49 protein-coding genes and 1 riboswitch (2 of these 50 only partly in view) are annotated in these 56,004 nt (G+C 69.5%); of the genes, 22 read left to right on the top strand and 27 right to left on the bottom strand.

Annotated features, from left to right (window positions below; translation table 11 throughout):
• The 4 genes in view from cobG to C9E82_RS01400 are tightly spaced (at most 9 nt apart) and all read right to left on the bottom strand, a layout consistent with a single transcriptional unit that may run on beyond the window.
• Positions 1 to 707, bottom strand: partial view of a precorrin-3B synthase gene (gene cobG / locus C9E82_RS01415; RefSeq protein ID WP_119901115.1) — the 5' portion only. 415 nt of this gene lie to the left of the window's left edge; 707 of the gene's 1,122 nt are visible here — the first part of the coding sequence; it begins with the start codon at positions 705 to 707; its stop codon lies off the left edge, out of view.
• Positions 704 to 3,958 (bottom strand): cobaltochelatase subunit CobN, encoded by a 3,255-nt coding sequence (gene cobN, locus C9E82_RS01410; protein WP_122449173.1) that lies wholly within the window; start codon positions 3,956 to 3,958, stop codon positions 704 to 706. Before cobN ends, cobG begins: the two co-directional genes overlap by 4 nt.
• 9 nt (positions 3,959 to 3,967) lie before the next feature.
• Positions 3,968 to 5,014 (bottom strand): cobalamin biosynthesis protein CobW, encoded by a 1,047-nt coding sequence (gene cobW, locus C9E82_RS01405; RefSeq protein ID WP_119901227.1) that lies wholly within the window; start codon positions 5,012 to 5,014, stop codon positions 3,968 to 3,970.
• Between the two features lie 3 nt (positions 5,015 to 5,017).
• Positions 5,018 to 5,425 (bottom strand): DUF1636 family protein, encoded by a 408-nt coding sequence (locus C9E82_RS01400; RefSeq protein WP_119901228.1) that lies wholly within the window; start codon positions 5,423 to 5,425, stop codon positions 5,018 to 5,020.
• An 88-nt stretch (positions 5,426 to 5,513) separates the two neighbouring features.
• Positions 5,514 to 5,712: riboswitch (cobalamin riboswitch) on the bottom strand.
• 39 nt (positions 5,713 to 5,751) lie between these two features.
• Here C9E82_RS01400 and cobO point away from each other — a divergent pair.
• The 3 genes from cobO to C9E82_RS01385 all read left to right on the top strand — a co-directional run bounded on the left by cobO (position 5,752) and on the right by C9E82_RS01385 (position 8,694).
• On the top strand, positions 5,752 to 6,405 hold the full coding sequence (gene cobO, locus C9E82_RS01395; protein WP_122449172.1) for a cob(I)yrinic acid a,c-diamide adenosyltransferase: 654 nt from the start codon (positions 5,752 to 5,754) through the stop codon (positions 6,403 to 6,405).
• A gap of 205 nt (positions 6,406 to 6,610) precedes the next feature.
• Entirely contained in the window at positions 6,611 to 7,333 is a 723-nt protein-coding gene (otsB, locus tag C9E82_RS01390; RefSeq protein ID WP_119901149.1) for a trehalose-phosphatase, read from the top strand.
• Positions 7,330 to 8,694: an alpha,alpha-trehalose-phosphate synthase (UDP-forming) gene (locus tag C9E82_RS01385; RefSeq protein ID WP_119901148.1), complete on the top strand. Its 1,365-nt coding sequence runs from the start codon at positions 7,330 to 7,332 to the stop codon at positions 8,692 to 8,694. The genes otsB and C9E82_RS01385 overlap by 4 nt, the downstream gene beginning before the upstream one ends.
• A 337-nt stretch (positions 8,695 to 9,031) precedes the next feature.
• On the opposite strand, the gene aroQ is transcribed toward C9E82_RS01385, so the two are convergent.
• From aroQ to C9E82_RS01365, 4 genes are all read right to left on the bottom strand, one after another.
• Positions 9,032 to 9,463: a type II 3-dehydroquinate dehydratase gene (gene aroQ, locus C9E82_RS01380; protein ID WP_119901147.1), complete on the bottom strand. Its 432-nt coding sequence runs from the start codon at positions 9,461 to 9,463 to the stop codon at positions 9,032 to 9,034.
• A 29-nt stretch (positions 9,464 to 9,492) separates the two neighbouring features.
• The gene (locus C9E82_RS01375; RefSeq protein WP_122449171.1) at positions 9,493 to 10,707 is read right to left on the bottom strand and encodes an asparaginase domain-containing protein; all 1,215 of its coding nucleotides are present in this window, start codon (positions 10,705 to 10,707) and stop codon (positions 9,493 to 9,495) included.
• Between the two features lie 63 nt (positions 10,708 to 10,770).
• Positions 10,771 to 11,316, bottom strand: a complete 546-nt coding sequence (locus tag C9E82_RS01370) for a DUF924 family protein (RefSeq protein WP_119899925.1) — start codon at positions 11,314 to 11,316, stop codon at positions 10,771 to 10,773.
• A 14-nt stretch (positions 11,317 to 11,330) separates the two neighbouring features.
• Positions 11,331 to 12,266 (bottom strand): pirin family protein, encoded by a 936-nt coding sequence (locus C9E82_RS01365; protein ID WP_119899923.1) that lies wholly within the window; start codon positions 12,264 to 12,266, stop codon positions 11,331 to 11,333.
• A gap of 166 nt (positions 12,267 to 12,432) precedes the next feature.
• Here C9E82_RS01365 and C9E82_RS01360 point away from each other — a divergent pair, with 166 nt between their 5' ends.
• Entirely contained in the window at positions 12,433 to 13,950 is a 1,518-nt protein-coding gene (locus tag C9E82_RS01360) for a VOC family protein (RefSeq protein ID WP_119899921.1), read from the top strand.
• Position 13,951: 1 nt separating this feature from the next.
• On the top strand, positions 13,952 to 14,281 hold the full coding sequence (locus C9E82_RS01355; RefSeq protein ID WP_119899918.1) for a GNAT family N-acetyltransferase: 330 nt from the start codon (positions 13,952 to 13,954) through the stop codon (positions 14,279 to 14,281).
• Positions 14,282 to 14,351: 70 nt separating this feature from the next.
• On the opposite strand, the gene C9E82_RS01350 is transcribed toward C9E82_RS01355, so the two are convergent.
• The 3 genes from C9E82_RS01350 to C9E82_RS01340 all read right to left on the bottom strand — a co-directional run bounded on the left by C9E82_RS01350 (position 14,352) and on the right by C9E82_RS01340 (position 16,701).
• Positions 14,352 to 15,113, bottom strand: coding sequence for a VOC family protein (locus tag C9E82_RS01350; RefSeq protein ID WP_119899916.1), 762 nt, complete (start codon positions 15,111 to 15,113; stop codon positions 14,352 to 14,354).
• 40 nt (positions 15,114 to 15,153) lie between these two features.
• Positions 15,154 to 15,696 carry an NADPH-dependent FMN reductase gene (locus C9E82_RS01345; protein ID WP_119899914.1) on the bottom strand — a complete coding sequence of 181 codons (543 nt, stop codon included), beginning with the start codon at positions 15,694 to 15,696 and terminating at the stop codon, positions 15,154 to 15,156.
• Positions 15,697 to 15,759: 63 nt separating this feature from the next.
• Positions 15,760 to 16,701: a ring-cleaving dioxygenase gene (locus C9E82_RS01340; RefSeq protein WP_119899911.1), complete on the bottom strand. Its 942-nt coding sequence runs from the start codon at positions 16,699 to 16,701 to the stop codon at positions 15,760 to 15,762.
• Positions 16,702 to 16,835: 134 nt separating this feature from the next.
• Here C9E82_RS01340 and C9E82_RS01335 point away from each other — a divergent pair, with 134 nt between their 5' ends.
• The 3 genes from C9E82_RS01335 (at position 16,836) to C9E82_RS01325 (ending at position 19,644) form a co-directional block, all read left to right on the top strand.
• The gene (locus tag C9E82_RS01335; RefSeq protein WP_119899909.1) at positions 16,836 to 17,768 is read left to right on the top strand and encodes a LysR family transcriptional regulator; all 933 of its coding nucleotides are present in this window, start codon (positions 16,836 to 16,838) and stop codon (positions 17,766 to 17,768) included.
• On the top strand, positions 17,765 to 19,270 hold the full coding sequence (locus tag C9E82_RS01330; RefSeq protein ID WP_119899907.1) for a malonate--CoA ligase: 1,506 nt from the start codon (positions 17,765 to 17,767) through the stop codon (positions 19,268 to 19,270). Before C9E82_RS01335 ends, C9E82_RS01330 begins: the two co-directional genes overlap by 4 nt.
• A gap of 188 nt (positions 19,271 to 19,458) precedes the next feature.
• A complete protein-coding gene (locus tag C9E82_RS01325) occupies positions 19,459 to 19,644 on the top strand; it encodes a hypothetical protein (RefSeq protein ID WP_119899904.1) in 186 nt (61 codons plus the stop codon).
• Between the two features lie 27 nt (positions 19,645 to 19,671).
• On the opposite strand, the gene C9E82_RS01320 is transcribed toward C9E82_RS01325, so the two are convergent.
• Entirely contained in the window at positions 19,672 to 21,279 is a 1,608-nt protein-coding gene (locus C9E82_RS01320; protein WP_119899901.1) for an alpha-glucosidase, read from the bottom strand.
• Positions 21,280 to 21,420: 141 nt separating this feature from the next.
• Between C9E82_RS01320 and glgB the strand changes: the two genes are divergently transcribed.
• From glgB to C9E82_RS01295, 5 genes are all read left to right on the top strand, one after another.
• Positions 21,421 to 23,607: a 1,4-alpha-glucan branching protein GlgB gene (glgB, locus tag C9E82_RS01315; RefSeq protein WP_170162139.1), complete on the top strand. Its 2,187-nt coding sequence runs from the start codon at positions 21,421 to 21,423 to the stop codon at positions 23,605 to 23,607.
• Positions 23,608 to 23,630: 23 nt separating this feature from the next.
• On the top strand, positions 23,631 to 24,887 hold the full coding sequence (gene glgC / locus C9E82_RS01310; RefSeq protein WP_119899927.1) for a glucose-1-phosphate adenylyltransferase: 1,257 nt from the start codon (positions 23,631 to 23,633) through the stop codon (positions 24,885 to 24,887).
• Positions 24,884 to 26,302, top strand: a complete 1,419-nt coding sequence (gene glgA, locus C9E82_RS01305) for a glycogen synthase GlgA (protein WP_170162138.1) — start codon at positions 24,884 to 24,886, stop codon at positions 26,300 to 26,302. The genes glgC and glgA overlap by 4 nt, the downstream gene beginning before the upstream one ends.
• A 5-nt stretch (positions 26,303 to 26,307) precedes the next feature.
• Positions 26,308 to 28,392: a glycogen debranching protein GlgX gene (gene glgX / locus C9E82_RS01300; RefSeq protein ID WP_119899895.1), complete on the top strand. Its 2,085-nt coding sequence runs from the start codon at positions 26,308 to 26,310 to the stop codon at positions 28,390 to 28,392.
• 132 nt (positions 28,393 to 28,524) lie between these two features.
• Entirely contained in the window at positions 28,525 to 30,951 is a 2,427-nt protein-coding gene (locus C9E82_RS01295; RefSeq protein ID WP_119899893.1) for a glycogen/starch/alpha-glucan phosphorylase, read from the top strand.
• 64 nt (positions 30,952 to 31,015) lie between these two features.
• Here the strand turns inward: C9E82_RS01295 and C9E82_RS01290 are convergent, their stop codons facing one another.
• From C9E82_RS01290 to C9E82_RS01245, 10 genes are all read right to left on the bottom strand, one after another.
• The gene (locus tag C9E82_RS01290; protein ID WP_122449170.1) at positions 31,016 to 34,600 is read right to left on the bottom strand and encodes a Calx-beta domain-containing protein; all 3,585 of its coding nucleotides are present in this window, start codon (positions 34,598 to 34,600) and stop codon (positions 31,016 to 31,018) included.
• Positions 34,601 to 34,908: 308 nt separating this feature from the next.
• Positions 34,909 to 36,837 (bottom strand): 1-deoxy-D-xylulose-5-phosphate synthase, encoded by a 1,929-nt coding sequence (dxs, locus tag C9E82_RS01285; protein WP_119898576.1) that lies wholly within the window; start codon positions 36,835 to 36,837, stop codon positions 34,909 to 34,911.
• Between the two features lie 34 nt (positions 36,838 to 36,871).
• A complete protein-coding gene (locus tag C9E82_RS01280; RefSeq protein ID WP_119898577.1) occupies positions 36,872 to 37,735 on the bottom strand; it encodes a polyprenyl synthetase family protein in 864 nt (287 codons plus the stop codon).
• Positions 37,736 to 37,972 carry an exodeoxyribonuclease VII small subunit gene (locus C9E82_RS01275; protein WP_119898578.1) on the bottom strand — a complete coding sequence of 79 codons (237 nt, stop codon included), beginning with the start codon at positions 37,970 to 37,972 and terminating at the stop codon, positions 37,736 to 37,738.
• Positions 37,969 to 38,889 carry a histone deacetylase family protein gene (locus C9E82_RS01270; RefSeq protein ID WP_119898579.1) on the bottom strand — a complete coding sequence of 307 codons (921 nt, stop codon included), beginning with the start codon at positions 38,887 to 38,889 and terminating at the stop codon, positions 37,969 to 37,971. The genes C9E82_RS01275 and C9E82_RS01270 overlap by 4 nt, the downstream gene beginning before the upstream one ends.
• Before the next feature lie 70 nt (positions 38,890 to 38,959).
• The gene (locus C9E82_RS01265) at positions 38,960 to 39,823 is read right to left on the bottom strand and encodes a sulfotransferase family protein (protein WP_170162095.1); all 864 of its coding nucleotides are present in this window, start codon (positions 39,821 to 39,823) and stop codon (positions 38,960 to 38,962) included.
• A 140-nt stretch (positions 39,824 to 39,963) separates the two neighbouring features.
• Positions 39,964 to 40,833, bottom strand: a complete 870-nt coding sequence (locus C9E82_RS01260) for an alpha/beta fold hydrolase (protein ID WP_119898581.1) — start codon at positions 40,831 to 40,833, stop codon at positions 39,964 to 39,966.
• Positions 40,830 to 41,480: a glutathione S-transferase family protein gene (locus C9E82_RS01255; RefSeq protein ID WP_119898582.1), complete on the bottom strand. Its 651-nt coding sequence runs from the start codon at positions 41,478 to 41,480 to the stop codon at positions 40,830 to 40,832. The genes C9E82_RS01260 and C9E82_RS01255 overlap by 4 nt, the downstream gene beginning before the upstream one ends.
• Positions 41,477 to 42,265 (bottom strand): VOC family protein, encoded by a 789-nt coding sequence (locus C9E82_RS01250; RefSeq protein WP_119898583.1) that lies wholly within the window; start codon positions 42,263 to 42,265, stop codon positions 41,477 to 41,479. Before C9E82_RS01250 ends, C9E82_RS01255 begins: the two co-directional genes overlap by 4 nt.
• Before the next feature lie 2 nt (positions 42,266 to 42,267).
• A complete protein-coding gene (locus C9E82_RS01245) occupies positions 42,268 to 42,987 on the bottom strand; it encodes a DUF1428 domain-containing protein (RefSeq protein ID WP_119898584.1) in 720 nt (239 codons plus the stop codon).
• An 87-nt stretch (positions 42,988 to 43,074) separates the two neighbouring features.
• Here C9E82_RS01245 and C9E82_RS01240 point away from each other — a divergent pair, with 87 nt between their 5' ends.
• On the top strand, positions 43,075 to 43,725 hold the full coding sequence (locus C9E82_RS01240; RefSeq protein WP_119898585.1) for a winged helix-turn-helix transcriptional regulator: 651 nt from the start codon (positions 43,075 to 43,077) through the stop codon (positions 43,723 to 43,725).
• Here the strand turns inward: C9E82_RS01240 and C9E82_RS01235 are convergent.
• Positions 43,722 to 44,153 (bottom strand): Lrp/AsnC family transcriptional regulator, encoded by a 432-nt coding sequence (locus tag C9E82_RS01235; protein WP_119898586.1) that lies wholly within the window; start codon positions 44,151 to 44,153, stop codon positions 43,722 to 43,724. The genes C9E82_RS01240 and C9E82_RS01235 overlap by 4 nt on opposite strands.
• Positions 44,154 to 44,320: 167 nt before the next feature.
• On the opposite strand from C9E82_RS01235, the gene C9E82_RS01230 reads away from it, so the two are divergent.
• Together C9E82_RS01230 and C9E82_RS01225 are read left to right on the top strand one after the other, a co-directional pair.
• Entirely contained in the window at positions 44,321 to 45,475 is a 1,155-nt protein-coding gene (locus tag C9E82_RS01230; RefSeq protein WP_119898587.1) for a type III PLP-dependent enzyme, read from the top strand.
• A 34-nt stretch (positions 45,476 to 45,509) separates the two neighbouring features.
• A complete protein-coding gene (locus C9E82_RS01225; protein WP_119898588.1) occupies positions 45,510 to 46,613 on the top strand; it encodes a DUF2235 domain-containing protein in 1,104 nt (367 codons plus the stop codon).
• Positions 46,614 to 46,632: 19 nt separating this feature from the next.
• Here the strand turns inward: C9E82_RS01225 and C9E82_RS01220 are convergent, their stop codons facing one another.
• Positions 46,633 to 47,286 (bottom strand): HAD-IA family hydrolase, encoded by a 654-nt coding sequence (locus C9E82_RS01220; RefSeq protein ID WP_119898589.1) that lies wholly within the window; start codon positions 47,284 to 47,286, stop codon positions 46,633 to 46,635.
• A 2-nt stretch (positions 47,287 to 47,288) separates the two neighbouring features.
• Positions 47,289 to 48,170, bottom strand: a complete 882-nt coding sequence (metF, locus tag C9E82_RS01215) for a methylenetetrahydrofolate reductase [NAD(P)H] (protein WP_119898590.1) — start codon at positions 48,168 to 48,170, stop codon at positions 47,289 to 47,291.
• A gap of 88 nt (positions 48,171 to 48,258) precedes the next feature.
• Between metF and C9E82_RS01210 the strand changes: the two genes are divergently transcribed.
• The 3 genes from C9E82_RS01210 to C9E82_RS01200 all read left to right on the top strand — a co-directional run bounded on the left by C9E82_RS01210 (position 48,259) and on the right by C9E82_RS01200 (position 51,115).
• A complete protein-coding gene (locus C9E82_RS01210; RefSeq protein WP_119898591.1) occupies positions 48,259 to 49,173 on the top strand; it encodes a LysR family transcriptional regulator in 915 nt (304 codons plus the stop codon).
• A 55-nt stretch (positions 49,174 to 49,228) separates the two neighbouring features.
• Positions 49,229 to 50,017 carry an inositol monophosphatase family protein gene (locus C9E82_RS01205; RefSeq protein ID WP_119898592.1) on the top strand — a complete coding sequence of 263 codons (789 nt, stop codon included), beginning with the start codon at positions 49,229 to 49,231 and terminating at the stop codon, positions 50,015 to 50,017.
• A 141-nt stretch (positions 50,018 to 50,158) separates the two neighbouring features.
• Positions 50,159 to 51,115 carry a DMT family transporter gene (locus C9E82_RS01200; RefSeq protein ID WP_119898606.1) on the top strand — a complete coding sequence of 319 codons (957 nt, stop codon included), beginning with the start codon at positions 50,159 to 50,161 and terminating at the stop codon, positions 51,113 to 51,115.
• Here C9E82_RS01200 and C9E82_RS01195 read toward each other — a convergent pair.
• The gene (locus tag C9E82_RS01195) at positions 51,081 to 53,147 is read right to left on the bottom strand and encodes a lytic transglycosylase domain-containing protein (RefSeq protein WP_119898593.1); all 2,067 of its coding nucleotides are present in this window, start codon (positions 53,145 to 53,147) and stop codon (positions 51,081 to 51,083) included. The genes C9E82_RS01200 and C9E82_RS01195 overlap by 35 nt on opposite strands.
• Positions 53,148 to 53,258: 111 nt before the next feature.
• Here C9E82_RS01195 and dapA point away from each other — a divergent pair, with 111 nt between their 5' ends.
• Positions 53,259 to 54,134, top strand: coding sequence for a 4-hydroxy-tetrahydrodipicolinate synthase (gene dapA, locus C9E82_RS01190; RefSeq protein ID WP_119898594.1), 876 nt, complete (start codon positions 53,259 to 53,261; stop codon positions 54,132 to 54,134).
• A gap of 149 nt (positions 54,135 to 54,283) precedes the next feature.
• Here dapA and ilvC read toward each other — a convergent pair whose 3' ends face one another.
• Entirely contained in the window at positions 54,284 to 55,306 is a 1,023-nt protein-coding gene (ilvC, locus tag C9E82_RS01185) for a ketol-acid reductoisomerase (RefSeq protein WP_119898595.1), read from the bottom strand.
• A gap of 127 nt (positions 55,307 to 55,433) precedes the next feature.
• Here ilvC and C9E82_RS01180 point away from each other — a divergent pair, with 127 nt between their 5' ends.
• A complete protein-coding gene (locus tag C9E82_RS01180) occupies positions 55,434 to 55,889 on the top strand; it encodes an Lrp/AsnC family transcriptional regulator (RefSeq protein WP_119898596.1) in 456 nt (151 codons plus the stop codon).
• Positions 55,886 to 56,004: the 5' end (the start) of an Lrp/AsnC family transcriptional regulator gene (locus C9E82_RS01175; protein WP_119898597.1), read on the top strand. 355 nt of this gene lie beyond the right edge of the window; 119 of the gene's 474 nt are visible here — the first part of the coding sequence; it begins with the start codon at positions 55,886 to 55,888; the stop codon falls past the right edge of the window. Before C9E82_RS01180 ends, C9E82_RS01175 begins: the two co-directional genes overlap by 4 nt.

Raw genomic sequence — 56,004 nt, 5'->3', positions numbered from 1 at the left:
CCGAATTCCAGCGCGACCAGCGCGCCTTGCGCGACGGGCCCCGGCCCCGGCGGCGGGGCGGCGGGCGCGGGTGCGGTGCCGGCGCCTTCCGGCCGCGCGCCGCGCGCGATCAGCGCCGCCATCCGGCCCCGCCCGTCAATTGCGCCGCCCCGCGCCAGGAACCACGCCGCCAGCGCCACGGCATCGCCGGCCGGATCGGCGCAGCGCGCGCCCAGGGCCATGCCATCGGCGCGCAGGATCAGCCCGCCATCCCTGCCGCGTTCCAGCCGGATGTCGGCGGGCGTGTCGCCCAGCACCGGCGCCGGGCCGGTATCGACGGCAAAGCCGAATTTCGCCGGCAGGGTCAGGCCGCTTGCGGCCAGCGCCCGTTCCAGCGCCGCCGCGACGGCATCGGTCGCCGGATCGGCAAAGGGGGTGACGGTGATGTTGCGCCGCGTCTCGGTGGCGATATCGGCGTCGATCAGCTCCAGCGCGCGCAGATCCGCGATCAGCGGGGCGTGGGTGGCGGGGGTCACGCCGCGCAGCTGCAGGTTGGCGCGGCCGGTCAGGTCGATCAGCCCGCTGCCATGCGTCCGCGCCGCCGCGGCGATGCCCATGGCCTGCGCCGGGCTCAGCCGGCCGCCGCGCGGGCGGATGCGCAGGACCCAGCCGTCGCCCGATTCCATCGGCCGCAGGGCGCCGGGGCACCATCCCTTGATGCGGCTCATGTCCCGGCCTCCAGCGCGGCGGCGATCGAGTTGCGGCGCGTCGCCCACAGCCCGGCCTCGCGCAGGCGGCGGAACAGGTCGCGCATCGCGGCCAGCGCGGTGGGATTGGCCTCCTGCATGAAGGCCACGATCTCGGGCCGGCCAAGCGTCGCGTCGTGATAGAGGTCGAACAGATGCGGCGGCACCGCGCCCGCCAGATGGGCGAAGGCGGCCAGATGGTCCAGCGTCGCCGCGATCTCGGCCGCGCCGCGGAAGCCATGCGCGCACATCGCATCGGCCCAACGCGGGTCAGAGGCGCGGGCGCGGATGGTGCGGGCGATTTCCTCGGTCAGGGTTCGGGCGCGGGGGCGGTCGGGCTGCGTCGCGTCCAGGTGATAGAGCGCGGGCGCATCGGCCCCGATCCGGGCCATGGCGGCGGCGAAGCCGGCCTCGTGCGCGGCATAATCGGCGGCCAGCAGCAGGTCGGTCTCGGGCAGGTCCTGGGCGTGGACGAAGCTGTCGGCATGGGCCAGCCGCGATTCCAGCGCCGCGCGGTCGGGGCGCGGGCTGCCGTCGCGGCCGATGGCCCAGCTGGAGGCCGCAAGCCATGCCTCGCCCGCCGCATGGCGCGCGGCCTCGGTAAAGGTTTCCGCCGCGATGCCCATGCCCAGCCCGTACTGGCCGGGCTGCGGGCCGAAGACGCGGGGGCCGCGCGCCAGATAGGGATTGTCGCCGGGCGATTCACCGCGTTCGGCCAGCGCCTCGGCCCCGGTTTCGAAGAGCTGCGCCAGCACCGGGAACACGTCGCGAAACAGTCCCGAGACCCGCAGCGTCACGTCGATGCGCGGCCGGCCCAGCAGCGCCAGCGGCACCAGCTCGATGCCCGAGACCCGGCCCGAGCCGGCATCCCAGACCGGCTTCAGCCCCGCCAGGTGCAGGGCCATGGCGAATTCCTCGCCGCCGGTGCGCATGGTCGCGCTGCCCCACAGGTCCAAGACCAGCCCGCGCGGCCAGTCGCCGTGGTCCTGAAGGTGGCGGCGCAGCAGTTCCTCGGCCAGTTTGACGCCCTGGGCATGGGCGGCCGGAGTCGGCACGGCGCGGGGGTCGACGCTGAAAAGATTGCGCCCGGTGGGCAGCACGTCGGCCCGGCCCCGCGCGGGCGATCCCGAGGGCCCCGGCGCCACATGCCGCCCGGCCAGCGCCGCCAGCAGGCCCGCGCGTTCCTCTGCGCCGCAGGGGCCGGTGCCGAAGACATGCAGCCCCTCGCCGAACTGGCTTTCCTTGATGTCGCAGACGAAGCGGTCGATGCGGGTGATCGCCTCGGCGGCGCTGGCGTCGGGGGGGATGCCCAGGTCGCCCTCGACGCCCAGGGCGCGGGCCTCGTCGCGGATGGCCGCGATCAGCCGGTCGCGCCGCGCCGGGTCCAGCCCGTCGGCGGTCGAATATTCGTCCAGCAGCCGCTCCAGCCCCGCCATGCCGTCGGGCAGCTTCGCGGCGGTCATCGGCGGCGGCACATGGCCAAGCGTCACCGCGCCGAGCCGGCGCTTGGCCTGCGCGGCCTCGCCCGGATCGTTGACGATGAAGGGATAGACGACCGGCAGATCGCCCGCCAGCGCCTGCGGCCAGCAGCTGTCCGACAGCGCCACCGCCTTGCCCGGCAGCCATTCCAGCGTGCCATGCGCGCCCATATGGACCAGCGCGTGCAGGCCCTGCTGGTGCAGCCACAGATGGAAGGCGACATAGCCATGGCGCGGCACGCGGGTCAGGTCATGGTAATCGTCGTCGCGGCTGGCGCGGTGGCTGCGCTCGGGCTGCAGGGCCAGCAGCAGCTTGCCGCGGCGGATGGCGGCGAAGTGGAAGGATTTTCCATCGCAGGCCGGGTCGTCCTGGGGCGCGCCCCATGCTTGCTCAAGATCGTCGCGCAGGTTGGCGGGCAGTTCGGCCAGCGCGGCGAGGTAATCGGCCAGCGGCCAGGCGATGCGCTCGCCTGCCAGGGCCGCCGCGCCGGGGCCGGGGGCGACGTCGTATCCCTGCGCGGCCAGCAGCCCGGCCAGCGCATCGGCCGAGGCGGGCGCGTCCAGCCCGACCGCATGGGCCATCTGCCAGTCGCGGCCGGGATAGGTGGACAGGACCAGCGCGATCCGGCGATCCGGCGCGGGCGTCGTCGCCAGCCGGTGCCAGGCGCGGATGCGGGCGGTGGCGGCGGCGATGCGGTCGGCGTCGGGCCGGTGGGCGAAGCGCGAGAATTGCAGCGCGGGGTCGCGCGGCTCGGGCGCCTTGAAGCTGACCACGCCGGCGAAGATGCGGCCGTCGACCTCGGGCAGGACGACATGCATGGCCAGGTCGGCGGGCGACAGTCCCCGTTCCGCACGCGCCCATTCGCGGCGGCGGTTGGTCGACAGCGCGACCTGGAAGACCGGGCAGCCGAAGGGGTCGAAGGGTGTGCCGCCGCCCTCGGCCCGGACGGAAAAGCCGGTGGCGTTGACGATGGTCGCGGGCGCGCAGCCGCTGCCGGCCAGCCAGTCGGCGAAACCGGGGGATTTCAGCGAGGGCGCGAAGACCCCGCAAGCGGTGAAACCTGCGCCGCGCAGGGCGTGGATCAGAGCATCGACCGGGCCGGTATCGGCGGCGGCCAGATAGCTGCGATAGAAGCAGACCAGCGCCAGCGGGCCATCGGGCGGCGCGGCGATCACGCCCCGGTCGGGATCGTAGAAGCCGAAATCCGGCAGGGTCTTCTGGCCGGGCACCGGCGCCGCGTAAAGCCCCGCCGCGATCGCCAGCTGCGCCAGGGCCGCCTGCGCCGCCACCGCACCGCCCGCGTCGCACAGCCGCTTTAGCTGTTGCAGCACCGATCCGGGCACGGTCGAGACCGCCTCCAGCCGCGGATCGTCGCGCCCGTCGCCGGGTAGCACCGTCAGCGCGATGCCGCGCCTGCGCGCCAGGTCCTGCACCGAGGCGAGGCCGTAGGGCCAATAGGCCTCGCCCCCGATCAGCCGGATCAGGATGCCCCTGGCGCCGGAGAGCGTGTTCTCGACATAGGTATCGACCGAGGCCGGATGGCGCAAAGCCACCAGGTTGCACAGCCGCAGCGATGGCAGGCCCCCTGCCGCCCCCCGCTGCGCCCCCCGTTGTGCCCTGCGCCAGCCCGCCGCGAAAGCGCCCAGGTCGCTGTCGGAGAAGGACAGCACCACCAATTCGCCCGGTGTCTGGCCGGGATCATAGGGGGTGTCGGTCTCCTCCAGGCCGTGGCTTTCGCGAAAGACGATGTGCATGGCGCGATCCTAGGCCGGAACGGCGCCCAGCAGCACGTCGCGGATCGCCGCTTCGTCCACGTCGTCATGTTCGGCGATGACCACCAAGCGCGAGAGGCGCGCCGCGTCCCCCCAGGGCCGGTCGTATTGGTGGCGCACCCGCGCGCCCACCGCCTGCACCAGAAGCCGCATCGGCTTGCCCGCGACGGCGACATGGCCCTTGACGCGCAGGATGTTCTGCTCGGCCGCCAGCCGCTCGATGGCCCGGGCCAGCGCCTGCGGGTCCTCGATCTCGGGCAGCTCGATCACCACCGTGTCGAAATCCTCGTGTTCATGGTCGTCCGCGCCGTCGTGATGGCTGGGCCGCGCCGCCAGGTCGTCCTCGGCCGCGGCGCCCAGGCCCAGGATCACCTTCGGGTCGATCGCGCCCTCGGTCACGGGCAGGATCGGCAGCCTGCGCGGCACCTCGGCCTCGATCACCGCGCGGGCGGTGGCCAGGCCGGCCTCGCCCGCCAGGTCGGCCTTGGTCAGCAGCACCACGTCGGCGCAGGCGATCTGGTCCTCGAAGACCTCGGACAGCGGGGTCTCGTGGTCCAGGCTGTCATCGGCCTCGCGCTGCGCCTGCACGGCGGATTCGTCGGGCGCGAAGCGGCCCGCCGCGACGGCCTCGGCATCGGCCAGCGCGATCACGCCGTCCACGGTGATGCGCGAGCGGATCGCGGGCCAGTCGAAGGCCTTCAGCAAGGGCTTGGGCAGCGCAAGGCCCGAGGTTTCGATCAGGATGTGATCGGGCTTCCGGGGCATCGCCATCAACCGCTCCAGCGTCGGGATGAAGTCGTCGGCCACGGTGCAGCAGATGCAGCCGTTCGACAGCTCCAGGATGTTTTCGGCCGGGCAATTCTCGTCGGCGCAGGATTTCAGGATCTCGCCGTCCACGCCGACGGTGCCGAATTCGTTGACCAGCACCGCCAGCCGCCGCCCCTGCGGATTGGCCATCAGGTGGCGGATCAGGGTCGTCTTGCCGGAACCGAGAAAGCCGGTGATGACGGTGACGGGGGTTTTGGTCAGGTCGGACATGGATCACTCACTTTCTGAAGGATCGGGCAGGGGAAGAAGCGGCGGGATGCGGGCAAGGCTCTGCTTGCGGAAGATGGCGGGGCGTTCGCGCCAGGGCACCAGCCCGTCGGGGGCGGTTGCATAGGCGGCGGCGCCCGACAGGATCTCGGCGGCGTCGGACGGCGTTAGGCGGCCATAGACATAGGACCATTTCCCCGGCGCGCTGAGCGCGACCGAGCAGCCCTGAGTACAGGCCGACAGGCATTCGACGGGGCGGATCTCGACCCCTTCGGGCGGGGCATGGGCGATCAGCGCGCCGTGCAGCACCGCGCCGGGGCGGGGGTCGGCCTGCGCCTCGGCGCGGGGGTCGGCATCTGCCTGGGGGGCAGCGCCCCGGCAGGTGGTGCAGACATGCAGTATCGCGCGCGGCATTGCGGCCCTTCCCTCGATCCGCGACCGGGGCGCATGTCCGAGAGGCGGGCAAACCCCGCCAGCCCGGCGCGGATCACCCCGTCCGCCCGTCAACATTCCCGCGCTGGCAGGTCTCCCGGCTTGCGGATCCAGGGTTTCCCCAACGGTCGGCCCTCCTTCCCGGCTGTTGCCAGTGGAACGGGCGACCTTTCCGGTCACGGTCGCGGGGGCGGCTGCTTTAAGGCGTGAAGCCTGTCGCATTCCCTCTTCGCCTGTCATAGACAGGAACCAGCGCCGTCCCACCTGAGGCGCGCGCCCCTGTCTTGTCAAGCCGGAGGAGCGAAAGCATGACCGACAGCCGCGACATCGACCCCCCCGTCACCCCCGAGATCACCCCCGAGGAACAGGCCCGCCATGCCGGGAAGATGGCGAAGATCAAGGCCGCGCGGGACCGGATGATGGAAGGCAAGACCGGCGAGAAGGGGCTGGTCATCGTCCATACCGGGCCGGGCAAGGGCAAGTCCTCCAGCGGCTTCGGCATGATCCTGCGCTGCGTCGCCCATGACATGCCCTGCGCGGTGGTGCAGTTCATCAAGGGCGCCTGGGACACGGGCGAACGGCGCCTGCTGACCAGCCATTTCGGCGGGTTGTGCCAGTTTCACGCGATGGGCGAGGGCTTCACCTGGGAAACCCAGGACAAGGCGCGCGACATCGCCGCCGCGCAGGCGGGCTGGGAGAAGGCGAAGCAGCTGATCCGCGACCCGGACATCCGCATGGTGCTGCTGGACGAGATCAATATCGCGCTGCGCTACGGCTATCTGGACGCGGCCGAGGTGGTGGCGTTCCTTGCGGCCGAGAAGCCGCCGATGACCCATGTCGTGCTGACCGGCCGCAACGCGCCCGAGGCGCTGGTCGAGGCCGCCGATCTGGTGACCGAGATGACGCTGGTCAAGCATCCCTTCCGGGCGGGCATCAAGGCCCAGCCGGGGGTTGAGTTCTGACCCCTGCCGCCGCAATCTGGGCCGCGATCCGGATTCTGGCGCGACATCGTCCTGCGCGAATGTGAACCGGAACGGTTCGTCGCGGGTTGTGCTGTCGTTCACGTCACAGGCTCGTGCGTTCCGTCCCGGCAGGGTGCCGTTCCGGTGCCCGGCCGCGCAGGCGGTCCCACACGCCGCAGATGAAAAGACAGGAGAGACCCCGCCCATGCTTCCCGACAGGATCCCTGCCGATGCCGCCCTGTTCCTGGATTTCGACGGTTGCCTGGTAGAGATCGCCCCCACCCCCGACGCGGTGCGGGTGCCCCCGGAACTGCCGCCGGTCCTGTCGCGGCTGCATGACCGGCTGGGGGGCGCGGTGGCGCTGATCTCGGGGCGGGCGGCGGGCGATTTGCGGCGCTTCCTGCCCGGCTTTCCCGGCGCGGTGGCGGGCAGCCACGGTGCCGAACTGTCGCTGCCCGGCCAGCCGGTGCGGCCGGTGATGGCGGCGGACGGTTTCGACGTGGCCCGGTTGCAGGACCGGGTGCGGCAACTGGCCGCGCCGCATCCCGCGCTGCTGGTGGAGCCCAAGCCGCACGGGGTCGTGCTGCATTACCGCGCCGCGCCGGACCTGGGCGGCTGGGTGACGCAGGCGATGATCCGGCTGGCGGGGGACTATCCGATGCTGGCGCTGCAGCCGGCCAAGATGGCCGTGGAACTGCGCCCGGCCGGGGCCGGCAAGGACCGGGCGCTGGCCGGGCTGATGGCGCAGCCGCCCTTTGCCGGGCGCCTGCCGGTCTATGCCGGCGACGACCTGACCGACGAGGCCGCCATCGCCGAGGCGCAGGCCCTGGGCGGCTTCGGCGTCAAGGTCGGCCCCGGCGACAGCGCCGCCCGCCACCGGCTGCCCGACCCGGCGGCGGTGCTGCGCTGGCTGGAGGACGCGGCATGAGCCCGCGGCTTGTCGTCGTCTCGAACCGGCTGCCCCTGGGCGACAATCCCTCGGGCGGGCTGGTGGTCGCGCTGGAGGATGCGCTGCGCAATTCCGGCGGGCTGTGGGTCGGCTTCTCGGGCGAGACCTCCCCGTCCCCCGAGGACCGGCTGACCTTCCATGACGGCGCCCGCTTCCAGCGCGCCTCGTTCGACCTGACCGAAGAGGATTACGAGACCTATTACGTCGGCTGTTCCAATTCGGTCCTGTGGCCGCTGTGCCACGGGCGGGCGGATCTGATGCGGATCCTGCCGGAATATGTCGAGGGCTATCGCCGCGTGAATGCCCGGCTGGCCGACCTGCTGCTGCCGCATCTGCAGCCGGGCGACCGGATCTGGGTGCAGGATTACCACCTGTTCCCGCTGGCCGCCGAGCTGCGCGCGCGCGGCGTCACCGCGCCGATCGGGCATTTCCTGCATATCCCCTTTCCCGGCGCGCAGGACTGCGCCGCCCTGCCGAACCCGGCCGAGCTGTTCGGCTGGCTGTCCCATTACGACCTGCTGGGCTTCCAGGCGCATCGCGACCTGAACGCCTTCGTGCAATCCGCGCAGGAACTGTCCCGGATCGAGGAACTGGGCGGCGACCGTTTCCGGCTGGCGGGGCGCGGGCTGCGCGCGGCGGTCTTTCCCATCGGCATCGACGCCTCGGCCTTCATCCAGGAGGCCCGCCGCGCCCCCAACGAGGACCGGATGCGCAGCCTGACCGGGGCCGAGATGATGATCGGCGTGGACCGGCTGGACTATTCCAAGGGCATCCCGCAGCGATTCCGCGCCTTCCAGATCCTGCTGGAGAACCATCCCGACCTGCACGAGAAGATCGCCTTCCTCCAGGTCGCGCCCCCCACCCGCGAGGAGGTGCAGGCCTATCGCGACATCCTGGAAGAGACCGAGCATCTGGCGGGCCGCATCAACGGCCAGTTCGCGACCATCAACTGGACCCCGATCCGCTTCCTGCACCGCTCCCTGCCGCGCGCGACGCTGGCGGGGCTGTATCGGCAGGCGCATATCGGGCTGGTGACGCCGCTGGCCGACGGCATGAACCTTGTCGCCAAGGAATATGTCGCGGCGCAGAACGTCGTCGATCCCGGCGTGCTGATCCTGTCGCGCTTCGCCGGTGCCGCCGAGACCATGGACCAGGCGCTGCTGATCAATCCCCATGACCCGTGGGAACTGGCCGAGGCGATGGAAACCGCCATGCGGATGAGCGCGAACGAGCGCCGCCGCCGCCATGCCGCGCTGCTGCGCGAGGTGGTGGAACATGACGTCACCTGGTGGTCGGCCAGCTATCTGGACGCGCTGGGGCGCGCGCGGGATTCGGACTGATTCGGCCGTGGGCGCGGCTTGCGGTTGTCGCGCCGGTCCCGGATTCAACCCGGATATGCCCGTTTTCCGGGCAAACTGGCGGCGGGGCGGGTCCGCCGCGCATTTCGCCGGCACATGCGCCGCGTCGCAGCATCCGCGGCCCGGCAGGGGTTGCGCGCAGGGGTGACTGTGCGGCCAAAGGGGCGCAGGATGGCCTGGTGGAGCAACAAGAGCTTCCGCTGATATCCTCCTCACCCGCGCGCAAACGGGTGTCTTGGTTCAGCCGCCGGACCCGGTCGTTCCTCCTCCCTACGACCGGACAATCCGGCGGCTTTTTTTTCGCCTTTGCCGGCAGAGGCTATTCGGCGGTCAGCGAGACGATGCGGCGGGTGGCGGCGGCATAGCCCTCGATCCCCAGCCCGGCGATCACCCCGTCGGCGCGCATCGAGACATAGGAATGGTGCCGGAACGGCTCTCGCTTGTGGACCTGGCTGATATGGACCTCGATCACCGGGCCGTCGAAGGCGTTCAGCGCGTCGAGAATGGCGACCGATGTATGGGTCAGCGCGGCGGGGTTGATGACGATGCCGCAGGCGTCCTCGCGCGCCTCGTGGATCCAGTCCACGATCTGGCCCTCGTGGTTCGATTGCAGCAGCCGGATCTGATAGCCGGGGGCCACGTCGCGGCACAGAAGCCCGACATCCTCCAGCGTCTCGCTGCCATAGATTTCGGGCTGGCGCTTGCCCAGCAGGTTCAGGTTCGGCCCGTTCAGCACATAGATCGTCGGCATCGCTTTCCCCCTTGTCGCCTGGTTGATTGCTAGCCTGTCGCGTCGCCGCTGTCAGCCCCGCCCGCGCCACCTTCGCCCCACAGGTCGCGGCCGATCAGCGCCTTGACCCGGTCGCGGTCCCAGCCGTGATGGGCGGCGGCGGACAGAAGCACGATGGTCTTGGCGAAGGCGGCCATCGGCGTCATGTCCCGCGCGCTGACGGCGCCGATTTCGGCCAGCCAGGCCCCGGCCGCATAGTGGAACGCGCCGACGCTGCCCTGCAGCACCCGGCTGGCCGCGACGATCACCACGCCCGCCGCCTCGGCCTCGGCCAGCGCCTGCCGGATCGCGCCGCGCGCCGGATCGCCGGGCGCGCCGGACGGAAAATTGCCCTCGCCATAGGATTGCAGCACCAGCCCCTTCGCGCCGATCCCGACCGTGGCGCGGATCATCTGCGCCAGGAAGGCATCGCCCGAGGGCAGGGCGCGGGCCGGGAAGGCGTCCATCTGGGCCACGGGATGGGCGTCGATGGCCGCCGCCACGGCGCGCAGCTGGCCGCGCGCCAGGGCCAGCGCGGCGGGATCCGCCAGCGACAGATGCGCGGGCGGCGGGGGCAGGGCGGGCGCGTGCAGCGTGGTGCCGGTGCCCAGCCGGGCCAGGGGCGGCAGATGCGGGCTGGAAAACGCGCCGAAGCTGGTCGTGCTGGTCTTCAGGATGCGGCTGGCGCGGAACAGCTGGCCGTCGAAGAAGGCCGTGACCTCGGGCAGGCGCAGGGCCATGCAGGCCAGCGCGCCGGCCAGGTTGACGAAGGCATCGCTGCCCGCGTTCAGCACCAGCCCCCGCGGGCCTTCCCGAAACAGCGGCAATTGCGATGCGGTCAGGATTACCGGCTTCGACAGCAGGGCCCGCGCCCGGCCGTCCGTCGCCGCGACGTTCAGCAGCATCGGCAGCGCGGCGCCGGTGAAATCCAGCGTATCGGTGCCGTGCAGGATCAGGAAGCCGTCGAAATCGGCGTAATGGTCCAGAACATGGCCCGCCATCCGGCACCAGTCGGCGGGCTGCAGGTCGGTGCTGTCCAGCGTGCTCGACCCGCTTGCGAAGCGCAGGCCGGTGGCGAAATGCAGCTTTAGCGCCGGCAGCCGGGCCTTCTGCGCGGGCATCAGCAGGTCCCGGGCGGCGCGGGCGAAATCCCCGGCGGGCATGGGTGCCAGAGGCTGGCCCACGCAGGAAATCGTGCCGCCGGTATTGATGACGCAGATCCTCATCGCCCGTCCCCTCTGGTCCCGTCGGACCAGAGATAGCGGCACGGGCCCCGCGGCGCCAGCCGGTCAGAACCCCGTATGGGTCTTCAGGAACTCGGCCTCTTCCGGCGTATCCTCGCGGCCCAGCACCTTGTTGCGATGCGGGAAGCGGCCGAAGCGGGCGATGATGTCGCGATGCTGGTGGGCATAGTCCAGCGCGTCGGCGTCGCCAAGCGCCTCGTAGAGCGCGACCGAGCGGTCCTGGTCGCCCAGTTCCTCGCTATGCTCGAAGGGCAGGTAGAGAAACTGCCGCCCCTCGACGTCCAGCTCCGCGTCGAAGCCGCGATCCACCGCAAGGCGCGCATGTTTCACCGCCAGGTCGTTGCTTTCGAAGCTGCGCGGATCGCCGCGGAACATGTTGCGCGGGAACTGGTCCAGAACGACCACCAGCGCCAGCGCGTCCTGCGGCGTCTCGGCCCAACCGTCCAGCTCGCCCCGGTGGGCGGCCTCGTAGGTGGGGCCGAATTCCTCGGCGATGCGGCGGTCGACGGCGTCGGACTTGACGAACCAGTTCGGGCGCATCTCGTCCGAGAACCAGAATGCGTGGACCTCGGCGGCGGATTTGACGGTCATGTGTTGCTCCTTGTTCATTCGGGCAGCGGGATATGTTCGTCGCGGTCGCCCGCGGGCAGGTCGAACAGGCCCTGGCCCCAACGTTCGGCCTGCCACTGGCGTTTCGCCTCCTCGATGCGTTCCTTCGACGAGGCGACGAAATTCCACCAGATATAGCGCGGCCCGCCAAGGGTTTCGCCCCCCAGCGCCATCAGCCGCGCGCCCCGGTCGCCCGCCTGCACGGTGATCGCGTCGCCGGGGCGGAAGACCATCATCCGCCCGGCCTCGAATTCCTGCCCGGCGATGCGGATGCTGCCCTCGGTGACATAGATGCCGCGATCCTCGTGATCGGTGGGCAGCGGAAAGCGGGCGCGGGGGGCCAGTGTCACGTCCAGGTAGAAGGTTTCGGAAAACATCGTCGCGGGCGCCTGCTGGCCATAGGCATGGCCCAGGATCAGCCGGGCGCTGATGCCCTGGTCCTCGACCATCGGCAATTCCTCCTTGCCGTGATGCTCGAATGCGGGTTCCATGTCCTCGTGGTTTTCGGGCAGGGCGATCCAGGTCTGGATGCCGAAGAGGCTGTTCGGCCCTTGCCGCGCCTGGGCCGAGGTGCGTTCGGAATGGGTCACGCCCTTGCCCGCGACCATCCAGTTCAGCGCGCCGGGGCGGATGATCTGGTCGCTGCCGATGCTGTCGCGGTGGTGGAAATCGCCGCGATAGAGATAGGTGACGGTGCCCAGCCCGATATGGGGATGCGGGCGCACGTCGATGCCCTGCCCGGTCAGGAACTCGGCCGGGCCGGCCTGGTCGAAGAAGATGAACGGGCCGACCATCTGCCGCTTGGGGGCGGGCAGGGCGCGGCGGACCTCGAAGCCGCCGATGTCGCGGGCGCGCGGGATGATCAGGGTCTCGATGGCGTCCGGGCCGATCTCGTCGGGGCAGCCCGGTCTCAGGGCGGGGTTCCAGCTCATGGGGGGTCCTCCTGTGGCTGAGGGCAAGGATAGGTGCGAATCCGGCGAACACAAAGACGAAACCCGTTCTGGAAAACCGAACGCGGGGTTGCGGTCCCGCCCCGGTGGCAAGGCCGCGCGGCATTGCGCATCTTGGACGCGACACCCACCCGAAGCGGAGGCGAAGATGAGCAGCGGTATCCATCACGTCACGGCCCTGACCCGGAACGTGCAGGCCAATGTCGATTTCTGGATGGGCTTCCTGGGGCTGGAACTGGTCAAGCAGACCGGCGGCTTCGAGGATGCCGAGCAGCTGCACCTGTTCTATGGCGACGCCCATGGCGCGCCGGGCACGCTGGTCAGCTTCCTTGTCTGGCAGGACGGCGCGCCCGGCCGCACGGGCCACGGCCAGGTGGCCGAGATCGCGCTGGAGATCCCGCGCGCCCGGATCGGCGACTGGCTGACCCGCGCCATGCAGCGGCAGCTGCGGATCGAGGGCCCCTCGCGCGAGTTCGGCGAGCCGGTGCTGCGGCTGAAGGATCCCGACGGCATCATCGTCAAGCTGGTGGGCACCGACATGCCCGACCGGGGCTGGCCCGCCGCGCCGCGCGGAGTGCGGGCGGTGACGATCTGGTCCGAGCTGCCGGAACAGACCGCCGCCTTCCTGTCTGCCTTCGGCTTTCGCGAGGGCCCGGCCGAGGGCGGCGTGCGGCGGCTGGTCTCGGACAGGGATGCGCTGGACATCCGCGATGCCTCGGGCTTCGTGCCCGGCATTCCGGGGACCGGCACCATCGACCACGTGGCGCTGCGGATGCCCGACCTGGCCGCGATCGAGGCCCATCGCGCGCGGCTTGCGCTGCGCAACCATGGCGAGACGGTCGCCCATGACCGCAAGTATTTCCAGTCGCTCTATCTGCGCGAACCCGGCCAGACGCTGATCGAGCTTGCCACCGACGGGCCCGGAATGGCCATCGACGAGGCCCCCGGCCAGCTGGGCCGGACCCTGATGATTCCCCCGCATTTCGCGGCCCGCGCGGATGAGTTGCGCGTCATGCTGCCGCAATTCGCCCGGCCGGGCGAGGAAAGGAGACCGATGCGCGACCTGCCCTTCACCCACCGCTTCCACCAGCCGGACGATCCCGACGGCTCGGTCATGCTTCTGCTGCACGGCACCGGCGGGAACGAATCCGACCTGATGCCGCAGGCCCATCGCATCGCGCCCCGCGCGACCCTTCTGGGCCTGCGGGGGCGCTCGACCGAGGAAGGCGTGGCGCGGTTCTTCCGCCGCAGTTCGATGACCAGCTTCGACCAGGACGACATCCGCGCCGAGGCTGCCGCCTTCGAGGCCTTCCTGCAGGGCGCCGTGGCGGGCTACGGGCTGGACGCCGGCCGGATCACGGTGCTGGGCTATTCCAACGGCGCGAATTTCGCCGGGGCGGTGATGGCGCTGTCTCCGGGCCTGCTGCGCCGGGCGATCCTCGTGCGGCCGATGGCGGTGCTTGACGATCTGCCGCAGGTCGATCTGTCGGGCACGCGGGTCTTGACGCTGGCCGGGACGCGGGACCCTTATGGCGCCTATGCCCCCGCGCTGGAGGACTGGCTGCGCGCCGGCGGCGCCGAACTGGATGCCCGCCGGATCGAGGCCGGGCATGAATTGTCGCCGGCCGACCTGGCGGCGGCGCAGGACTGGATGAAAGGAGCCTGAGATGGCTGAGATCACTGTCACCAAGGAAGAAACCGGCCCCCGCAGCGGGCGCTATGTCGCGCGCGTTCAGGGGATCCAGGCCGAGGCCGAACTGACCTTCACCCGCCGGGGCGAGGGCCGGATCAGCGCCGACCATACCGGCGCGCCCGACGAATTGCGCGGCACCGGCGCGGCGGGGGCGCTGGTGCGCTTCATGGTCGAGGACGCGCGGGCCGAAGGCTTCCGGATCATCCCGCTTTGCCCCTATGTGCAGGCGCAATATGCCAGGAACCCGGACTGGGCGGATGTCTTCACCACCGCGCCCGGTGAAAAGCCGAAGCTGCCGGGCTGAGGCCGACCCGGCGCGATGCGAAAGCCCGCAGCGGTGGCGCTGCGGGCGATACGTGTTGCGGGCGGGCGGGTCAGAGCGCGGAAAACACCGTGCCCCAGGGATCGCGCAGCACCCGGCCGGCATGGTCGGGGGCGTCCAACACGATCTCGGCCAGCCCGGTCATCTGCGGGTCGCGCAGCCCGGCGCCGCGGCTGTTCCAGACATTGCCCGCCAGATGGTGGTGATAGCCGTCCCAGCCATACCAGGCGCCGCCGGGGCCGTCGAAGGTCCGGGTCAGGCCCAGTTCGCCCCGGAAGAAGGCATCGGCGCGGTCCAGGTCGCCGACCTGCAGGTGCACATGGCCGATGCGGCTGCCATCCGGCGCGCCCTGCCAGTCGCCGCTTGCGGCGCGCGACAGCGTGTCCAGGTCCAGCCGGCGGGTGAACATCTCGATCCGGTCGCCGTCGCGAACCCAGTCCGACGGCGGGCGGTCCCAATAGATCTCGATGCCGTTGCCCTCGGGGTCGTCCAGATACAGCGCCTCGCTGACGCCGTGGTCCGAGGCGCCGGTCAGCTGCACCCCGGTCTCGGCAGCATGGCGCAGCCAGCGGCCCAGATCGGCGCGCTGGGGCAGCAGGAAGGCGGTGTGGAACAGCCCCGCCTGGTGCGGATCGCGCGGGTGGGCCTGGGGGTCGTGGCGCAGTTCCAGCAATGTGCGGTCCCCGGCCCCCAGCCGCCGCATGGCATCGTCGCCGCCCTGCGGGACCAGCCCCAGCGCGGTCTCGTAGAAGGCCGCCATGCCGGGCAGGTCGCGCACCGTCAGGGCGACATGGTCGATGGAGCGTGGGGTCATTGCGTCCTCCTGATCTCGGTTGCGCGGCCGGGACGAATGCTCAGCCGATGCTGGCGGCGAAGCCGGCCACGAAATCCGCCAGCCGCTTGCGGGTCGCCGCATCGGTCAGGTTGCCCTCGGCGTCGAACAGATCGCCCGCCCGCGACACCATCAGCCGCCCTTCCCAGCATGGCCGCGTGTTCAGCGTGCGCAGGACCGGCAGCCAATGCGTCTGGGCCAGCGTGGTGCCGAAATTGCCGGGCGAGGCGCCGGTGACGGCGACGGGCTTGCCCTTGAACAGCTTCAGCCCCTCGCCCCGCGACATCCAGTCGATGGCGTTCTTGAAGACGCCCGGAACGCCGTTGTTGTATTCGGGCGAGACCAGCAGCAGCCCGTCCGCCTCGGCCAGCTGTTCGTTCAGCCGGGCGACGGCGGCGGGCGTGCCGTTCGCGGCCTCGTCGTCGCCATCATAGAGCGGCACCCCGGCGATCGAGCCGATGACGATCTCGACCCCGTCCGGCGCCAGCTGGGCGGCGGCGCGCAGCAGGCCCGAATTGAACGAGGCGCGCCGCAGGCTGCCCGAAAGGCCCAGAATCTTCGTCATGCGTCTTTCCTTCCCGTTGAAGGGGGCGGCGGCCCGCCCCCCTGTTGCATGGTTCCGCCGGGTTCAGTCCAGCGGCTTCAGCCCGGCCTCGATCTGCGCGCGCTTCGGTTCCAGGAAGGGTGGCAGCGACAGCGCCTGGCCCATCGTCTCGCGCGGCTCGTCCACATCGAAGCCGGGATCGTCCGTGGCGATCTCGAACAGATTGCCCGCCGGCTCGCGGAAGTAAAGCGAGCGGAAGTAGTAACGCTCGACCTCGCCGGAATTCGGCACGCGGAATTCGGCCAGCCGCTGCGCCCAGTCGCGGATCGTGGGACGGTCGGGCACGCGGAAGGCGACGTGATGGACCGCGCCCGCGCCCTGGCGCGCGGTGGGCAGGCCGGGCTGGACGGCGACGTGCAATTCCGCCGCCGCGCCGCCCTCGCCCATCTCGAAGACATGGACCTGGCCTTCGCCGTCGGGGCTGGGATAGTCGCGCATGCGGCGCATGTTCATCACCTGCGTCAGCACCGCCTCGGTCGGGGCCAGTTCGGGGACCGAGATGGTGATCGGCCCCAGCCCGCGGATCTGGTGCGGGGCGGGAACCGGGCTGTCCTGCCACGGCTCGCCCACCGGCTGCGGGGCGGCGACAAGGCGCAGGCGCTGGCCCTCGGGATCCTCCAGATCCAGGCTGGCGCGGCCGTCCAGCGTGGCGATCTTGCCGGTGGAAACACCCAGATCGGCCAGCCGCCCGGCCCAGAAGTCCAGGCTGTCCTCGGCCACGCGCAGCCCGGTGCGGCTGATCGAATGGGTGCCGCGCCGTTCGCGCGCGACCGGCCAGTCGAAGAAGGTGATGTCGGTGCCGGGCGTGCCGGCGCCATCGGCGAAGAACAGGTGATAGGCCGAGGTGTCGTCCTGGTTGACCGTCTTCTTGACGCGGCGCAGGCCGAGCGTCTGGGTATAGAAGCGGTTGTTGCCCGGCGCGTCGGCGGTGATCGCCGTCAGGTGGTGGATGCCGGTCAGTTGCATTTGCGACCTCCTTTCGGGAAGCGTTCATGGGTCTGGCTGCAATATGGCGCGGCGCCCCCGTTCGCGGCACCGGGCAGGGCGGCAAAGCGGCGTTCGGATATTGCGAACGGCCCAGAGGGCGGTAATGTTCCCTCATGGGCTGGACGATCAACGACATAGAGACCTTCCTGGCGGTTCTGGACGCGGGCAGCATCTCGGGCGCCGCGGCGCGGGCGGACCTGTCGAAATCCGTGGTCAGCAAGCGGATCAGCGATTTCGAGGCGGCGCTTGGCGTGCCGCTGTTCACGCGCCATGCCGGCCGGATCGCGCCCACCGACACCGCCCACGCGCTGGCCGAGCGGCTGCGCCCGGCGCTGGCCGAACTGGTCGCGGCGACCGAAAGCGTGGCGGGCGGCGAGGCCGAGCTGCGCGGCCGGCTGTCCGTCGCCGCGCCGATGAGCTTCGGCATCCGCCACCTGGGCCCGGTGATCGCCGGCTTCGCCCGCGCCCATCCGGGGCTGGAGATCGTGCTGGACTATGACGACCAGCTGACCGACCTGGGCCGCTCGGGCTTCGACGTGGGCCTGCGCATCGGGCTGATGAAGGACAGCACGCTGATGGCGCGGCGGGTCTGCGAGGATCCGCGCGCGCTGGTCGCCAGCCCCGACTACCTGGCCCGGCACGGCCCGGTCGCGACGCCCGCGCAACTGCCGGATCACGAGATCATCCTCTATCTGAACGCCCGGCTGTCCGAGATCTGGCCCTTCGGCCCCGAGATCCGCCCGCCGCGTCCCGGCCGGGTGACGGCCAATAACGGCGAGGCGATGCGGGACCTGGCCATCGGCGGGGTCGGGCTGGCGCTGCTGCCGCTGTTCATCGTCCATGACGCCCTGCGCGACGGGCGGCTGGTGCGGCTGCTGCCCGGCCTGCCGCAGCAGCCGCTGCCGGTCAGCCTGGTCTGGCCCCCGGTGCGGCCGATGCCGCGCAAGTTGCGCCTGTTCATCGATCATGTGACCAATGCTTTTGCCGATTCCCCGCCCTGGCAACGCGGGCTGCAGGATGGCGATGACGAGGGGGAAACCGGATGACCAACACGCTGTTCGACGCGCTGATGGGCGCGCATCAGGGCGATACGCGGCCCGTGCTGATCCGCCCGGACGGCACGCAGATCAGCTATGACGGGCTCTACCGCCTGTCGGGGCGGCTGGCGAACATGCTGGCGGCGCAGGGGGTGGAGCCCGGCGACCGCGTGGCCGTGCAGGCCGGGAAATCGCCCGAGGCGATGGCGCTGTATCTGGCCACGGTGCGGGCGGGGGCGGTGTTTCTGCCGCTGAACCCCGCCTATACGCCGGCCGAGATCGCCTATTTCATCGGCGACGCGGAACCGGCGCTGGTCGTCTGCGACCCCGCCCGCGCCGGGCAGCGCGATGATTTCATGCCCTCGGGCACCCGGCTGCTGACCCTTGGCGCCGATGGCGGCGGCAGCCTGACCGAGGCCGCCAAGGGCCATCCCGAGGAGCACCGCCCCTGCGCCCGCAAGGGCCGCGACCTGGCGGCGATCCTCTATACCTCGGGGACGACGGGGCGGTCCAAGGGCGCGATGCTGAGCCATGACAACCTGCTGTCCAATGCCCGCGTGCTGGTGGACGAATGGCGCTTCACCCCCGACGACGTGCTGCTGCACGCGCTGCCGATCTTCCACACCCACGGGCTGTTCGTCGCCTCGAATGTGGTGATGCTGTCGGGCGGCGCGATGATCTGGCTGGCGAAGTTCGACCTGGACGAGGTCATCCGGCTGCTGCCGCGGGCGACCGCGATGATGGGCGTGCCGACCTTCTACACGCGGCTGCTGGACCGGCCCGATTTCGACCGGGACCTGGTGGCGGGGATGCGGCTGTTCACCTCGGGCAGCGCGCCCTTGCTGGCCGAGACCCATCGCGCCTTCGAGGAGCGGACCGGGCACCGGATCCTGGAGCGCTATGGCATGACCGAGACCAGCATGAGCACCTCGAACCCCTATGAGGGCGACAGGCGGGCGGGCACGGTCGGGCTGCCGCTGCCCGGCGTCGAGCTGCGCATCACCGCGGGCGGCAAGCCGGTCGCCGCGGGCGAGATCGGCATGATCGAGGTGCGCGGCCAGAACGTCTTTCGCGGCTATTGGCGGATGCCCGAGAAGACCGCCGAGGAACTGACCGACGATGGCTGGTTCACCACCGGCGACCTGGGGCAGGTGGACGGGGACGGCTATGTCACCATCGTCGGGCGCGACAAGGACCTGATCATCTCGGGCGGGTTCAACATCTATCCCAAGGAGGTCGAGGAGGAGATCGACCGGCTGCCGGGGGTGCTGGAAAGCGCGGTGATCGGCCTGCCGCATCCCGACCTGGGCGAGGGGGTGGTGGCGGTGGTGGCGCGCCGGCCCGGCGCCCATATCGAGCCCGAGGCGATCCTGGCGGGGCTGGAGGGCCGGCTGGCGCGGTTCAAGCAGCCCCGGCAGGTGCTGGTCGTCGAGGCCCTGCCGCGCAATGCCATGGGCAAGGTGCAGAAGGCCGCCCTGCGCGCCGAACATGCCGGGCTGTTCGCGGGGTGAGGCGGCCTGCGCTTGCGCTTGGCGGCGCGGTGGCGGGAGGCTGCCTGCCCCCCGGCCGCCGTTCCGGCGGCTCCCCCCGGGGATATTTGGGCCAAGATGAAAGGAACCGGGCTTTGCGCGGGGCGGGATCCGGGGATATGCAGGCGTCGGGCGGTTCGCGGGGCGCGGGCCGGCGAGAAGGGGGAAAGATGCTGGTCGATCCGAATGCGCCGTTCTTCAGGCGGCTGTGGGTGCGGGTGCTGTGCGTGGTGCTGCCGCTGATCTGGGCGGGGGTGGAGTTGTATAACGACAGCCCGTTCTGGGCGGTGCTGTTCGGCGGGGCCGGGATCTATCTGTTCCTGGCGCTGTTCGTCTGGCGCAAGCCCGAGGGCTGAGCGCCCCCCGCCGGGCAGGGCGCGGCGTCAGGCGACGGTCAGCTTCGGGCTGCCTTCGAGCCAGGCGAAGCCGTTCGGGGGCAGCGATAGGCGGCCCTTGGCAAGCGTGGCATGGGCGGGGCCGGTAAGCGCCGTCTTGCCGCTGACGGTCAGGATGGCCGGGTCTTTCGACAGGTTGAACAGGCAGGTGACGCTTTGCCCTTCATGGCTGCGGCAGAGGCCCAGGATCGGCTCGGGCAGGTCCAGGAAGGCCGCCTTGCCCCAGCGCAGTGCCGGCGTCGCCTTGCGCAACGCGATGGTGGCGCGATAGGCGGCAAGGACGCTGTCGTTCCGGGCCATCTGCCCGGCCACGGCGCGCTCGGCCTGGGGCGGCTTCATCGGCAGCCATGGCCGCGCCGCGCTGAAGCCGGCATTGGGTTCGCTTGCGTCCCAGGCCATCGGCGTGCGGCAGCCGTCGCGGCCCCGGACCTCGGGCCAGAAGCGCAGGGCGGGCGGGTCGGTCAGTTCCTCATAGGCCAGGTCGGTTTCCAGCTGGCCCAGTTCCTCGCCCTGGTAGAGGCAGATGGTGCCGGGGAAGGACAGCAGCATCGCCGCCGCCTGGCGGGCCAGCGCCTCGGGATCCAGCGCATGGTCCGACCAGCGGCTGACATGGCGGATCACGTCGTGGTTCGAGAAGCTCCAGCAGGAATGGCCGTCCGGGGCGCCTTCGCGCACGCCCTCGATGGCGCGGCGGAAATGCGCGGCGGTGAAGGCCGGGCTGAGCATCTCGAAGCTGTAGCACATGTGCAGCCGGTCGTTGCCGGCGGTGTATTCGGCCATGATGTCGATCGCCGCCTGGCCGCCGTCGCCGACCTCGCCCACCATCATCCGCGCCTCGTATTCGTCGGTCAGCTGCCGCATCCGCCGCAGGAAGGCGATGTTGTCCGGCCGGTTCTTGGAAAAGACATGGCGCTGGAAGCCGTAGGTCTCGGGGCCGTCATGGTCGGGATTGGGCGGGTTGTCGCGCAGCGCCGCGTCGTGGAAGTAATAGTTCACCGTGTCCAGCCGGAAGCCGTCCACGCCGCGATCCAGCCAGAAGCGCATTGTGTCCAGCAGCGCGTCCTGCACCGGCTTGTGGTGGAAGTTCAGGTCGGGCTGCTCGGCCAGGAAGTTGTGCAGGTAATACTGGCGGCGGCGCGGCTCCCATTCCCATGCCGGGCCGCCGAAGACCGAAGGCCAGTTCGAGGGCGGCGTGCCGTCGGGCCTGGGATCGGCCCAGACATACCAGTCGGCCCTGGGATTCGTGCGGCTGGTGCGGCTTTCCTGGAACCAGGGATGCTTGTCGCTGGTATGGCTGAGCACCTGGTCGATGATGACCTTCAGCCCCAGCTGGTGGGCGCGGGCGACCATCGCGTCGAAATCGGCCAGGGTGCCGAACAGCGGATCGATCCCGGTATAGTCCGACACGTCATAGCCCATGTCCTTCATCGGCGAGGTGAAGATCGGCGACAGCCAGATCGCATCCGCCCCCAGCCCCGCCACATGGTCCAGCCGGCCGGTGATGCCCTGCAGGTCGCCGATCCCGTCGCCGTCGCTGTCCTGAAAGCTGCGGGGATAGATCTGGTAGATCACCGCGTCGCGCCACCATTCGGTCATGAAGCTCTCCTTGTCGGTCGCCGGGATTCGGTCCGGGGCATCCGAGCATGACAATAGCGTGCAGCGAAAGGCTGTGTTAGCGTTAACTGATGTCGTGGATCCGGCATTGCCCGAATCTTTCCGCGGGGTAGAGTGAGGCTGATGAAAGCGATGGCACATCCCCCCGGTCTTGGCCCCGAGGACGCGGCGCGTCTGGCGGCGGGCAGCCATGATCGTCCCTTCGAGGTTCTGGGCCCGCACGAGGCCGGGGGGGCGCGCTGGCTGGTGGCCTTCCAGCCCGGCACCGCGGCGCTGAGCGCGCTGACCGATGCCGGCGAGGTCGCGCTGCCCCGCATCGGGCGCGATCTTTTCGCCGGGCGGATCGGGGCCGGTCCCTATCGGCTGCGGGCGGTGGACGGCGATGGCGCGGCGCGGGATTTCGAGGATCCCTATCGCTTCGGCCCGGTCCTGGGCGAGGTCGACCTGCACCTGCTGGGCGAGGGCACGCATCATCGGCTGTGGCAGGCGCTTGGCGCGCATGTGACGCAGCACCAGGGCGTGGCGGGCACGCATTTCGCGGTCTGGGCGCCCAATGCGCGGCGGGTCTCGGTGGTGGGCGATTTCAACCGCTGGGACGGGCGCTGCCACCCGATGCGGCGCATCGGCAGCGGGCTGTGGGAGATCTTCCTGCCCGGAATCGGCGATGGCGCGATCTACAAATACGAGATCGTCGACGCGAACGGCCTGCCGGTGCCGAAGGCCGATCCGGTCGGCTTCGGCGCCCAGCATCCGCCGGAAAAGGCCAGCATGGTGCGCGACATCGCCGGCTATGGCTGGCATGACGGCGGCTGGATGGAGATCCGCGCGGCCGCCCATGACCGGGGCGCGCCGATCTCGATATACGAGGTGCATCTGGGCTCGTGGCGGCGGCGGCTGGACCAGGGGGGGCGGCCGCTCTCCTATCGCGAACTGGCGCATGACCTGGTCAACTATGTCCGCGACATGGGCTTCACCCATCTGGAGCTGCTGCCGATCAGCGAGTTTCCCTTCGACGGCTCCTGGGGCTATCAGCCGGTCGGGCTTTACGCGCCGACGATCCGCTTCGGCCCGCCGCATGAATTCCGCGACCTGGTCGATGCCGCGCATCGCGCCGGGCTGGGGGTGATCCTGGACTGGGTGCCCGGCCATTTCCCGACCGATGCCCATGGCCTGGCGCGGTTCGACGGCACCGCGCTTTACGAGCACGAGGACCCGCGCGAGGGGTTCCACCAGGACTGGAACACGCTGATCTACAACTATGGCCGCATCGAGGTGAAGAACTTCCTGGTCTCCAACGCCTTGTATTGGCTGAAGGAATATCACATCGACGGGCTGCGGGTGGATGCGGTGGCCTCGATGCTCTATCGCGACTATTCCCGCGGGCCGGGGCAATGGGTGCCCAACAAGGATGGCGGGCGCGAGAATTACGAGGCCATCGCCTTCCTGCGCGACATGAACGTCGCCGCCTATGGCGAGGCGCCGGGGATCATGACCGTGGCCGAGGAAAGCACCTCTTTCCCCAGGGTCTCGGCGCCGGTCGATGCGGGGGGGCTGGGCTTCGGCTACAAGTGGAACATGGGCTGGATGAACGACACGCTGCGCTACATCCAGATGGACCCGGTCCACCGGAAATATCACCACGACCAGATGACCTTCGGGCTGGTCTATGCGTTTTCGGAAAACTTCATCCTGCCGATCAGCCATGACGAGGTGGTCCATGGCAAGGGCAGCATGTTGCGCAAGATGCCGGGCGACGAATGGCAGCAATTCGCCAATCTGCGCGCCTATTACGGCTTCATGTGGTGCCATCCGGGCAAGAAGCTTCTGTTCATGGGCTGCGAGTTCGGCCAGCCCGAGGAATGGAACCACAATGGCGAGCTGAACTGGCCGGCGGCGGAGCGGCCCCTGCACCGGGGCGTGCAGTCGCTGGTGCGCGATCTGAACCGGCTTTACCGCGAAATGCCCGCGCTGCACCGGCTGGATGCCGAATCCGCGGGCTTCGAATGGATCCGCAACGATGCCGAGCAATCGGTGCTGGCCTGGATCCGGCGCGGGGGGGATGATGCCCCCCAGGTGCTGGCGATCTGCAACTTCACCCCGGTCGAGCGGTCCGATTTCCGCATCGGCGTGCCCGTGGCGGGCCGCTGGCGCGAGGCGCTGAACACCGATGCGGCGATCTATGGCGGCGCGGGCAAGGGCAACCTGGGCGGCGTGACCGCCGATGCGGCGCCGCTGGACGGGCAGGCGGCCTCGATCCGGGTGCTGCTGCCGGCGCTGTCGGTACTGGTTTTCGTCTGGGAGGGCGAATGAGTTTCGGACTGGGGGAGGTGAAGATGGTCGAGAACAGAAGACTGACCCGGCGCGCGATGGCCTTCGTGCTGGCGGGCGGGCGCGGAAGCCGCCTGAAGGAACTGACCGACAGGCGCGTGAAGCCCGCCGTCTATTTCGGCGGCAAGACCCGGATCATCGACTTCGCGCTGTCGAACGCGATGAATTCCGGCATCCGCAAGATCGCCATCGCCACGCAATACAAGGCCCACAGCCTGATCCGGCATTGCCAGCGCGGCTGGAACTTCTTCCGGGCCGAGCGCAACGAATTCCTGGACATCCTGCCCGCCTCGCAGCGCATGTCCGAGGACCACTGGTATCGCGGCACCGCCGATGCGGTGGCGCAGAACATCGACATCGTGGACAGCTATGACGTGGATTACGTCGTCATCCTGGCGGGCGACCACATCTACAAGATGGATTACGAGATCATGCTGCGCGAGCATGTCGAGACCGGCGCCGACGTGACCGTGGGCTGCCTGACCGTCCCGCGCAGAGAGGCCAGCGCCTTCGGCGTCATGGCGGTGGACGAGGCCGGGCGGATCACCTCGTTCCTGGAAAAGCCCGCCGATCCGCCGGGGATGCCGGGCGATGCGGATCATGCGCTGGCCTCGATGGGGATCTATGTCTTCAGCTGGCCCTTCCTGCGCGACCTTCTGGTCCGCGATGCGCAGGACCCTGAATCCAGCCATGACTTCGGCAACGACCTGATCCCCGCCATCGTCGCGGGCGGCAAGGCGATGGCGCATCGCTTCGACACGTCCTGCGTGCGCGACGAGGGCGCGCCGGCCTATTGGAAGGATGTGGGCACGGTCGATGCCTTCTGGCAGGCCAATATCGCCTTGACCGATTTCGTGCCGGAACTGAACCTGTGGGACCGCGACTGGCCGATCTGGACCTATTCCGAAAGCGTGCCGCCGGCCAAGTTCATCCATGACGAGAAGGACCGGCGCGGCGTGGCGATTTCCTCGATGGTGTCGGGCGGCTGCATCATCTCGGGGACCGAGATCCGCAATTCGCTGCTGTTCACCGAGGTGCATACCAACAGCTATGCGGTGCTGGATCACGCGGTGGTGCTGCCCTATGTCACCGTCCACCGCAATGCGCGGCTGCGCAACGTGGTGATCGACCGCGGCGTGGTCATTCCCGACGGGCTGGTGGTGGGCGAGGACCCGGCCGAGGACGCGCAATGGTTCCGCGTCACCGAACGCGGCGTCACGCTGATCACCCAGGACATGCTGGACCGGCGGGCGGCGCCGTGATGCGGGTGCTGTCGGTCGCCTCGGAATGCGCGCCGCTGGTCAAGACCGGCGGGCTGGCCGATGTGGTGGGCGCGCTGCCCGGCGCGCTGGCGGCCGAGGGCGTGCGGATGCGCGTGCTGCTGCCGGGCTATCCGGCGGTGATGGCGGCGCTGCGGGACGCCGCGCCGGTGCTGGCATTCGACCAGCTGTTCGGCGGCCCGGCCCGCCTGCTGGCCGGGCAGGCGGCGGGGCTGGACCTGCTGGTGATCGAGGCCGCCCATCTCTATGACCGGCCGGGCGGGCCCTATCTGGGCTCTGATGGCCGCGACTGGCCCGACAACCCGGAACGCTTCGCGGCGCTGTCATGGGTCGCGGCCCATATCTGCGCCCACGGGGCGGGCGACTGGCTGCCGCAGGTGCTGCATGGTCATGACTGGCAGGCGGGCTTCGCGACCGAATACCTGCGGGCGATGGGGGGGCGGGTCGCGACCGTGCTGACCATCCACAACATCGCCTTCACCGGCTCGACCGATCCCGGCCGGATCGCGCGGCTTGGCCTCGATCCGGCGCGCTTCCATGCCGAGGGTTACGAATTCTTCGGCGCGGTCTCGGCCTTGAAGGCCGGGCTGATGGGGGCGGACGCGCTGACCACCGTATCCCCCAGCTATGCCGAGGAACTGATGACGCCGGAATTCGGCATGGGGCTGGACGGGGTGATGCGCCACCGCCGCGAGGCGCTGACCGGCATCCTGAACGGCATCGACACCCAGGTCTGGAACCCGGTCACCGATCCGCTGATCCATCCCTTTGGCACGCCGCGCAGCAAATCCGCCAACAAGGCCGCGCTGAGGGCCGAGCTGGGCCTGCCCCAGGCGCAGGGGCCGCTTTGCGTGATCGTCTCGCGCATGACGCATCAGAAGGGGCTGGACCTGGTGCTTCAGGTGCTGCCCGATCTTCTGGCAGAGGACGGCCAGCTTGCGCTGCTGGGCTCGGGCGACCCGGAACTGGAGACCGCCTTCCGCGCTGCCGCCGCCGATCCGAATGTCGCGGTGCGCATCGGCTATGACGAGGCGCTGTCGCATCGGATGATCGCGGGCGGGGACGCGATCCTGGTGCCCTCGCGGTTCGAACCCTGCGGGCTGACCCAGCTTTACGCGCTGCGCTATGGCACGGTGCCGCTGGTCGCGCTGACCGGCGGGCTGGCCGATACGGTCATCAACGCCTCGCCCGCCGCGTTGGCGCGGGGGGTGGCGACCGGCATCCAGTTCACGCCGGTCACCGCCGGGTCGCTGCGTAACGCCGTCGCGCGGCTTTGCGCCCTTTACAAGGATCAGAAAACATGGTCCCGCCTGCAAAAGAACGCAATGGCGCAACCCGTCGGCTGGGATCAGTCGGCCAAGGCTTACGCCGCCCTCTACGCCCGGCTGACCGCCTGAAACAGATGACCCAGACCTTTCCGATCGCCGCCGGGGACCCGGCGCGGCTTGGCGCCACATTCGACGGCGCAGGCGTGAACTTCGCCCTGTTCTCCCAGCATGCCGAGCGCGTGACGCTGTGCCTCTTCAACCGCAAGGGCCGCGAATCCCGTGTCGACCTGCCGGAACGCGACGGCCATGTCTGGCACGGCTATGTGCCGGGGCTGCGGCCGGGGCAGCGATACGGCTTCCGCGTCCACGGCCCCTATCGCCCGCAGGAGGGCCACCGCTTCAACCCCCACAAGCTGCTGATCGACCCCTATGCCCGGCGCCTGACCGGCAGGCCGGTGAACCACGACGCGCTGTTCGGCTATCGCGCCGGGCACCAGGACGCGGATCTCAGCTTCGACCGGCGCGACAGCGCGGGCTTCATGCCGAAATCGGTGGTGGTCGATCCCGGCTTCGCCTGGGGCGACGACCGCCCGCCGCGCCGCCCGATGGCGGATACGGTGATCTACGAGGCGCATGTGAAGGGCCTGACCGCCGCCCGGCCCGACATTCCCGATCCCGGCACCTATCTGGCGATGGCCTCGGACCCGATCCTCGATCACCTGACCCGGCTGGGCGTCACCGCCGTCGAGCTGCTGCCCGTCCATGCCTTCGCCGACGACCGTTTCCTGACCGATCGGGGGCTGACGAATTACTGGGGCTACATGTCCTGTGGCTTCTTCGCGCCCGAGCCGCGCTACATGCAGGACGGCGACGTCGCCGAGTTCCAGCAGATGGTCGCGCGGTTCCATCGCGCCGGCATCGAGGTGATCCTGGACGTGGTCTACAACCACACCGCCGAGGGCAACGAGCTGGGCCCGACGCTGTCCTTCCGCGGCATCGACAACGCCGCCTATTACCGCCTGGCCGAGGATCCGCGCTTCTATGTCAACGACGCCGGCACCGGAAACGTGCTGGACCTGGACCATCCCTTCGCGCTGCGCCTGGTCATGGATTCGCTGCGCTACTGGGTCGAGGTGATGCATGTCGACGGCTTCCGCTTCGATCTGTGTTCGGTGCTGGGGCGGTCGCGCGGGGTCTTCGACCGCGACGGGCCGTTCTTCACCGCCATCCGCCAGGACCCGGTGCTGAACCGCGTCAAGCTGATCGCCGAGCCCTGGGACATCGGCGAGGGCGGCTATCAGCTGGGCAGCTATCCCGCGCCCTTCGCCGAATGGAACGACCGTTTCCGCGACCAGGTCCGGGGCTTCTGGCGCGGCGATCCGGGGCTGATCGGCAAGCTGGCCAAGCGCATGGCCGGATCGGCGGCGCGCTTCGACCATGACGGGCGGACGGCGACCTCCAGCATCAATTTCATCGCCGCGCATGACGGCTTCACGCTGATGGACACGGTCAGCTACAGCGCCAAGCACAACGAGGCCAATGGCGAGGAAAACCGCGACGGCCACAACCACAACGTCTCGGACAATTGCGGCATCGAGGGGCCGACGGGTGATGCCGAGGTGCTGGCCCGCCGCGCCCGCAGGCGGCGCAACCTGATGGCGACGCTGATGCTGAGCCAGGGCACGCCGATGATCCTTGCCGGGGACGAGCTGGGCAATTCGCAGGGCGGCAACAACAACGCCTATTGCCAGGACAATGCCATCGGCTGGGTGGACTGGGACGGGGCCGACCCGGATTTCCTGGATTTCTGCCGCCGGGTGATCGCCTTCCGCAAGGCCCATCCGATCCTGCGCCAGAAGCGTTTCCTGCACAGCCAGCCGCGCGAACAGGACGGGCTGCCCGACCTGTTCTGGCGCCGCGCCGACGGCGCGCCGATGCAGCTGGCCGATTGGGGCGATCCCGAGCTGCGGCTGCTGGCGGTGGAACTGCGCATGGCCTCGGGCACGCCCGCCTATGCGGCGCTGCCCGGCGCGGTCTTCGTGGTCTTCAATGCCGGGCCCCAGGCGCAGGTGCGGCTGCCCGATCCGGGACAGGGCCAGTGGCGGCGGCAGCTGGACAGCGCCCGTGACGGCGACCCGGACGATCCCGCCGGCGGGACGGAGACCATCGCCGCCGACAGCGTCACCACCTTCACGCTTGGCGCGGGCGCGGCGGGCTAGGCAGGCTGCCTTGCGGCGCGGCAATGGCGGGCTGATCGGCCCGCGGGCAGATCTGCCCTGTTGATTGCGCTATCGCCGCGTGACAGAACCTGACTGTTTCCAGCCGCCCGCGCCGGCTCCCGCGCCCGTTTCATGTTGTCCATTCAGCCGCAAGAGGTCCCCTTGACCCAGCTTCCCACCGCCGAGAGCCTTCGCGACCAGATCCTGCATCACCTGACCCATGCCCAGGGGCGCGGCCCGGAATTCGCCACCGTCTTCGACTGGCGGCTGGCGGTCAGCTATACCGTGCGCGACCTGATCGTCGGGTCCTGGGTCGGCGCCATCCGCGCCGCCCGCGACCAGGGCGCCAAGCGCGTCTATTACCTGTCGATGGAGTTCCTGATCGGCCGCATCCTCGAGGACGCGATCATCAACCTGGGGCTGGACCGGTCGATGGACCGGGCGATGGAGCTGCTGGGCCTGGACAAGCACCGGATCCTGGACGACGAACCCGACGCGGCGCTTGGCAATGGCGGGCTGGGGCGGCTGGCGGCCTGTTTCATGGAATCGCTGTCCAGCCTGCAATGCCCGGCCTTCGGCTATGGCATCCGCTACGAACACGGGCTGTTCCGCCAGCGTTTCGAAGGCGGCCAGCAGGTCGAGACGCCCGAGGACTGGCTGAACCAGCCCCATCCCTGGGAATTCGTGCGGCTCGACTACAGCTATACCGTGGGCTTCAAGGGCCATGTCGAAGAGGTGGACGGCCGCGCCGTCTGGCATCCGGGCGAAAGCGTGCAGGCGCGGGCCTATGACACGCCGGTGATCGGCTGGCAGGGCGACTGGGCCAATACGCTGCGGCTGTGGGGGGCGCATCCGACGACGCTGTTCGACCTGCACCGCTTCAATGCCGGCGATTACGCGGCGGCGGCGGAACCCGAGGCGCTGGCCCGCACGCTGTCGCGCGTGCTCTATCCCGACGACACCACCGATTCGGGCAAGGAGTTGCGGCTGAAGCAGGAATATTTCCTGACCTCGGCGGCGCTCCAGGACATCCTGCGCCGCTTCCTGGCCGAACATGACGACCTGGAACTGCTGCCCGAAAAGGTGGCGATCCAGCTGAACGATACCCATCCCGCCATCGCCGGGCCGGAACTGATCCGGCTGCTGATGGACGAACACGGGCTGGATTTCCCCAAGGCCCGCGACCTGGCGCGCGGCGTGCTGAACTATACCAACCACACCCTGCTGCCCGAGGCGCTGGAACGCTGGTCCACCTGGCTGATGGGCCATGTTCTGCCGCGCCACATGCAGATCATCCAGATGATCGACGACGATCACCGGCAGGCCACGGCGCGGCCCGACCATGTCGGCATCATCCAGCACGACCAGGTGCAGATGGGCGAGCTGGCCTTCATCATGGCCGGCAAGGTCAACGGCGTCTCGGCGCTGCATACCGACCTGGTGAAAGGCACGGTCTTTGCCGATCTCCACAAGCTGCATCCCGACCGGATCGTGAACCAGACCAACGGCATCACCCCGCGCCGCTGGCTGCGCATGTCGAACCCGGCCCTGTCGGGGCTGATCGACCGGACCATCGGGCCGGGCTGGACCTCGGAGCTGGACCTGCTCGGCGGGCTGGAACCCTTTGCGGGGGACGCCGCCTTCCTGGGCGAGCTGCGCGCCGCCAAGCGCGCGAACAAGGTGGCGCTGTCGAACGGGCTGCTGGCGGGGCTGGGTATCAAGGCCGATCCCGACGCGATCTTCGACGTGCAGGTCAAGCGCATCCACGAATACAAGCGCCAGCTTCTGAACATCCTGGAAACCATCGCGCTGTGGCAGCGCATCCATGACGACCCGAACGCGGGCTGGACGCCGCGGGTCAAGATCTTCGGCGGCAAGGCCGCGCCGGGCTATTGGCTGGCCAAGACCGTCATCCACCTGATCAACGACGTGGCCGCGACGATCAACCGCGACCCGGTGACGGCGAAATACCTGCAGATCGCCTATCCCCCGAACTACAACGTCACCATGGCCGAACACCTGATCCCCGCCGCTGATCTCAGCGAACAGATCAGCACCGCGGGCAAGGAGGCCTCGGGCACCGGCAACATGAAGTTCACCATGAACGGCGCGCTGACCATCGGCACGCTGGACGGTGCCAATGTCGAGATCCGCGAACTGGTCGGGCCGGAAAACTTCTTCCTCTTCGGCCTGACCGCCGAGGAGGCGGCGGTGGTCCGGGCACGCCCCGGCCATGCCCGCGCCGCGATCGAGGCCAGCGAGAACATGCGCATCGCCCTGCAGCTGATCGCCGAGGGGCGTTTCTCGGGCGGGCGGGCCGATCCCTATTTCGCGCTGCTGGACCGGACCTGGAACGACGATCCCTTCCTGGTGGCCAGCGATTTCGACGCCTATTACGCGACCCAGCGCCGCATCGACCAGGCTTTCGGCGACGCGGCGCATTGGGACCGGATGGCGGCGCTGAACATCGCGCGCTCGGGCTTCTTCTCGTCCGACCGGACGATCCGGGGCTACATGGCCGATATCTGGCATGTGACGCCGCTGACCGGCGAAAGCTAGGCTGGCCGCTTCTTCGTTGTCCAAATACCCGAAGGACGCGAAGGCCAGCCCCCGACTCCCGCGGCTAGAAGATGAAATCCTCGGCCACCAGCCGCGAGATGCCGTTCAGTTGGATCTCGAAATCATGGACACCGTCGCCGTCATGGTCGCCGCGCAGGATCACGTTGCTGCCCTGGCGCAGGAACCAGACCGAATTGGCCGCGGCTTCCATGCCGTTGAAGGCGAAATCCTGGTTGCCCGCCAGCCGGGTATTGGCGTCCAGCGCGCTCAGGTCCAGCCGGTCCTGCCCCGAGGCGAAATCCAGGATCCGGTCGCGATTCGCCGCGCCGCTGCCCATTTCCGCGAAGCTCTGGAAGACGAAGATGTCGCGCCCGGCGCCGCCCTGCATCGTATCGGCCCCGGCGCCGCCGATCAGCGTGTCGGCGCCCGCGCCGCCGCGCAGCACATCGTTTCCGCCCCCGCCGTCCAGCCGGTCATTGCCCGCGCCGCCCTCCAGCGTGTCATTGCCCGCATCGCCGAACAGGCGGTCATTGCCGGCCCCGCCCTGCAGAAGATCGCGCCCGGCCCCGCCGCGCAGCACGTCGTTGCCGCCCTGGCCCAGCAGCGTGTCATTGCCGCCCCCGCCAAGAAGGGTGTCGATGCCCGCGCCGCCCTCCAGCCGGTCGTTGCCGGCGCCGCCTTCCAGCGAATCGCGCCCGCCGCCGCCCAGAAGCGTGTCGTTCCCGGCCCCGCCCAGCAGCGTGTCGTTTCCGCCGCCGCCGTTCAGAAGATCATGGCCGCCCTGGCCCAGAAGGCGGTCGTTGCCCGCGCCTCCCAGCAGGGTGTCGTTGCCCGCGCCGCCTTCCAGCCAGTCATTGCCGGCCCCGCCGTCCAGCCGGTCGTTGCCGTTGCCGCCCAGCAGCCAGTCATTGCCGGCCCCGCCGTCCAGCCGGTCGTTGCCGTTGCCGCCCAGCAGCCGGTCATTGCCGGCGCCTCCGAACAGCCGGTCGTTGCCCGCCCCGCCCAGCAGCGTGTCATTGCCGCCATTGCCGCGCAGCGTGTCGTTTCCGGCTAGCCCGACCAGCCGGTTGGCGCCGGCATTGCCCAGGATCACGTTGTTCAACCCGTTTCCGGTGCCGTTGATATTGCCGGCCCCGGTCAGGGTCAGGTTTTCCAGATGCGCCCCCAGCGTATAAGCGAAATTCGCCTGCACCGTGTCGATGCCGCCATTGGCGGTTTCCTGGATCACGTCGTTGCGGTCGATGATATAGAGATCGTTGCCCGCCCCGCCGATCAGCGTGTCGCGGCCCGCGCCCCCGATCAGCGTGTCGTTGCCCGCACCGCCTTCCAGCCGGTCCGCGCCCGCGCCGCCCTCCAGCCGGTCGTTGCCATTGCCGCCAAGAAGCGTGTCGTTGCCGCCCCCGCCGTAAAGAGTATCGTTGCCGTCGCCGCCCGACAGGATGTCGTTGCCGCCGTAACCATAGATCCGGTCGTCGCCGCCCAGCCCCTCGATCCGTTCGGGGAACGAGGTGCCGTGCAGGATGTCGTTGCCGCCGGTGCCGCTGACCGTGCCGTCCAGGATCGTCCCGGTGCCGGTCGCCATGTTCGACTGGGCCGAGATCTGCGAGGGGAAGGGAGGCTGGACGCGCAGATAGAACAGTTCGGCCCCTTCCTGCGCCATGTCATAGATGATGGGCACGGCGATCTCGACCCGCGTCTGGCCGGGGGCGAAGGTGATCTGGCCCAGACTTGGGACATAGTCGCTGTTTGCGCGCGCGGTGCCGGCCACGGTCTCATAGTTCAGCGTGATCGGCACCTCGGCGGGACGAGAGATCTCGACCGCGAAGATGGCGACGCTGCCGCCCGGAACCTCTCTCACGATGCTGTTCGAGACGGCCACCGTCCGGTTCAACCCCGGCCCGTCATCGTCCAGAACCCAGCCTGTGGCGAACAGCGAGGCATTGCCGCCCCCGAAGGTGGCACCCACGGGATTGCGCAACTCGACGAAGAAGCTCTCGTCCAACTCGTCCAGGCTGTCGTTGCTGTTGCGGACATAGATCACCCGCTCGGTCTGGCCGGGGCTGAAAGTGACGGTCCCGCTATAGGGATAGCCGCTGGAAGACAGGTCGGTTTCCCGGCTGGCGGTTCCGGCATGGACGAAATACTCGACCGTGACCGCATCCGTCGGCGCCTCGGACAGCCGGACGGTGAAGGGAATATAGGTGCTGAACGGGCCTTCATCGGCGCGGCCGCCTTCGATGGACAGGACCGGGGTGGCGCTGTCGTCATCAAGGATTTGCGCCGTGCCGGTGGCGCCGGTCACGCCATGGGCGCCGGTGATCGACAGGTTGAAGCTTTCGGTGGCTTCGGCGAGGTTGTCGTTGAGCAGGTTGATCTCGACGGTTGCCTCGGTCTGGCCGGCCAGGAAGGTGACCGTGCCGTTGCGGGCCTGATAGTCCGATCCCGCCTTGGCGCTGCCGTCGCTGGTGCTGTAATTGAAGCTGACATTGGTATCGAACGCCCGCGACAGGCTGATGGTGAAGATGGCCTTGCCGCCCGCTGCCTCGGTCACGACCGGGTTCGAGACGGCGATGGCGCGGTTGTTGCCCGGCCCGTCATCGTCCAGCACCCAGCCGATTGCGGACAGGCTGTGATTGTTCGCGCCGAATGTCGCGCCGTCCGGATTGCGCAACTCGACGAAGAAGCTCTCGTCCAGCTCGTCCAGACTGTCGTTGCTGTTGCGGACATAGATCACCTGTTCGGTCTGGCCGGGACTGAAAGTGACGGTGCCGTTATAGGGATAGCCGCTGGAGGACAGGTCGGTTTCCCGGCTGGCGGTTCCGGCATGGACGAAATACTCGACCGTGACCGCATCCGTCGGCGCCTCGGACAGCCGGACGGTGAAGGGAATATAGGTGCTGAACGGTCCTTCGTCGGCGCGGCCGCCTTCGATGGACATGACCGGGATGGCGCTGTCATCGTCAAGGATTTGCGCCGTGCCGGTGGCGCCGGTCACGCCATGGGCGCCAGTGATCGACAGGTTGAAGCTTTCTGTGGCTTCGGCGAGGTTGTCGTTGATCAGGTTGACTTCGACCGTGGTTTCGGTCTGGCCGGCCAGGAAGGTGACGGTGCCGCTGCGGGCCTGATAGTCCGATCCCGCCTTGGCGCTGCCGTCGCTGGTGCTGTAATTGAAGCTGACATCGTTATCGAACGCCCGCGACAGGCTGATGGTGAAGATGGCCTTGCCGCCCGCTGCCTCGGTCACGACCGGGTTCGAGACGGCGATGGCGCGGTTGTTGCCGGGCCCGTCATCGTCCAGCACCCAGCCGATTGCGGACAGGCTGTGATTGTTCGCGCCGAATGTCGCACCGTCCGGATTGCGCAACTCGACGAAGACGCTTTCGTCCAACTCGTCCAGGCTGTCGTTGCTGTTGCGGACATAGATGATCTGTTCGGACTGTCCGCGGTCGAACGTGATGGTCCCGCTATAGGGATAGCCGCTGGAGGACAGATCGGTTTCCCGGCTGGCGGTCCCGGCATGGACGAAATACTCGACGGTAACGATATCCGCGGGTGCTGCGGACAGCCGGACGGTGAAGGGAATATAGGTGCTGAACGGGCCTTCATCGACGCGGCCGCCGGTGATGGAGATAATCGGACGATCGGGCATTTCGGGGATCCTTTCGCGACATCCGGCGACAAATGGCCGGTGACTGTTTACGAATGGCGTCCTCGCGAGAAAGGAAAGGCTCGAGAGCGCCGGTGAACCGCAAAACAGGGTCGCGAGAGCAACCCCAAGACCTTCACAAAGCTACACAATTCTGTGCCTTCGGCGGCGCGAGATTGGTAGCTGTTCTTTTCGGCATGTTTTCGCCTATGCGCCCGCAGGTCAACAATTATCGACCGGTTCGCGGTGCAAAATTGATTGTTGCCCGTGCAATGCAGGGCGGTTTCGTCCGCGATGCCGGCAGGATTGCGTCAGGCGCGGCGGTCCAGCTGCGCGATGCGCAGCACCTCCAGCACCTTCGCCTCGATATGCGCCGCGTTCAGCGCCGAATCGTCATACATCGCGAAGGGCGCGCCATGGTCGACGAAGCGGTCGGGCAGCACCATCGAGCGGAAGGCAAGCCCGCGGTCGAAGACGCCCTCATCGGCCAGAAGCTGCGCGACATGGCTGCCGAAGCCGCCGACGGCGCCTTCCTCCAGGGTGATCAGCGCGTCGTGGTCGCGGGCCAGGCGCAGGATCAGCTCGCGGTCCAGGGGCTTGGCGAAGCGGGCGTCGGCGATGGTCGGGGTGATGCCGCGCGCCGACAGCGCCTCGCGCGCGGCCATCGCCTCGGAGAGGCGGGTGCCGAAGGACAGGATCGCGACCGACTTGCCCTCGGCGATCATGCGGCCCTTGCCGATGGGCAGGATTTCTCCGCGTTCGGGCAGATCGACCCCGGTGCCCTCGCCGCGCGGGAAGCGGAAGGCGATGGGGCCCGCGTCATGGGCGGCGGCGGTGGCGACCATGTGGACCAGCTCGGCCTCGTCGGCGGCGGCCATGACCACGAAGCCGGGCAGGTTCGCCAGGAAGGCGATGTCATAGGCGCCGGCATGGGTGGGGCCGTCCTGCCCGACCAGACCGGCGCGGTCGATGGCGAAGCGCACCGGCAGGCCCTGCACGGCGACGTCGTGGACCACCTGGTCGTAGCCGCGCTGCAGGAAGGTGGAATAGAGCGCGCAGAAGGGTTTCATCCCGCCCGCCGCCAGCCCCGCCGCGAAGGTCACGGCATGTTGCTCGGCGATGCCGACGTCGAAGGTGCGGCGCGGGAAACGCTCGGCGAACTGCTTCAGGCCGGTGCCGTCGGGCATGGCGGCGGTGATGCCGACGATGCGGTCGTCGCGGCCGCCCTCGTCGATCAACGCCCCGGCGAAAACGGCGGTATAGCTGGGCGCGTTCGACTTGGCCTTGGCCTGCTGGCCGGTCAGCACGTCGAAGCAGCCCCGCGCATGGCCGCGGTCGTCGGCATTCTCGGCCGGACCGTAGCCCTTGCCCTTCCTGGTGACGGCATGGATCAGCACCGGCCCGTCGGCGCGGGCCTTCACGGTGCGCAGCAGCGGCAGCAGCTGGTCCAGGTCATGGCCGTCGACCGGGCCGATATAGCTGAAGCCCAGCTCCTCGAACAGGGTGCCGCCCACGGCCATGCCCTTCAGCATTTCCTTGGCGCGGCGGGCGCCCTGCTGCATCGGCGCGGGCAGCAGGCTGACGGCGCCCTTGGCGGCGGCCTTCAGCTCCTGGAAGGGGCCGCCCGTGTAAAGCCGGGTCAGATAGGTGGACAGCGCGCCGGTGGGCGGCGCGATGGACATCTCGTTGTCGTTCAGGATCACGAACAGCCGCTTGCCCAGGTGGCCGGCATTGTTCATCGCCTCGAAGGCCATGCCCGCGCTCATGGCGCCGTCGCCGATCACCGCGATGGCGTCGCCGGCATCGCCGCCCAGCTCGCGCGCCACTGCGAAACCCAGCGCGGCGGAAATCGAGGTCGAGGAATGGCCGGCGCCGAACGGATCATAGGGGCTTTCCGCGCGCTTGGTGAAGCCGGCCAGCCCGCCGCCCATGCGCAGGGTGCGGATGCGGTCGCGCCGCCCGGTCAGGATCTTGTGCGGATAGCACTGGTGGCCGACGTCCCAGATGATCTTGTCGCGCGGCGCGTCGAAGACGGCGTGCAGGGCCACGGTCAGTTCCACCACGCCCAGCCCCGCGCCCAGATGGCCGCCGGTCACGCTGACCGCGCTGATCGTCTCGGCGCGCAGCTCCTCGGCCAGCTGCGCCAGTTCGCGGTCGCTCAGCGCCTTGAGGTCCGAGGGCAGGTTGACGCGGTCCAGAACCGGGGTCTTCGGCCGGTTGGTGGGAACGGGGTCGGTCATGGCTGGCCCTCCGGGCGTGTCTGGGGCGGGCGTTTCAAGTGTCGCGTTCGATAACGAAACGCGCAAGGGCGCGCAAGTTTCCCGCGGCCGCGCCATAGGGGTCAAGCGCGGCCTCGGCCAGGTCGGCAAGGCGGCGGGCCTCGGCGCGCGCGCCGTCAAGCCCCAGAAGCGAGACGAAGGTGGCCTTGCCCGCCGCGCCGTCCTTGCCGACGCGCTTGCCGGTGGTGGCCTCGTTTCCGGTCACGTCTAGGATGTCGTCGGCGATCTGGAAGGCCAGCCCCAGTGCGTCGGCATAGCGGTCCAGCGGGCCGGGATCGGCATCGGCGGCCAGCGGCCCGGCGGTGGCGGCGAAGCGGATCAGCGCGCCGGTCTTGCCGCCCTGCAGCCGGGTGATCGCGGGCAGGTCCAGCGGCGTGGCGGCGCTTTCGGCGGCGATGTCCAGCGCCTGGCCCCAGACCATGCCCTGGGCGCCGACGGCGCGGGCGAAGGCGCGGATCAGCCGCAGCCGCGCGCCCGCATCGCCCACCGCTTCACCCGTCAGCAATTCGAAGGCCAGGCTTTGCAGCGCGTCGCCGGCAAGGATCGCGGTGGCCTGCGAGTATTTCACATGCACCGTCGGCTGGCCCCGGCGCAGGTCGTCGTCGTCCATCGCCGGCAGGTCGTCATGGACCAGGCTGTAGGCGTGCAGCGCCTCGACCGCGGCGGCGACGGGCAGTGCGGCGCTTTCAGGGATGCCGTGCAGCCGCGCCGATTCCAGCACCAGATAGGCGCGCAGCCGCTTGCCCCCGGTCGCCGCATAGAGCATCGCGTCGCGCAATTCGCCGCCGGGCAGGCGGGCGATCGCGGATTCGAGCGCGGCCTGCACCGGCGCCTTCACGCCGTCCAGTTCATGCTGCATTCAAAGCCCCTCGGCCGGTTCCGTGCCCGCGGGGTCGCCATTGGCCGCCAGGGTGATCTTCTCGACCCGCTCCTCGGCCTCGCGCAGGCGCGCCTCGCAATGCTTGCGCAGCGCCGCCCCGCGTTCGTAAAGCGCGATGGATTCCTCCAGCGTCGCCTCGCCGGTCTCCAGCTTGCCGACGGTCGCCTCCAATTCGCGCATTGCCTCCTCGAAGGACAGCTTCTCGATCTCGCTCATGCTCCGGCCTCCATCAGCACTTCGACATGGGCGCGGACGGACCGGCCCAGGGCCGCCAGATCATAGCCACCTTCCAGGCAGGATACCACCGGGGCGCCGCATTCCGCCGCCATGTCGCAGATCGCGCGGCTGATGGCGGTGAAATCGGTCTCGTCCCAGTTCAGCTGCGCCAGCGGGTCGTCGGCATGGGCGTCGAAACCGGCGGAAACCAGCACCAGCTGCGGATCGAAGGCACGGGCGCGGGCCAGGATCGCGTCCCAGGCCCGCCGCGCCTCGGCCCCGCCGCTGCCCGGCGCCAGCGGCACGTTCACGATCTGGCGATGGGCGCCCTGTTCCGAGGCCGCGCCGCTGCCGGGATACAGCGGCATCTGGTGGCTGGAGGCGAAGAAGGCGCGTGATTCGTCCCACAGCAGGTCCTGCGTGCCGTTGCCGTGATGGACGTCGAAATCCAGCACCGCCACCCGTTCCAGCCCGTGATGGTCCAGCGCCCGCCGGGCGGCGATGGCGACGGTGCCGAACAGGCAGAAGCCCATCGCCGTCTCGCGCTCGGCGTGGTGGCCGGGCGGGCGCATGGCGACGAAGGCATTGGCGATCCCGCCCGCCAGCACCGCATCCACCGCCGCGACCGCGCCGCCCACGGCGCGCAAGGCGGCCTCCAGGCTGCCCGGCGACATGTGCGTGTCGCCGTCCAGCATCGTGAAGCCCTGCGCGGGCGAGGCGGCGCGGATCCGGTCCAGATAGGAGCGCGGATGGCAGCGCAGGATCTCGGCATCCTCGGCGATGGGCGCCTCGTGCCGGTCCAGCGCCAGATCCTGAAGCGCGGCGGCGACGGCCTGGGCGCGGGCCGATTGCTCGGGATGGCCCATGGGCGTCAGGTGGTCGATGGCGGCCGGATGCCAGAACAAGCCTGTGGTCATGCGTTTCTCCCCCTCGGTCGGCAGGCTAAGCAGGGCGGGGGGTGGCTGCAAGCAGGGATCCGAGGCGCGGTCAGACCGACCAGTGCGGGAAATCCATGCCGGAGAGGCGGCGGAACCGTGCCGCGTCCTCCGCCAGGTCCTGGCGCAGCCGGGCCAGCAGCGGCGCGGGGAATTCCGGCGGCTTGCGGTTCGGGCCGAAGGCCGCCAGCCCGCGCAGCCGGTCGCGCATCCGCTGGTCCAGCAGCCGGGTCAGCAGCGGCCGCAACGGTCCCTGCGCCAGCCGCAGCAGCGGCCGGGGCACGCGCGACAGTTCCGAGGTGGCGTTATGCGCGGCAAGCGCCGCGACCGGCATCGGGTCGGCGCCGACATGGGCGCAGATCCGGTCGAACTGCGCCTGCGGATCGGCCAGCAGGGCGTCGAAATCGACGATCAGGATGCGCTTGGGGCCGAACAGCGCGCGCCAGGGATCCAGCTGGCGGGCATAGCTGCTGATGTCGAGGATGCTGAGATATTCATGCGTATCCGCCAGCGCGTCGGGCGGCGGCAGCGCCAGGCCCATGTTCCAGCTGTGGGCGTATTGAGAGACCGCCCGCCGGACCGGGTCGCGCACGACATAGACCAGCCGCGCATCCGGCGCATGGTGCGACAGGGTCTGCGGCACGTCGGGGAAGTCGCGCAGCTTGGCATAGTTCGGGCTGGCCTCGCCCCGGATCGGCAGGGCGGGGTCGAACTGGTCCAGATACCATTGCAGCCCGCGCCCGTAATTCCTGCCGGGGATGAAGAAATCGGTCTCCTTGTCGCGCGACATCGAGATCTGCGGATGGCGCGACAGGACGGAATGCAGCGTCGTCGTGCCCGCCCGCATCGCGCCGATGATCACGAAATCGACCGGGGCCCTGTCGCGGGCCGATCCCCCGCCGGGTTGCGCTGCCATGTCCGTCATGATGCCTGAACCGTGAAACAGAATACCGAAACAAACGGCGATCCGGGCCGGTGGATCGCGCCGGCGGCGGATAACAGCCGAGGCGATCCGCCGCAATGGGGTCTTGTCCTGCGCCCGGCGGCGACGCCCGATCAGTCCGCCTGCCCGGACGTCTCGGCCGCCTCGATCCGGGCGGTCAGCAGGCCCGGCAGTTCGGGCCGGGACAGGATGGTCATGTGGGTCGTGTCGGGCAGCACGGCCAGCCATGCGCCGGGGATGGTCGCGGCCAGATGCGCGCCACGTTCGGGCGGCAGGAAGTCGGTATCGCCCAGGATGATCTGGGTGGGCGCGGTGATGCCGGCCAGTTCCCCGTCGCTCCAGCCCCAGTCCGAGGCGATCAGCTGGCCCAGCTTCTCCATCACCTGCTGCATCGCGCCCGAGCCCTCGGGATTCTGCTCCTCCCAGCTGCGCCGCATCTCCAGGAAGTCCTTGGGCGTGGGCAGCAGGGCCAGGATTGCAGGGTCGGGCGGCTGGTCGGGATTGCGGTTCATCTCGACCAGTCCGGGCAACATGCCGTCATTGCCTTGCGCCGCCGAGATGGCGCTGAGCGAGGCGACGCGATCGGGCGCATGGACGGCCAGGTCGTAGCCCAGCATCCCGCCCAGGGAAAAGCCCACGACATGGGCGGCCTCGACCTCCAGCGCGTCCAGCACGGCGATGGTGTCGGCGCGCATCCGCTCCATGGTGATCGGGCCGTCGCGGTCGGCGCTGCGGCCGTGGCCCTGCTGGTCGATGCCGATGACCGGGCGGTCCTGCGACAGGACCGGGATCAGGTCGGCCCATGCCAGGGCGGTATTCATCGCGCCGCCATGCAGCAGCAGGATCGGCGCCCGGCCGGGGTCCAGGTCGCCATGGACCTCGTACCAGATCGGGTGACCGTCAACGGTCACGGTTTCGGCCATGGCCGCCATGGGCAGGGCGAGGGCGGGCAGGGCGGCAAGCGCAAGCCACAGGGGTCTCATCCGGCGCCATCCTTCTGCCGGGCATCCGCCGCCTGCCAATGGGCCATGTGATCGGCCATCGCGCGCCCGAAGGCCGGCCGCGAGGTGGCGCGTTCGGCATAGGCGGCCAGCCCGTGCAGATCGTCCAGCAGCCCCGCCTGCGCCGGGATGCGCAGCATGTCCGACATCAGCAGGTCGGCGACGGTGAAGCGATCCGCGACCAGCCAGTCGCGCCCCTCCAGCGCCGCCTGCAGCTGCGCCAGGCGCTGGCGCAGCGGCGCCTCCAGCCGGGTCGCGGCCGCCTCGTCCTCGTCGAAAAAGCGGGCGACCTCCCATTGCAGGGCGAAGGGCTCGACGCTGTTCAGCGCCGCGATCACCCATTGCAGCGTAAGGGCGCGGTCCTGGCCCTCGGGCATCAGTTCGGTGCCCTCGGCCAGGTGCAGCAGGATCGCGCCGCTTTCGAACAGCGACAGCTCGCCGTCGCGGATCATCGGGACCTGCGCGAAGGGCTGGCGCGCCAGATGTTCGGCCGAGCGTTCGACGGCCGGCACGGTATCCACCTCGTATTCGCGCCCGATCTCCTCCAGCAGCCAGCGGATGCGCAGGTCGCGCACATGGCCGCGCGGGAATTCCGGCACCCAGTCGAATGTGGTCAGGACCAGTGTCATGGCATACGCTCCTTCGGGCCGACGACGGCGAACCAGGCGCCCTGCGGATCGGTCGCCACCGCGATCCAGGCGCCGCCGGGCACCTCGATGGGGCCGTGATGGACCTGGCCGCCCGCGGCCTTGATGCGCGCGATCGCCTCGGTGGTGCCGTTGACGCCGAAATAGGGCAGCCAGCAGGGCGCGGGCGCATTGCCCAGGCCCATCATGCCGCCGATATCGGTGCCGTCATGGCGGAACAACTGGTAGGTGCCCATCTCGCCCATGTCGATCCCGTCGCCCTTCTGCCAGCCGAACAGCCCGGCATAGAAGGCGAAGCCCGCCTCGGGATCCGTACTCATCAGCTCGGTCCAGTTGCCATGGCCGGCCTTCTGCTGGTCGAAGGCCCGCGTCTCGCCGCCATCCGCCATCGGCGCGGGGCAGAGGATGCCGAAACCCGCGCCCTGCGGGTCGGCGGCGATGGCGAAGCGGCCGGTGTCGGGAATGTCGGCCGGTTCGCGAAAGATCCGCCCGCCCGCCGCGCGGATGTCCGCCGCCGCCTTGTCGGCGTCGTCCACCCCGAAATAGAGCGTCCAGTTGGGCGGCATCTCGGCCACGTCGTCGGGCATTTCCATCAGCCCGGCGACCAGATTGCCCCCGGCGCGGGCAAGGTGATAGGTGAAGCCCTCCATCCCCGCGTCCTCGACCTGCCAGCCCAGCACCTCGCGATAGAATGCGCCGGCCGGGTCGAGCTGGCCCTTGCCGGTCGCCAGCTCGAACCAGATCGGATGTCCGTGAATCCTGGCCATCCTCAGGCCCTTTCGTCCATGACGGGCGCGAAGCCGCCCCAGAACATCCGCATCCCGTCGAAGGGCATCTCGGGCATCTCCATGCCCTCCATCTCGGCCTCCATCTTCTTGCCCGCCTCGTCGCAGGTGGCGCGGTCGGGCCATTCGATCCACGAGAACAGCGGCACCTCGCCATCCTTCGCCTCGGTCGCGCGGTAGAAATCCGTCACCTTGCCGCGCGGCACGTCCTCGCCCCAGCATTCGATCTGGTGGGTGGCGCCGAAACGCTCGAACATCTCGGTCGCGCTGCGGGCCATGTCGATATAGGCCTGCTTCTTCTCGGCCGGGGCCGCCAGCACGAAGCCCTGGACATAGCTGCCCGGACGGCTTTCTCCCTGCTCGACGATAGGCGCGAAGCCGCCCCAGAACATGCGCATTCCGTCGAAGGGCATCTGAGGCATCTGCTGCATGTCGGGGTCGGACATCATCGCGGCCCAGGCCTTGTCGCAGGTCTCGCGGTCGGGCCATTCGATCCACGAGAAGATGGGCACCTCGCCGTCCTTGGCGCCGGTCGCGCGATAGAAGTCGGTCTGCTTGCCATGGGGCACGTCCTCGCCCCAGCATTCGACCATGCGCCGGGCGCCCTGTTTCTTGAAATAGGGCCAGGCGCCCTTGGCATGGGCGATATAGGCCTCCTTGTTGGCCGACGGCACGGCGGCGACGAATCCCGAATAATAGGCCATCTGAACCTCCCTTGGGTTTGCTGTTCTGCGCCTTCGAATCGAAGCTTGCCACTTGCAGTATTAAAAAGCAACTGATAGTATGGAAACATGACTAATACCGGCGAAACCATGCGGATACGCTATGACGAGGGCTGCCTTGCGGCCCATGCCCTGAACGTGATCGGCGACCGTTGGGCGCTTCTGGTGGTCAGGGAACTGCTGCTGACCCCCAAAAGGTTCCAGATGATCCGCCATGGCGTGCCCGGCATCACGGCGGGGGTGCTGACGCAGCGGCTGGCGCAGCTGGCCGGGGCGGGGGTGCTGCGCCACGACCAGGCGCTGGGGATCTATGCGCTGACCGAGGGCGGCAAGGCGCTGCTGCCGGTCTTGCAGGCCATGTGCCGCTGGGGCGCCGCCCATCCGGGCCACGATCCGCGCCGCTTCATCAGCCCGACCGCGCTGATGATCTCGATGACGGCGATGATCGATGCGGAAGCGGCGCGGGGCTTCCATGCCACGGCCGGCTTTGCGATGGGGCGCGAGGGCTTCGTGCAGCGCCTGGCCGGCGACGGCCTGCTGCAGGTCGAACCCGCGGCCGAGATCGACGCGGATTTCGTCCTGAGCGGCGAGGCCAATGCCCTGGCCCGCGCGGTCTATGGCCCCGAATCGCTGGCCGAGCTGGCCGCCGCGCAGGAGATCGGGCTGCAGGGCGATGCCGGCGCCGCGCAGCGTTTCGTCGATCTGTTCCGGCTGGGCTAGGTGGCGCGGTCCAGCTTGGTGGACAGGTGGATCAGGCTTTCCGAGGACCGCACCCCGTCCAGTCCGCCGATCCGGTCCAAAAGATCGTCAAGCTCGGCCGTGGTCACGGCGGCCACCTGCAGCAGCAGGTCCACCCGGCCGCTGATGGTGTGGATGCGCTCGACCTGCGGCATGACGCGCAGCCGCGCCAGGATCGCGGGCAGGCTGCGCGGCTCGATCGCGACCAGCACCGTCGCGCGGATGCGCGCCGCCCGCGCCGTGTCGCCCAGCCGCACGGTATAGCCCGCGATGGCGCCGCTGCTTTCCAGCCGTTCCAGCCGCGCCTGCACGGTCGAGCGCGCGACCTTCAGCCGCCGCGCCAGCACCGCCACCGACATGCGCGCGTCCTGCGACAGCTGCGCCAGAATGTTGCGATCCAGTTCGTCCACGCAAAGCGCCCCTTGTTTCGTCAAATCGTCACGCAGTTCGTCATATTAACCGGCATGGCGCGCGAATCTATCCTTTTCATCGGTGAATTTGGAAACCAAAAGCGCCATTCTGTGTTGAGGCACTCTCGCCCTTCGACACCATCTCTGAACGCGCGAAAGGACCCGCCATGGGAGAACAGAAGACCGTCTGGGACAATCCGGCCGAGATCATCCGCCATCTTCAGCCCGAACACCCGGTCATGGTCTTCGCGCCCACCGTCCTGCAGGACCGGGCGCGGCAATTCATCGCGGGTTTTCCGGGCCTGGTGACCTATGCGGTCAAGTCGAACCCGGAAGAGGCGGTGATCCAGAACCTGGTGAGCGCCGGGATCCGCGGCTTCGACGTGGCCTCGCCCTTCGAGATCGACCTGATCGGCCGCCTGGCGCCGGGGGCCGCGCGCCATTACCACAACCCGGTGCGCTCGAAGGCCGAGATCGCCCATGGCATCGCCGCCGGGATCCGCGCCTGGTCGGTCGACAGCGCCTCGGAGCTGGACAAGCTGCTGGCCCAGGTGCCGACGCAGGTCGAGGGCGAGGGGGTCGAGATCTCGCCCCGCTTCAAGCTGCCGGTGCTGGGCGCGGTCTATGATTTCGGCTCCAAGTTCGGGGCCAGCCCGGAATATGCGGCCGAGATGCTGCAGCGGGTGGCCGCGCGCGGTTATGTCCCCTCGCTGACCTTCCATCCGGGGACGCAATGCGTCGATCCGGGCGCCTGGGAAAGCTATATCCGCGTGGCGGGCGAGATCTGCCAGATGGCCGGGATCGCGGTCCGGCGGCTGAATGTCGGCGGCGGCTTTCCGTCCTATCGCGTGCAGGGGGTCGAGCCCGACCTGCAGGCGATCTTCGACAAGATCGCCGAAACCACGGCCGAGACCTTCGGCGAGAACGCCCCGCAGCTGGTCTGCGAGCCGGGGCGCGGCATCTGCGCCGATGCCTTCGCGCTGGTCGCGCGCATCAAGGCGGTCCGCGACGGCGCCAATGTCTTCCTCAACGACGGCGTCTATGGCGGGCTGGCGGAACTGCCGATCATCGGCAATATCGACCGCGTGCAGGTCCTGACCCCCGAGGGGCGGCCGCGTCCGGGCGAGCGTTCGGGCCGGGTGATCTTCGGGCCGACCTGCGATTCGGTGGACCGCCTGCCGGGCGAGCTGAACCTGCCCGACGACATCGCCGAGGGCGACTATGTCGTCTTTCAGGGGGCGGGGGCCTATTCGACCGTCACCAATACCCGCTTCAACGGCTTCGGGCAGCTGGCCCACGCGACCGTGATGGCGCTGGAGTAACGGAAATCTCATGTCCTCATGCTAGCGTCGGGCGATGCAGACGATTCGCCCGACGCTGATCCATGTGGTGCTGATCGACGGCACCTTCGCCTCGCTGGCCGACGGGCGGCACAGCTCGATCGGGCGCATCCACGACCTGTTGCGCGGCCAGATGGGGCCGCTGCCGGGCGCGCGGCTGCGGCTGTATTACGCGGCCGGCCAGCAATGGAACCGCTGGCAGACCCTGCCGGAACTGGCCATGGGCCGGGCGCTGGAACGGCGCATCATCGAGGCCTATGGCTGGCTGGCCAATGGCTGGCGGCCGGGCGATCCGGTGTTCCTGTTCGGCTATTCGCGCGGCGCCTTCGCGGTGCGCAGCCTGGCCGGGATGATCGGCCGCATCGGCCTGTTGCGCCCCGAACGCGCGACGGAACGCAACACCCGGCTGGCCTGGCGGCTGTATCGCGAGGGCGGGACGGCGCAGACCCTGGCCGCCTTCCGCCGCCGCTGCCATCCCGACATGCCGATCCGCGCCATCTGCTGCTTCGACACCGTCGCGGCGCTGGGGCTGCGCCTGCCGCTGCTGTGGATGGTGACCGAGCCGATGTTCCGCTTCCACGACGCGCATCTGGGCGCGGGGGTCCAGCACGGCTTCCACGCCCTGGCGCTGGACGAGACCCGCGCGGCCTATGCGCCGCTGCTGTGGGACGCCAATGGCGACGCCGATGCCGGGGGCCATGCCGACGGACGCGTGCGGCAGATGTGGTTCCGCGGCGTCCATCCCGATATCGGCGGGCAGCTGCGCGGGCTGGAATTCGCCCGGCCGCTGGCCAATATCCCGCTGGTCTGGATGCTGGAGCAGGCCGGCGGCGTCGGCCTGCCGCTGCCCGAGGACTGGCGGCGGCATTTCCCCTGCGATGCGACTGCGCCCTCGATCGGGTCCTGGCGGCAATGGGGCAAGGCCTTCCTGGCCCGCGCCCCGCGGCTGGCGGGCGCCAATGCAAGCGAGGACCTGCATCCGACCGTGCCCCGGCCCTATCCCGGCCCGGCCTTGCTGGCCGGCCAGCTTGCCGACCAGGCGGCGGACCGGCCCCGGCGGCGGCTGTCGCGCAAGGCCCTGCCGGAAGCGGAACCGCCGCGCAGGAAGGCACAGGGCTGAGCGATCAGCCCCGCATCGTTCAGCCCCGAATCGCCACGCCCCAGGGCGCGGCCGCCAGCAGGTCCGGCAGCTGCTGCCAATGCGTGAAGCGGCCCTCGGCCTGCGCGTCCTGATCCCCGTCCTCATGCGGGGTGAAATGCAGCACCGGCATCCGCGCGGCGCGGGCGGCGGCAAGCCCGACGGCGCTGTCCTCGATCACCAGGCACTGGTCGGGTGTGACGCCCATGCCGGTCGCGGCGGCCAGGAACACCGCCGGGTCGGGCTTCCACGCCCGCACGTCATAGGCGCTGTAGAGCCGGTCGCCGAAGAACCCGGCCAGCCCGGTGATCTGCAGCGCCGTGGCGATCTTGTCGCGCGGCGCGCTGGAGGCGACGCAGATCGGCAGGTCGATCCGGTCCAGCGCCTCGGCCACGCCGGGAAAGGCCGCCAGCTCGCGCTCGAACAGCCCCGCCACATGGGCGCGATAGCGCGGCACGAAATCGGCGTCGGGGGCGACGCCGTGGCGCTGGGTCAGGTCCTCGATGATCCGGTCCAGCTGCACGCCGCGATAGCTTGCGATCAGCTGGGGCAGGGTCAGCGGCAGGTCGGGCAGCAGGTCCAGGAAGGCGCGGCAATTGGCGATCTCGCTGTCGACCAGCGTGCCGTCCAGGTCGATCAGCAGGCAGCGCGGCATGGTCAGGCCACGGCCTCCAGCCCCGAAGGCTCGGGCCGGATGCCCAGGGTCGCGCAGACATCCAGGGTCATTTCCGGCCGGTTCAGCGTGTAGAAATGCAGCCGGTCCACCCCGCCGTCCAGCAGCTTGCCGCACAGCTCGGTGCAGATCGCGGTGGCCAGCCGGCGTTCGCTGTCGGGGCCTTCGCTGATGGCGGTGGCGAAGGCGTCCTCGGCCCATTGCGGGATGCTGGTGCCGCAGGTGGCGGCAAAGCGCTTGGCGCCCGCCCAGCCCTGGATCGGCAGAAGGCCCGGAATGATCGGCGCCTCGATCCCCGCCGCCGCGCATTTGTCGCGGAAGCGGAAGAAGGTCTCGGGCTCGAAGAAGAACTGCGTGATGGCGCTGGTCGCGCCCGCGTCGATCTTGCGCTTCAGCCAGGCCACGTCAGCATCGGTCGAGGCGCTGTCGGGATGCGGCTCGGGATAGGCGCCGACGCGGATGGTCATGTCGCCGCGCGCCGCGATGGCCTCGATCAGCTCGACCGAATGGGCGAAGCCGTCGGGATGGGGCGTGAAGCGGTCCTGGCCCTTGGGCGCATCGCCGCGCAGGGCCACGATCTCGCGGATGCCGGCATCGGCATAGTCCTGAACGATCTTCAGGGTTTCCGCGCGCGTCGCCTCGACGCAGGTCAGGTGCGCCGCGACGTTCACGCCGTAGTGGCGGTTGATGGTCGTCACCGCCTCATGCGTCAATTGCCGCGTCGTGCCGCCCGCGCCATAGGTGACGGACACGAAATCGGGCCGCAGCGGGGCCAGCGCGCGCGCGGTTTCCCACAGCCGGAAGGACGCATCCAGCGTCTTCGGCGGGAAGAACTCGAAGCTGATTTTCGGCGCGGGGCGGCTCATGACGATTCCTTTCCTTTGCGGCCTTGTGCCACGGCGCTAACGGTGAAACAAATTCATAATCTTCAAGTTGATCATGAAAGCGGCTCACATGCACCTTGAATTGCGCCATCTTCGCACGGTTCGGGCGATTCATGAACAGGGCGGGCTGGCCCGCGCGGCCGATGTCCTGAACATCACCCAGTCGGCGCTGTCGCACCAGGTCAAGGCGCTGGAGGAACAGGCCGGCGTCGAGCTGTTCGTGCGCCGCGCCAAGCCGATGCGGCTGTCGGCGGCGGGGATGCGGCTTCTGCGCCTGGCCGAGCAGGTGCTGCCCCTGGTCGCCGCCACCGAGGCCGAGTTCAAGGGCGTCGAGATGGGCCGCGTCGGCCGGCTGCATATCGCGATGGAATGCCACGCCTGTTTCGACTGGCTTCTGCCGGTGCTGGATCTGTTCCGCCGCACCTGGCCCGAGGTCGACGTGGACATCCGCCAGCGCCTGGCCTTCGCCGCGCTGCCGGCGCTGGCGCGCGAGGAGGTGGACCTGGTGATCTCCTCGGACCCCGAGGAGGTGGCGGGCGTGACCTTCCAGCCGCTGTTCGACTATTCGCCGACGCTGCTGGTGCCGGCCGGGCATCCGCTGGTCCAGAAGGGCTATGCCGAGCCGCAGGACCTGGCCGGCGAGACGCTGATCACCTATCCGATGGATCGCGGGCGGCTGGACGTGTTCAGCCAGTTCCTGACCCCCGCCGGGATCGAGCCCGCCCAGACCCGGCAGGTCGAGCTGACCGCCGTCGCCGTCATGCTGGTGGCCAGCGGGCGCGGCGTCGCGGTGATGCCCGACTGGGTCTTGCGGCGCGAGGCCGCCAATCCCGAGCTGGCGCTGCTGCCGCTGGGGCCGGGGGGCATGATGCGCCGGCTTTACGCCGCGGTCCGGGAAAGCGACCTGGGCCTGCCCTACATGGCGCATGTGCTGCGGCTTTCGCGCACCGAACCCCTGCGGATGTTGCGTGACCCGGCGGCCTAGCTTGGCTTTTCGCGCGCGGGGGCCTATGACGCGGCCAACCCCATAGGAGCACCGGATGCAAAGCGCGAATCTGAACATCATGATCAAGGCCGCCCGCAAGGCTGGCCGCAGCCTGGTCAAGGATTTCCGCGAGGTCGAGAACCTGCAGGTCAGCGTCAAGGGCGCGGGCGATTTCGTCAGCCGCGCCGACCGCGAGGCCGAGCGGATCATCAAGGAGGAACTGCGCGGCGCGCGGCCGAACTATGGCTGGCTGGGCGAGGAAACCGGCGAGGAGGCGGGCGAGGATCCGACCCGGCGCTGGATCGTCGATCCCCTGGACGGGACCACGAATTTCCTGCACGGCCTGCCGCATTGGGCGGTCAGCATCGCGCTGGAACACAAGAAGGAAATCGTCGCCGCGGTCATCTTCGACCCCGCCAAGGACGAGCTGTTCGTGGCCGAGAAGGGCGGAGGCGCCTTCATGAACGACCAGCGTCTGCGGGTGTCGGGGCGCAGCCGGATGATCGAATCGATCTTCGCCACCGGCGTGCCCTTCGCCGGGCGCGGGCCGCTGCCCGCCACGCTTCAGGACCTGGCCCGGCTGATGCCGCTGACCGCCGGCGTGCGCCGCTGGGGCTCGGCCTCGCTGGACTTGGCCTATGTGGCGGCGGGCCGCTATGACGGCTATTGGGAACGCGGCAACAACCCCTGGGACGTGGCGGCGGGCATCCTGCTGGTGCGCGAGGCGGGCGGCTTCGTCGAGGGGCTGCGCGACGGCGACGATCCGCTGGAATCGGGCCGGCTGGTGGCCGCCAACGCCGCCATCTTCGATCCCTTCGCCAAGGTCATCCGCAGCCGCGACTGACCGGGAATCCACCGGCCACCCGCCCCAGCCCCGCGGCATCCCGGCAACGCCGGCGGGCTTGCACGGCATGCAGACCGGGCTTGCCTTGACCTTGCGACAGCACGGGCGCATGGGCTGGGCATTGCCCGGAACGCGATGACCATGCCAGACGACAAGAACGCCCCGCCCTATGCCGCCTCGGCGGCCTCTGCCTCTGCCCCGCCGCCGATCCCGCCCAGCACCCGGCCGCCGGTCAGGGACCGCACCGGGCTGGCGATCCTGCTGATGTGCCTGGTCAGCTTCATCTTCGCGCTGCAGGACGGCTTCTCGCGCGTGCTGGGCGAGGGCTATCCGCCGGTCCTGGTGGTGATGATCCGCTACTGGGTCTTCGCGGTCTTCGTCATCGCGCTGGTCTCGCGCCAGCCGGGCGGGCTGAAGCGCGCGGTCAGGACCCGGCGCCCGCTGACCCAGATCTTCCGGGGCGTGATCCTGGTGGCCGAGGTGCTGATCATGGTCGAGGCCTTCGTGCGCCTTGGGCTGGTCGAGACCCATGCCGTCTTCACCGCCTATCCGCTGCTGGTCGCGGCGCTGTCGGGCCCGGTCCTGGGCGAAAAGGTCGGCTGGCGGCGCTGGACCGCCATTGGCATCGGCTTCATCGGCATCCTGGTGATCCTGCAGCCCGGCAGCGGCGTCATGCGGATCGAGGCGCTGCTGCCCTTCGCGGCGGCGCTGATGTTCGCGCTCTACGGGCTGCTGACGCGCCATGTCTCGCGCGACGACCCGCCTATCGTCAGCTTCTTCTGGACCGGCATCGCCGGGGCGGTCGCGATCACGCTGGTCGGGATCTGGGAATGGCAATGGCTGGCGCCGGTCGACTGGCTGTGGATGGCCTGCCTCTGCGCGGCCGGGATGACCTCGCATTACCTGATGATCCGCGCCTACGAGATGGCCGAGGCCTCGGCGCTGCAGCCCTTCGCCTATACGCAGCTGGTCTGGGTCAGCATCATCGGCGTGGTGGTCTTCGGCGAGGTGCTGCGGCCCAATGTCGTGATCGGCACCGGGATCGTGGTCTGCGCGGGGCTGTTCACTCTGTGGCGGATGCGGCGGAAATCGGCGTGATCCAGCCTTGGGGCAGGCGCGGCCCGATGAAGGGCTTGGCCTGCGGCCGCGCCGACAGGGCCAGCGTCAGCCGGACGGGCGGCGGCGGCATCAGCCCGCCCCCGGTCAGCTCCCATGTGGGCACCAGCGGCGCGGGCTTGCCCTGGATGCGGGCGCGATAGACGGGCATCGCCTCGGTCACGCGCATCACATAGTTGCGGGTCTCGTCGAAGGGGATCAGCTCGACCCAGTCCACCGGGTCGAAGTCGCGGCGCAGGTCGCCGAAATCGTTCAGCCAGCGGGCGGGGCGGCCCGGCCCGGCATTGTAGCCCGAGGCCGTCAGCGCGACCGAGGTCCCGAAGCGGTCGCGCAGCCCGGCCAGATAGGCCGCGCCCAGCCGCGCGTTATAGGCGGCATCGGTGGTCAGGCGCGGCAGGTCGTAGGGCTCGCCGATCTTGCGGGCCATGTCCTGCGCGGTGCCGGGCAAGACCTGCATCAGCCCCTTGGCGCCGGCATGGCTGCTGACGGTATGGTTGAACTCGGATTCCTGCCGGGCGATCGACAGGACCAGCTCGGGCGGCAGGCCCAGCTCCTTCTTCTCCAGCCCGGTCAGCGGGAAATGCGCCGCCGGATAGATGATGCCCTTGTTCGCGGCCTGCTTGGACAGCCTGAGGCCGTGCCAGGGCGCGCCGGCCTCGTACATCAGCCGCGACATGCGGCCGATATCCTCGGGGCCGGCGGTCTCGGCCAGATGCAGCAGGAACCGCTGCGCGTCATCCTTGCGGCCGGTCGCCACCAGCCACAGGGCGGCCTGGAAGACGTTGTTCTCGCGCAGCGCGCTGCCGCGCCAGTCGGGCAGGCTGTCCGTGGCCTCGCCGGTGACGGCGTAATCGGCGGGCATGGTGACGCGCGCCTTTTCGGCCGCAAGCTGGCCGTAATAGGTGCCGGGCATGGCCGCGCCCTTCGCATAGGCGCGCGCGGCGGCGGCGTCATCGCCAAGCGCCTCATGCGCGCGGCCCTGCCAGTAATGGGCGCGCGCCTTGCTGATCAGGCTGGCGACCACCTCCTCCAGATGCAGGAAATGTTCCAGCGCCCGGTCGGCGGCGCCCTGCTTCAGCGCCGCATAGCCCGCCAGCCATTCCAGGTCGGCGTAATGGCGGTTGTCGGGGGTCAGGAAATGCGGCGCGGCCAGCCGCTCGGCCCGCGCCCAGTCGCCGGCCCGCATCGCCAGCCGCGCGTAATCGACCCGCATCGAGGCCCAGAGATCCGGCATCCGCAGCGTCTCGGCGCTGGCCGAGGCCTCCAGCATCAGCGCCTGCGCGCCCTCGTGCTGCTTGGCCCGGACCCGCCACAGGAAGCGGTCCAGCGTCAGGCCGGGATCGGCGCGCTGGTCAGTGGGCAGGGCAAGGATCAGGTCGTCGACGCCCGCGCGTCCCGCCTGCAAGGCGATGCGCGCCTTCAGCAGCGGCTGCCGGGCCTCGGGCAGGCGGGGCAGCAGGCGTTCGGCCTGCGCCCATTCCTGCCGGTCCAGCATGGCCACGGCGCGGGCCGGATGCAGCGGCGCCAGCTCGTCGCCATGGGCGGCCAGGAAGGCGGTTTCCTCGGCCGCGCTCAGCGGGACCTCGCGCCAGAAACGCGCCCGCTCGGCCCGCGCGGCATCCTCGTCCAGCGTGGCCAGCCAGGCGGTCTCGGTCGCCAGCGAATCCGGCAGCCGGTCGCCCAGCCATTCGCGGATCGCCTCGGCCGGCAGGTCGGGGCGCAGCTTGCCGTCGCCGCGCTGGCGCAGCAGCGCCAGACCGGGCCAGTCGCCATGGACGCGCAGGAAGGCCAGGTAGTCGTCGAAGCCGCCATGGCCCAGGCGCAGCGCCTGCCAGCCGACCAGCGCCTCGGCCATCGGACCCGAGGCCCGCGCCGCATCCCGCGCCGTCACCCAGTCGCGGACATCGGCCGCCGCCAGCGCCAGCGCCATCGCCCCGGCATCCTCGGCGCGGGGTGCGGAAAGCGGCAGGGCGACCAGCGCCGCCACGGCCAGAATGTCGCGCAGATGTCGCATCACCCCTCTCATGTCGCCGCCCTGCGCCGGAAGCGCAATTCACATCCTTGGCAAGTCCATCGCCCGGATATAGGTTCGCGCGACTTCAACCCGAGCCCATAGGAGCGTGTCATGTTCAAAGGGTCAATGCCCGCCCTCGTCACGCCGTTCACCCCGGACGGCGAGCTGGATCTGGACACGCTGAAGAAGCTGGTCGAGTGGCATGTGGGGCAGGGCAGCCACGGGCTGGTGCCGGTGGGCACGACCGGCGAGAGCCCGACCCTGACCCATGACGAACATCGCCTTGTCGTGGAAGAGGTGGTCAGGATCGCCGCCGGCCGCATCCCGGTGATCGCCGGGGCGGGGTCGAACTCGACCCGCGAGGCGATCGGGCTGGTGCGCCATGCCGCCGAGGTCGGCGCCGACGCGGCGCTGGTGGTGACGCCCTATTACAACAAGCCCACCCAGGCGGGGCTGATCGCCCATTTCACCGCCCTGGCCGAGGCGGTGGACCTGCCGATCATCATCTACAACATCCCCGGCCGCTCGGTCATCGACATGACGCCCGAGACGATGGGCCAGCTGGCGCAGCTGAAGAACATCGTCGGCGTCAAGGACGCCACCGGCAGGCTGGAGCGCGTCAGCTGCCAGCGGATGACCTGCGGCAAGGATTTCATCCAGCTGTCGGGCGAGGACGCGACGGCGCTCGGCTTCAACGCCCATGGCGGCGTGGGCTGCATCAGCGTGACGGCGAATGTCGCGCCGAAGCTCTGCGCCCGGTTCCAGGAGGCGACGCTGGCGGGCGACTACGCGACGGCGCTGGAATGCCAGGACCGGCTGATGCCCCTGCATGTCGCGATCTTCGTCGAGCCGGGTCTGGTCGGCGCGAAATACGCGATGTCGCGGCTTGGCCTCTGCGACGAACGGGTGCGACTGCCGCTGACCCCGCTGACCGAGGGCGCGCGCCGCCAGATCGACGCGGCGCTGGAACATGCCGGGCTTCTCTGACCGATAGGGAAAAGGGGGCGCTGCCCCCATCGCCTTGCGGCGATTCCCCCGGAATATTTGGACCAAGATGAAAGCGGCCGGCTTCTTCGTTGTCCAAATACCCTCGGGGGTCCGGGGGCAGACAGCCCCCGGCCGGTTCGGTTTCGCGATCAGTTGCGGGCCTTGTCGACCATCTTGCCCTTCGAGATCCAGGGCATCATCTCGCGCAGTTTCGCACCGACCTGTTCGATCTGATGTTCGTCATTGATGCGGCGGGTCGCCTTGAAGGAGGGCTGGCCGACGGCGTTTTCCTGCATGAAGTCGCGCACGAACTTGCCGGTCTGGATGTCGCGCAAGACCGCCTTCATCCGCGCCTTGGTCTCGTCATAGGGCAGGATGCGCGGGCCCGAGACATATTCGCCGTATTCGGCGGTGTTCGAGATCGAGTAGTTCATGTTCGCGATGCCGCCTTCGTAGATCAGGTCCACGATCAGCTTCACCTCGTGCAGGCATTCGAAATAGGCCATCTCGGGCTCGTAGCCGGCTTCGACCAGCGTCTCGAAGCCCATGCGGATCAGCTCGACCAGGCCGCCGCAGAGCACCGCCTGCTCGCCGAACAGGTCGGTTTCGCATTCCTCGCGGAAATTGGTCTCGATGATGCCCGAACGGCCGCCGCCGATGGCCGAGCAATAGGACAGGCCCAGGTCCATCGCCTTGCCCGAGGCGTCCTGATGCACCGCCACCAGGCAGGGCACGCCGCCGCCCTTGACATATTCGCCGCGCACCGTGTGGCCGGGCCCCTTGGGGGCCATCATGATCACATCGACGCCGGGCTTCGGCTCGATCAGGCCGAAATGCACGTTCAACCCGTGGGCAAAGGCGATCGCCGCGCCTTCGCGCAGATTGTCGTGGACGTATTTCCTGTAGGTTTCGGCCTGAAGTTCGTCCGGCATGGTGAACATGATCAGGTCGCACCAGGCGGCGGCCTCGGCGATGCCCATCACCTGCAGCCCCTCGGCCTCGGCCTTCTTCGCCGAGGCCGAGCCCTCGCGCAGCGCGACGACGACATTCTTGGCGCCGCTGTCGCGCAGGTTCAGCGCATGGGCGTGGCCCTGGCTGCCATAGCCGAGGATCGCCACCTTCTTGTCCTTGATCAGGTTCACGTCGCAGTCGCGGTCATAGTAAACGCGCATGTCAGGTCCTTTCCTGTCTGATGCAGCCATTCTAGCCGGTTCATGACGTGGGGGATGTTCATTCATCGCGGAAAATGCGATTGAAACGAGAAAATCATGCCTGAAATTTGGATCAATCATGAAATCCATGCCTGATGCGACGGATCGGCGCATACTTCGCCAGCTGCTGGCCGATCCCGAGGCGCCGAATGCCGTGCTGGCCGGGCGCGCCGGCGTGACCCCGGCCAGCCTGTGGCGGCGGCTGGAGCGGATGCGCGAGACCGGGGTGATCGCCGCCATCCAGTCGCGGATCGACTGGCGCGCCCTGGGATGGGAGGTCGAGGTCAGCCTGCGCTTCAACCTGGACAAGACCAATCCCCGCGCCTTCGACGAATTCATGGCCGCGGCCCGAGACGTCCCGGAAGTCATTGAAATCCAGACATTCCTTGGCAGCGTCGACCTGCGCCTGTCGGTCATTGCGCGGGACATGGCGCATTGGCAGCAGATCTATCGCGACCGGATCCTGACCCTGCCGCATGTCTCGGACATCGACGCGCTGATGCTGGTCTCGACCATCAAGGACAGCACGGAGCTGGCGCTGTGAGCGGGCTGGACGGCACCGACCTGGCGATCCTGCGGCTGCTGGCCGCGGATGCGACCAGAAGCGCCGCCGAGATCGGCCGCGCCGTGGGGCTTGGCCAGCCTGCGGCCTGGCGGCG

The sequence above is a fragment of the Paracoccus sigandri genome (genome assembly GCF_003709565.1).
In the GTDB taxonomy this organism is placed as follows: domain Bacteria; phylum Pseudomonadota; class Alphaproteobacteria; order Rhodobacterales; family Rhodobacteraceae; genus Paracoccus; species Paracoccus siganidrum.
Note: the sequence above shows the minus strand (reverse complement) of the source record. Positions and strands in the feature narration are given on the sequence as shown.

Excerpts from the sequence above, each read along its gene's own strand:
- cobN (WP_122449173.1), bottom strand. The coding sequence starts at position 3,958 with ATGCACATCGTCTTTCGCGAAAGCCACGGCCTGGAGGAGACCGACACC.
- cobW (WP_119901227.1), bottom strand. The coding sequence starts at position 5,014 with ATGTCCGACCTGACCAAAACCCCCGTCACCGTCATCACCGGCTTTCTC.
- C9E82_RS01400 (WP_119901228.1), bottom strand. The coding sequence starts at position 5,425 with ATGCCGCGCGCGATACTGCATGTCTGCACCACCTGCCGGGGCGCTGCC.
- cobO (WP_122449172.1), top strand. The coding sequence starts at position 5,752 with ATGACCGACAGCCGCGACATCGACCCCCCCGTCACCCCCGAGATCACC.
- otsB (WP_119901149.1), top strand. The coding sequence starts at position 6,611 with ATGCTTCCCGACAGGATCCCTGCCGATGCCGCCCTGTTCCTGGATTTC.
- C9E82_RS01385 (WP_119901148.1), top strand. The coding sequence starts at position 7,330 with ATGAGCCCGCGGCTTGTCGTCGTCTCGAACCGGCTGCCCCTGGGCGAC.
- aroQ (WP_119901147.1), bottom strand. The coding sequence starts at position 9,463 with ATGCCGACGATCTATGTGCTGAACGGGCCGAACCTGAACCTGCTGGGC.
- C9E82_RS01375 (WP_122449171.1), bottom strand. The coding sequence starts at position 10,707 with ATGAGGATCTGCGTCATCAATACCGGCGGCACGATTTCCTGCGTGGGC.
- C9E82_RS01370 (WP_119899925.1), bottom strand. The coding sequence starts at position 11,316 with ATGACCGTCAAATCCGCCGCCGAGGTCCACGCATTCTGGTTCTCGGAC.
- C9E82_RS01365 (WP_119899923.1), bottom strand. The coding sequence starts at position 12,266 with ATGAGCTGGAACCCCGCCCTGAGACCGGGCTGCCCCGACGAGATCGGC.
- C9E82_RS01360 (WP_119899921.1), top strand. The coding sequence starts at position 12,433 with ATGAGCAGCGGTATCCATCACGTCACGGCCCTGACCCGGAACGTGCAG.
- C9E82_RS01355 (WP_119899918.1), top strand. The coding sequence starts at position 13,952 with ATGGCTGAGATCACTGTCACCAAGGAAGAAACCGGCCCCCGCAGCGGG.
- C9E82_RS01350 (WP_119899916.1), bottom strand. The coding sequence starts at position 15,113 with ATGACCCCACGCTCCATCGACCATGTCGCCCTGACGGTGCGCGACCTG.
- C9E82_RS01345 (WP_119899914.1), bottom strand. The coding sequence starts at position 15,696 with ATGACGAAGATTCTGGGCCTTTCGGGCAGCCTGCGGCGCGCCTCGTTC.
- C9E82_RS01340 (WP_119899911.1), bottom strand. The coding sequence starts at position 16,701 with ATGCAACTGACCGGCATCCACCACCTGACGGCGATCACCGCCGACGCG.
- C9E82_RS01335 (WP_119899909.1), top strand. The coding sequence starts at position 16,836 with ATGGGCTGGACGATCAACGACATAGAGACCTTCCTGGCGGTTCTGGAC.
- C9E82_RS01330 (WP_119899907.1), top strand. The coding sequence starts at position 17,765 with ATGACCAACACGCTGTTCGACGCGCTGATGGGCGCGCATCAGGGCGAT.
- C9E82_RS01325 (WP_119899904.1), top strand. The coding sequence starts at position 19,459 with ATGCTGGTCGATCCGAATGCGCCGTTCTTCAGGCGGCTGTGGGTGCGG.
- C9E82_RS01320 (WP_119899901.1), bottom strand. The coding sequence starts at position 21,279 with ATGACCGAATGGTGGCGCGACGCGGTGATCTACCAGATCTATCCCCGC.
- glgB (WP_170162139.1), top strand. The coding sequence starts at position 21,421 with ATGAAAGCGATGGCACATCCCCCCGGTCTTGGCCCCGAGGACGCGGCG.
- glgC (WP_119899927.1), top strand. The coding sequence starts at position 23,631 with ATGGTCGAGAACAGAAGACTGACCCGGCGCGCGATGGCCTTCGTGCTG.
- glgX (WP_119899895.1), top strand. The coding sequence starts at position 26,308 with ATGACCCAGACCTTTCCGATCGCCGCCGGGGACCCGGCGCGGCTTGGC.
- C9E82_RS01295 (WP_119899893.1), top strand. The coding sequence starts at position 28,525 with ATGTTGTCCATTCAGCCGCAAGAGGTCCCCTTGACCCAGCTTCCCACC.
- C9E82_RS01290 (WP_122449170.1), bottom strand. The coding sequence starts at position 34,600 with ATGCCCGATCGTCCGATTATCTCCATCACCGGCGGCCGCGTCGATGAA.
- dxs (WP_119898576.1), bottom strand. The coding sequence starts at position 36,837 with ATGACCGACCCCGTTCCCACCAACCGGCCGAAGACCCCGGTTCTGGAC.
- C9E82_RS01280 (WP_119898577.1), bottom strand. The coding sequence starts at position 37,735 with ATGCAGCATGAACTGGACGGCGTGAAGGCGCCGGTGCAGGCCGCGCTC.
- C9E82_RS01275 (WP_119898578.1), bottom strand. The coding sequence starts at position 37,972 with ATGAGCGAGATCGAGAAGCTGTCCTTCGAGGAGGCAATGCGCGAATTG.
- C9E82_RS01270 (WP_119898579.1), bottom strand. The coding sequence starts at position 38,889 with ATGACCACAGGCTTGTTCTGGCATCCGGCCGCCATCGACCACCTGACG.
- C9E82_RS01265 (WP_170162095.1), bottom strand. The coding sequence starts at position 39,823 with ATGGCAGCGCAACCCGGCGGGGGATCGGCCCGCGACAGGGCCCCGGTC.
- C9E82_RS01260 (WP_119898581.1), bottom strand. The coding sequence starts at position 40,833 with ATGAGACCCCTGTGGCTTGCGCTTGCCGCCCTGCCCGCCCTCGCCCTG.
- C9E82_RS01255 (WP_119898582.1), bottom strand. The coding sequence starts at position 41,480 with ATGACACTGGTCCTGACCACATTCGACTGGGTGCCGGAATTCCCGCGC.
- C9E82_RS01250 (WP_119898583.1), bottom strand. The coding sequence starts at position 42,265 with ATGGCCAGGATTCACGGACATCCGATCTGGTTCGAGCTGGCGACCGGC.
- C9E82_RS01245 (WP_119898584.1), bottom strand. The coding sequence starts at position 42,987 with ATGGCCTATTATTCGGGATTCGTCGCCGCCGTGCCGTCGGCCAACAAG.
- C9E82_RS01240 (WP_119898585.1), top strand. The coding sequence starts at position 43,075 with ATGACTAATACCGGCGAAACCATGCGGATACGCTATGACGAGGGCTGC.
- C9E82_RS01230 (WP_119898587.1), top strand. The coding sequence starts at position 44,321 with ATGGGAGAACAGAAGACCGTCTGGGACAATCCGGCCGAGATCATCCGC.
- C9E82_RS01225 (WP_119898588.1), top strand. The coding sequence starts at position 45,510 with ATGCAGACGATTCGCCCGACGCTGATCCATGTGGTGCTGATCGACGGC.
- C9E82_RS01220 (WP_119898589.1), bottom strand. The coding sequence starts at position 47,286 with ATGCCGCGCTGCCTGCTGATCGACCTGGACGGCACGCTGGTCGACAGC.
- metF (WP_119898590.1), bottom strand. The coding sequence starts at position 48,170 with ATGAGCCGCCCCGCGCCGAAAATCAGCTTCGAGTTCTTCCCGCCGAAG.
- C9E82_RS01210 (WP_119898591.1), top strand. The coding sequence starts at position 48,259 with ATGCACCTTGAATTGCGCCATCTTCGCACGGTTCGGGCGATTCATGAA.
- C9E82_RS01205 (WP_119898592.1), top strand. The coding sequence starts at position 49,229 with ATGCAAAGCGCGAATCTGAACATCATGATCAAGGCCGCCCGCAAGGCT.
- C9E82_RS01200 (WP_119898606.1), top strand. The coding sequence starts at position 50,159 with ATGCCAGACGACAAGAACGCCCCGCCCTATGCCGCCTCGGCGGCCTCT.
- C9E82_RS01195 (WP_119898593.1), bottom strand. The coding sequence starts at position 53,147 with ATGCGACATCTGCGCGACATTCTGGCCGTGGCGGCGCTGGTCGCCCTG.
- dapA (WP_119898594.1), top strand. The coding sequence starts at position 53,259 with ATGTTCAAAGGGTCAATGCCCGCCCTCGTCACGCCGTTCACCCCGGAC.
- ilvC (WP_119898595.1), bottom strand. The coding sequence starts at position 55,306 with ATGCGCGTTTACTATGACCGCGACTGCGACGTGAACCTGATCAAGGAC.
- C9E82_RS01180 (WP_119898596.1), top strand. The coding sequence starts at position 55,434 with ATGCCTGATGCGACGGATCGGCGCATACTTCGCCAGCTGCTGGCCGAT.